The organism is Citrobacter amalonaticus, assembly GCF_018252635.1.
Lineage (GTDB): Bacteria > Pseudomonadota > Gammaproteobacteria > Enterobacterales > Enterobacteriaceae > Citrobacter_A > Citrobacter_A amalonaticus_E.
Genome location: NZ_JAGTXM010000003.1, coordinates 516,451 through 572,777, shown reverse-complemented (window position 1 = coordinate 572,777; position 56,327 = coordinate 516,451). Strand labels below are relative to the sequence as shown.

At 53.4% G+C, this 56,327-nt stretch carries 60 protein-coding genes (2 of these 60 only partly in view); 35 read left to right on the top strand and 25 right to left on the bottom strand.

What is annotated here, in order from left to right; translation table 11 throughout:
- On the top strand, positions 1-497 hold the 3' end of the coding sequence (gene tldD, locus KE671_RS12530) for a metalloprotease TldD (RefSeq protein WP_206163216.1). The gene continues 949 nt to the left of window position 1, outside the view; the window shows 497 of its 1,446 coding nt (coding positions 950-1,446); its start codon lies off the left edge, out of view; the stop codon is at positions 495-497.
- Positions 498-539: 42 nt separating this feature from the next.
- Here the strand turns inward: tldD and aaeR are convergent, their stop codons facing one another.
- Positions 540-1,472, bottom strand: a complete 933-nt coding sequence (aaeR, locus tag KE671_RS12525; protein WP_206163215.1) for an HTH-type transcriptional activator AaeR — start codon at positions 1,470-1,472, stop codon at positions 540-542.
- A 182-nt stretch (positions 1,473-1,654) separates the two neighbouring features.
- Here aaeR and aaeX point away from each other — a divergent pair, with 182 nt between their 5' ends.
- The 5 genes from aaeX (at position 1,655) to KE671_RS12500 (ending at position 6,612) form a co-directional block, all read left to right on the top strand.
- Positions 1,655-1,858 (top strand): p-hydroxybenzoic acid efflux pump operon protein AaeX, encoded by a 204-nt coding sequence (aaeX, locus tag KE671_RS12520; protein WP_206163214.1) that lies wholly within the window; start codon positions 1,655-1,657, stop codon positions 1,856-1,858.
- A gap of 7 nt (positions 1,859-1,865) precedes the next feature.
- Complete coding sequence (gene aaeA / locus KE671_RS12515) at positions 1,866-2,798, top strand: p-hydroxybenzoic acid efflux pump subunit AaeA (RefSeq protein WP_152406186.1); 933 nt, start codon at positions 1,866-1,868, stop codon at positions 2,796-2,798.
- A gap of 5 nt (positions 2,799-2,803) precedes the next feature.
- The gene (gene aaeB, locus KE671_RS12510) at positions 2,804-4,771 is read left to right on the top strand and encodes a p-hydroxybenzoic acid efflux pump subunit AaeB (protein WP_206163213.1); all 1,968 of its coding nucleotides are present in this window, start codon (positions 2,804-2,806) and stop codon (positions 4,769-4,771) included.
- Positions 4,772-4,861: 90 nt separating this feature from the next.
- Complete coding sequence (locus tag KE671_RS12505; protein WP_206163212.1) at positions 4,862-6,310, top strand: NAD-dependent succinate-semialdehyde dehydrogenase; 1,449 nt, start codon at positions 4,862-4,864, stop codon at positions 6,308-6,310.
- A gap of 29 nt (positions 6,311-6,339) precedes the next feature.
- Entirely contained in the window at positions 6,340-6,612 is a 273-nt protein-coding gene (locus tag KE671_RS12500; RefSeq protein ID WP_206163211.1) for a barstar family protein, read from the top strand.
- 58 nt (positions 6,613-6,670) lie between these two features.
- Here KE671_RS12500 and yhcN read toward each other — a convergent pair whose 3' ends face one another.
- Both yhcN and argR read right to left on the bottom strand, forming a co-directional pair.
- The gene (gene yhcN, locus KE671_RS12495; protein WP_042324990.1) at positions 6,671-6,934 is read right to left on the bottom strand and encodes a peroxide/acid stress response protein YhcN; all 264 of its coding nucleotides are present in this window, start codon (positions 6,932-6,934) and stop codon (positions 6,671-6,673) included.
- 368 nt (positions 6,935-7,302) lie between these two features.
- Positions 7,303-7,773, bottom strand: coding sequence for a transcriptional regulator ArgR (argR, locus tag KE671_RS12490; RefSeq protein WP_042324992.1), 471 nt, complete (start codon positions 7,771-7,773; stop codon positions 7,303-7,305).
- A gap of 414 nt (positions 7,774-8,187) precedes the next feature.
- Here argR and mdh point away from each other — a divergent pair, with 414 nt between their 5' ends.
- Entirely contained in the window at positions 8,188-9,126 is a 939-nt protein-coding gene (mdh, locus tag KE671_RS12485; protein ID WP_042998326.1) for a malate dehydrogenase, read from the top strand.
- Positions 9,127-9,193: 67 nt separating this feature from the next.
- On the opposite strand, the gene degS is transcribed toward mdh, so the two are convergent.
- From degS to zapG, 3 genes are all read right to left on the bottom strand, one after another.
- Entirely contained in the window at positions 9,194-10,261 is a 1,068-nt protein-coding gene (gene degS, locus KE671_RS12480) for an outer membrane-stress sensor serine endopeptidase DegS (protein ID WP_206163210.1), read from the bottom strand.
- A 90-nt stretch (positions 10,262-10,351) separates the two neighbouring features.
- Positions 10,352-11,719 (bottom strand): serine endoprotease DegQ, encoded by a 1,368-nt coding sequence (gene degQ, locus KE671_RS12475; protein WP_206163209.1) that lies wholly within the window; start codon positions 11,717-11,719, stop codon positions 10,352-10,354.
- 167 nt (positions 11,720-11,886) lie between these two features.
- Complete coding sequence (gene zapG / locus KE671_RS12470) at positions 11,887-12,285, bottom strand: Z-ring associated protein ZapG (RefSeq protein ID WP_042324999.1); 399 nt, start codon at positions 12,283-12,285, stop codon at positions 11,887-11,889.
- A 192-nt stretch (positions 12,286-12,477) separates the two neighbouring features.
- On the opposite strand from zapG, the gene zapE reads away from it, so the two are divergent.
- The 11 genes from zapE to nanQ all read left to right on the top strand — a co-directional run bounded on the left by zapE (position 12,478) and on the right by nanQ (position 21,738).
- Positions 12,478-13,605, top strand: a complete 1,128-nt coding sequence (zapE, locus tag KE671_RS12465; RefSeq protein ID WP_206163208.1) for a cell division protein ZapE — start codon at positions 12,478-12,480, stop codon at positions 13,603-13,605.
- A gap of 231 nt (positions 13,606-13,836) precedes the next feature.
- A complete protein-coding gene (gene rplM / locus KE671_RS12460; RefSeq protein ID WP_042325003.1) occupies positions 13,837-14,265 on the top strand; it encodes a 50S ribosomal protein L13 in 429 nt (142 codons plus the stop codon).
- 15 nt (positions 14,266-14,280) lie between these two features.
- Complete coding sequence (gene rpsI / locus KE671_RS12455; RefSeq protein WP_000829818.1) at positions 14,281-14,673, top strand: 30S ribosomal protein S9; 393 nt, start codon at positions 14,281-14,283, stop codon at positions 14,671-14,673.
- Positions 14,674-14,976: 303 nt separating this feature from the next.
- A complete protein-coding gene (sspA, locus tag KE671_RS12450) occupies positions 14,977-15,615 on the top strand; it encodes a stringent starvation protein SspA (RefSeq protein ID WP_042998321.1) in 639 nt (212 codons plus the stop codon).
- 5 nt (positions 15,616-15,620) lie between these two features.
- On the top strand, positions 15,621-16,121 hold the full coding sequence (sspB, locus tag KE671_RS12445; RefSeq protein WP_206163207.1) for a ClpXP protease specificity-enhancing factor: 501 nt from the start codon (positions 15,621-15,623) through the stop codon (positions 16,119-16,121).
- 76 nt (positions 16,122-16,197) lie between these two features.
- Entirely contained in the window at positions 16,198-17,025 is an 828-nt protein-coding gene (gene nanR, locus KE671_RS12440) for a transcriptional regulator NanR (protein WP_206163206.1), read from the top strand.
- A gap of 133 nt (positions 17,026-17,158) precedes the next feature.
- Positions 17,159-18,052: an N-acetylneuraminate lyase gene (nanA, locus tag KE671_RS12435; RefSeq protein WP_206163205.1), complete on the top strand. Its 894-nt coding sequence runs from the start codon at positions 17,159-17,161 to the stop codon at positions 18,050-18,052.
- A gap of 122 nt (positions 18,053-18,174) precedes the next feature.
- On the top strand, positions 18,175-19,665 hold the full coding sequence (gene nanT, locus KE671_RS12430) for an MFS transporter (RefSeq protein WP_206163204.1): 1,491 nt from the start codon (positions 18,175-18,177) through the stop codon (positions 19,663-19,665).
- A gap of 47 nt (positions 19,666-19,712) precedes the next feature.
- A complete protein-coding gene (locus KE671_RS12425; RefSeq protein WP_206163203.1) occupies positions 19,713-20,402 on the top strand; it encodes an N-acetylmannosamine-6-phosphate 2-epimerase in 690 nt (229 codons plus the stop codon).
- The gene (nanK, locus tag KE671_RS12420; protein ID WP_206163202.1) at positions 20,399-21,274 is read left to right on the top strand and encodes an N-acetylmannosamine kinase; all 876 of its coding nucleotides are present in this window, start codon (positions 20,399-20,401) and stop codon (positions 21,272-21,274) included. Before KE671_RS12425 ends, nanK begins: the two co-directional genes overlap by 4 nt.
- Positions 21,271-21,738: an N-acetylneuraminate anomerase gene (gene nanQ / locus KE671_RS12415; RefSeq protein ID WP_206163201.1), complete on the top strand. Its 468-nt coding sequence runs from the start codon at positions 21,271-21,273 to the stop codon at positions 21,736-21,738. Before nanK ends, nanQ begins: the two co-directional genes overlap by 4 nt.
- A gap of 57 nt (positions 21,739-21,795) precedes the next feature.
- Here nanQ and KE671_RS12410 read toward each other — a convergent pair whose 3' ends face one another.
- The 3 genes from KE671_RS12410 to gltB form a co-directional block, all read right to left on the bottom strand.
- Positions 21,796-22,896 carry a PDDEXK nuclease domain-containing protein gene (locus tag KE671_RS12410; protein WP_432759334.1) on the bottom strand — a complete coding sequence of 367 codons (1,101 nt, stop codon included), beginning with the start codon at positions 22,894-22,896 and terminating at the stop codon, positions 21,796-21,798.
- A gap of 209 nt (positions 22,897-23,105) precedes the next feature.
- On the bottom strand, positions 23,106-24,524 hold the full coding sequence (gene gltD, locus KE671_RS12405; RefSeq protein WP_206163200.1) for a glutamate synthase small subunit: 1,419 nt from the start codon (positions 24,522-24,524) through the stop codon (positions 23,106-23,108).
- Between the two features lie 12 nt (positions 24,525-24,536).
- Positions 24,537-28,997 carry a glutamate synthase large subunit gene (gene gltB, locus KE671_RS12400; protein WP_206163199.1) on the bottom strand — a complete coding sequence of 1,487 codons (4,461 nt, stop codon included), beginning with the start codon at positions 28,995-28,997 and terminating at the stop codon, positions 24,537-24,539.
- 686 nt (positions 28,998-29,683) lie between these two features.
- Between gltB and KE671_RS12395 the strand changes: the two genes are divergently transcribed.
- From KE671_RS12395 to mtgA, 4 genes are all read left to right on the top strand, one after another.
- Positions 29,684-30,613: a TIGR01212 family radical SAM protein gene (locus tag KE671_RS12395; RefSeq protein WP_206163198.1), complete on the top strand. Its 930-nt coding sequence runs from the start codon at positions 29,684-29,686 to the stop codon at positions 30,611-30,613.
- A gap of 93 nt (positions 30,614-30,706) precedes the next feature.
- Positions 30,707-33,043, top strand: coding sequence for an aerobic respiration two-component sensor histidine kinase ArcB (gene arcB, locus KE671_RS12390; RefSeq protein WP_206163197.1), 2,337 nt, complete (start codon positions 30,707-30,709; stop codon positions 33,041-33,043).
- A 228-nt stretch (positions 33,044-33,271) separates the two neighbouring features.
- Positions 33,272-33,925, top strand: coding sequence for an isoprenoid biosynthesis glyoxalase ElbB (gene elbB / locus KE671_RS12385; RefSeq protein WP_206163196.1), 654 nt, complete (start codon positions 33,272-33,274; stop codon positions 33,923-33,925).
- Positions 33,922-34,641: a monofunctional biosynthetic peptidoglycan transglycosylase gene (gene mtgA / locus KE671_RS12380; protein ID WP_206163195.1), complete on the top strand. Its 720-nt coding sequence runs from the start codon at positions 33,922-33,924 to the stop codon at positions 34,639-34,641. The genes elbB and mtgA overlap by 4 nt, the downstream gene beginning before the upstream one ends.
- 7 nt (positions 34,642-34,648) lie before the next feature.
- Here the strand turns inward: mtgA and yrbL are convergent, their stop codons facing one another.
- From yrbL to KE671_RS12320, 12 genes are all read right to left on the bottom strand, one after another.
- Positions 34,649-35,281, bottom strand: a complete 633-nt coding sequence (gene yrbL / locus KE671_RS12375; protein WP_206163194.1) for a PhoP regulatory network protein YrbL — start codon at positions 35,279-35,281, stop codon at positions 34,649-34,651.
- A gap of 196 nt (positions 35,282-35,477) precedes the next feature.
- A complete protein-coding gene (npr, locus tag KE671_RS12370; protein WP_042325034.1) occupies positions 35,478-35,750 on the bottom strand; it encodes a PTS phosphocarrier protein NPr in 273 nt (90 codons plus the stop codon).
- Entirely contained in the window at positions 35,747-36,601 is an 855-nt protein-coding gene (gene rapZ, locus KE671_RS12365; RefSeq protein ID WP_012908509.1) for an RNase adapter RapZ, read from the bottom strand. Before rapZ ends, npr begins: the two co-directional genes overlap by 4 nt.
- 33 nt (positions 36,602-36,634) lie before the next feature.
- Positions 36,635-37,126, bottom strand: a complete 492-nt coding sequence (gene ptsN / locus KE671_RS12360; RefSeq protein ID WP_042325036.1) for a PTS IIA-like nitrogen regulatory protein PtsN — start codon at positions 37,124-37,126, stop codon at positions 36,635-36,637.
- A gap of 115 nt (positions 37,127-37,241) precedes the next feature.
- Positions 37,242-37,529, bottom strand: a complete 288-nt coding sequence (gene hpf, locus KE671_RS12355; RefSeq protein WP_003025078.1) for a ribosome hibernation promoting factor — start codon at positions 37,527-37,529, stop codon at positions 37,242-37,244.
- A gap of 22 nt (positions 37,530-37,551) precedes the next feature.
- Positions 37,552-38,985 (bottom strand): RNA polymerase factor sigma-54, encoded by a 1,434-nt coding sequence (gene rpoN, locus KE671_RS12350; RefSeq protein WP_206163193.1) that lies wholly within the window; start codon positions 38,983-38,985, stop codon positions 37,552-37,554.
- A gap of 47 nt (positions 38,986-39,032) precedes the next feature.
- Positions 39,033-39,758 carry an LPS export ABC transporter ATP-binding protein gene (gene lptB / locus KE671_RS12345; protein WP_042998305.1) on the bottom strand — a complete coding sequence of 242 codons (726 nt, stop codon included), beginning with the start codon at positions 39,756-39,758 and terminating at the stop codon, positions 39,033-39,035.
- A gap of 6 nt (positions 39,759-39,764) precedes the next feature.
- Positions 39,765-40,313, bottom strand: coding sequence for a lipopolysaccharide ABC transporter substrate-binding protein LptA (lptA, locus tag KE671_RS12340; RefSeq protein ID WP_206163192.1), 549 nt, complete (start codon positions 40,311-40,313; stop codon positions 39,765-39,767).
- Entirely contained in the window at positions 40,282-40,857 is a 576-nt protein-coding gene (gene lptC / locus KE671_RS12335) for an LPS export ABC transporter periplasmic protein LptC (RefSeq protein WP_206163191.1), read from the bottom strand. Before lptC ends, lptA begins: the two co-directional genes overlap by 32 nt.
- Positions 40,854-41,420, bottom strand: coding sequence for a 3-deoxy-manno-octulosonate-8-phosphatase KdsC (gene kdsC / locus KE671_RS12330; protein WP_206163190.1), 567 nt, complete (start codon positions 41,418-41,420; stop codon positions 40,854-40,856). Before kdsC ends, lptC begins: the two co-directional genes overlap by 4 nt.
- Positions 41,421-41,440: 20 nt before the next feature.
- A complete protein-coding gene (kdsD, locus tag KE671_RS12325; protein WP_042998302.1) occupies positions 41,441-42,427 on the bottom strand; it encodes an arabinose-5-phosphate isomerase KdsD in 987 nt (328 codons plus the stop codon).
- 14 nt (positions 42,428-42,441) lie between these two features.
- Positions 42,442-43,419 carry a calcium/sodium antiporter gene (locus tag KE671_RS12320; protein WP_206163189.1) on the bottom strand — a complete coding sequence of 326 codons (978 nt, stop codon included), beginning with the start codon at positions 43,417-43,419 and terminating at the stop codon, positions 42,442-42,444.
- A 208-nt stretch (positions 43,420-43,627) separates the two neighbouring features.
- On the opposite strand from KE671_RS12320, the gene mlaF reads away from it, so the two are divergent.
- The 7 genes from mlaF to murA all read left to right on the top strand — a co-directional run bounded on the left by mlaF (position 43,628) and on the right by murA (position 48,508).
- Complete coding sequence (mlaF, locus tag KE671_RS12315) at positions 43,628-44,440, top strand: phospholipid ABC transporter ATP-binding protein MlaF (RefSeq protein WP_206163188.1); 813 nt, start codon at positions 43,628-43,630, stop codon at positions 44,438-44,440.
- A gap of 7 nt (positions 44,441-44,447) precedes the next feature.
- Entirely contained in the window at positions 44,448-45,230 is a 783-nt protein-coding gene (gene mlaE, locus KE671_RS12310; protein ID WP_206163187.1) for a lipid asymmetry maintenance ABC transporter permease subunit MlaE, read from the top strand.
- 4 nt (positions 45,231-45,234) lie between these two features.
- On the top strand, positions 45,235-45,792 hold the full coding sequence (gene mlaD, locus KE671_RS12305; RefSeq protein ID WP_206163186.1) for an outer membrane lipid asymmetry maintenance protein MlaD: 558 nt from the start codon (positions 45,235-45,237) through the stop codon (positions 45,790-45,792).
- 18 nt (positions 45,793-45,810) lie between these two features.
- Entirely contained in the window at positions 45,811-46,446 is a 636-nt protein-coding gene (gene mlaC, locus KE671_RS12300) for a phospholipid-binding protein MlaC (RefSeq protein WP_206163185.1), read from the top strand.
- Positions 46,446-46,742: a lipid asymmetry maintenance protein MlaB gene (gene mlaB, locus KE671_RS12295; protein ID WP_206163184.1), complete on the top strand. Its 297-nt coding sequence runs from the start codon at positions 46,446-46,448 to the stop codon at positions 46,740-46,742. Before mlaC ends, mlaB begins: the two co-directional genes overlap by 1 nt.
- A 199-nt stretch (positions 46,743-46,941) precedes the next feature.
- Entirely contained in the window at positions 46,942-47,196 is a 255-nt protein-coding gene (gene ibaG, locus KE671_RS12290; RefSeq protein ID WP_046488106.1) for a BolA family iron metabolism protein IbaG, read from the top strand.
- Between the two features lie 52 nt (positions 47,197-47,248).
- Positions 47,249-48,508, top strand: a complete 1,260-nt coding sequence (murA, locus tag KE671_RS12285; protein ID WP_061076179.1) for a UDP-N-acetylglucosamine 1-carboxyvinyltransferase — start codon at positions 47,249-47,251, stop codon at positions 48,506-48,508.
- Between the two features lie 54 nt (positions 48,509-48,562).
- Here murA and sfsB read toward each other — a convergent pair whose 3' ends face one another.
- Both sfsB and ispB read right to left on the bottom strand, forming a co-directional pair.
- The gene (gene sfsB / locus KE671_RS12280) at positions 48,563-48,850 is read right to left on the bottom strand and encodes a DNA-binding transcriptional regulator SfsB (protein WP_061076180.1); all 288 of its coding nucleotides are present in this window, start codon (positions 48,848-48,850) and stop codon (positions 48,563-48,565) included.
- 226 nt (positions 48,851-49,076) lie between these two features.
- Complete coding sequence (gene ispB, locus KE671_RS12275) at positions 49,077-50,048, bottom strand: octaprenyl diphosphate synthase (protein WP_102602873.1); 972 nt, start codon at positions 50,046-50,048, stop codon at positions 49,077-49,079.
- A gap of 258 nt (positions 50,049-50,306) precedes the next feature.
- Between ispB and rplU the strand changes: the two genes are divergently transcribed.
- The 4 genes from rplU (at position 50,307) to cgtA (ending at position 53,178) form a co-directional block, all read left to right on the top strand.
- Complete coding sequence (rplU, locus tag KE671_RS12270) at positions 50,307-50,618, top strand: 50S ribosomal protein L21 (protein ID WP_003025032.1); 312 nt, start codon at positions 50,307-50,309, stop codon at positions 50,616-50,618.
- A gap of 19 nt (positions 50,619-50,637) precedes the next feature.
- A complete protein-coding gene (rpmA, locus tag KE671_RS12265) occupies positions 50,638-50,895 on the top strand; it encodes a 50S ribosomal protein L27 (RefSeq protein ID WP_003861831.1) in 258 nt (85 codons plus the stop codon).
- 129 nt (positions 50,896-51,024) lie between these two features.
- Positions 51,025-51,990 carry a DMT family transporter gene (locus KE671_RS12260; RefSeq protein WP_206163183.1) on the top strand — a complete coding sequence of 322 codons (966 nt, stop codon included), beginning with the start codon at positions 51,025-51,027 and terminating at the stop codon, positions 51,988-51,990.
- 15 nt (positions 51,991-52,005) lie between these two features.
- Complete coding sequence (cgtA, locus tag KE671_RS12255; RefSeq protein ID WP_206163182.1) at positions 52,006-53,178, top strand: Obg family GTPase CgtA; 1,173 nt, start codon at positions 52,006-52,008, stop codon at positions 53,176-53,178.
- A gap of 93 nt (positions 53,179-53,271) precedes the next feature.
- Here the strand turns inward: cgtA and dacB are convergent, their stop codons facing one another.
- On the bottom strand, positions 53,272-54,705 hold the full coding sequence (dacB, locus tag KE671_RS12250; RefSeq protein ID WP_206163181.1) for a serine-type D-Ala-D-Ala carboxypeptidase: 1,434 nt from the start codon (positions 54,703-54,705) through the stop codon (positions 53,272-53,274).
- 246 nt (positions 54,706-54,951) lie between these two features.
- Between dacB and greA the strand changes: the two genes are divergently transcribed.
- Entirely contained in the window at positions 54,952-55,428 is a 477-nt protein-coding gene (gene greA / locus KE671_RS12245; RefSeq protein WP_206163180.1) for a transcription elongation factor GreA, read from the top strand.
- A gap of 145 nt (positions 55,429-55,573) precedes the next feature.
- On the opposite strand, the gene yhbY is transcribed toward greA, so the two are convergent.
- The gene (yhbY, locus tag KE671_RS12240; RefSeq protein WP_041686369.1) at positions 55,574-55,867 is read right to left on the bottom strand and encodes a ribosome assembly RNA-binding protein YhbY; all 294 of its coding nucleotides are present in this window, start codon (positions 55,865-55,867) and stop codon (positions 55,574-55,576) included.
- A gap of 126 nt (positions 55,868-55,993) precedes the next feature.
- Here yhbY and rlmE point away from each other — a divergent pair, with 126 nt between their 5' ends.
- Positions 55,994-56,327, top strand: partial view of a 23S rRNA (uridine(2552)-2'-O)-methyltransferase RlmE gene (gene rlmE / locus KE671_RS12235; protein WP_042291855.1) — the 5' portion only. 296 nt of this gene lie beyond the right edge of the window; 334 of the gene's 630 nt are visible here — the first part of the coding sequence; it begins with the start codon at positions 55,994-55,996; its stop codon lies off the right edge, out of view.

Genomic DNA, 56,327 nt, shown 5'->3' with positions numbered 1-56,327 from the left:
CGGGCCAGTACAATGTCCTTATCGAAAACGGCATTCTGAAAGGATACATGCAGGATAAACTGAATGCGCGCCTGATGGGCGTTGCGCCGACTGGAAACGGCCGCCGCGAGTCTTACGCGCATCTGCCGATGCCGCGCATGACCAACACCTATATGCTGCCGGGCAAATCCACGCCGCAGGAGATCATTGAGTCCGTAGAGTACGGGATCTATGCGCCAAACTTTGGCGGCGGTCAGGTGGATATCACCTCCGGTAAATTCGTCTTCTCTACCTCAGAAGCTTATCTGATTGAGAACGGCAAAGTGACGAAGCCGGTGAAAGGGGCCACGTTGATTGGTTCGGGTATCGAAGCGATGCAGCAGATTTCGATGGTCGGGAACGACCTGAAGCTGGATAACGGCGTTGGCGTCTGCGGCAAAGAAGGTCAAAGCCTGCCGGTTGGCGTGGGGCAGCCGACGTTGAAAGTCGATAATTTAACCGTCGGTGGTACCGCGTAATGTGCTCTTTATCCTCTCCCGGAGCGGGAGAGGATGTCTTCCTCACACTTTCTCTTTTCCGCGGCCGTACATTCCCTGAAAAATCTGCGCCACGTCGACGAAATAGTCGGTCAGATAGTTAATCACCACCTGTACCTTCAGCGGCAGTTTGTCTTTTTCGGTATACAGCGCGTAGACCGGGCGCGGATCGGACTGATAGCGCGGCAGCAAGATCTCAAGTTCGCCCCGGTTGATCTCGTTTATCACCCACATTAGCGGGACGTAAGCGACGCCCGCGCCGGCGGTCAGCCAGCGGTTGAGGGTCATTGGATCGTTGGTTACAAATCGTCCCTGTGGGATCAGGCGCGTGGAGATCCCTTCCGGCGCGATCAGCTCAAACTCATTATCCGGCCGCACGCTGTATTCCAGCCAGGAGTGGTTGGTGAGATCGGCTGGTTTTTCCGGAATCCCATACTGGGCGAGATAACTTTTCGCCGCGCATAACACCATCGGCATCGCGCCCAGACGACGGGAAAACAGACTGGAATCCTGGAGTGCACCTACGCGGATAACTACATCCAGACCGTCGGCAATCAGGTCGGGTGCCGGAATACCAGTGACCAGATTAACCGTCAGGCCGGGGTGTTCTTTGAGCATTTTGGCGGTGATCCCTGCGAGGACATTTTGTGCCATGGTTGAAGAACAACCAATACGCAGCGTACCAATCGGCGTGTTGTTAAAGGCATAAAGCTGTTCGTGAACATCCTGCACTTCATGCAGCATACGCCGACAGCCCTGATAGTAAATTTTTCCGGCTTCGGTAAGCCCAATACTGCGCGTGCTGCGGTTCAACAGCTTGACCTGCAGTTCATCTTCCAGTTTTGCCACCGTCTGGCTGATCGACGAAACACTCATTTGTAGCTGTCTGGCGGCGGCGGTGAAGGAACCAAACTCCACAACTTTCGCGAACACCGACATGCGCTTTAATCGTTCCATTATTCACTCTGGCTTAAAAGTGATTTAGATCACATATTATAGATAACAGCATAACAGTTACGGTAATATATTATTATTCAAATAAAGGCTATGTCGCTCTCGCCTGGCTTTCCTTGCCCTTCTCCGCGTCGACATTCGCTGAAAACTATATCGCCTGCACTCTCTAAACTATCAAGGTCAACATGAGTCTGTTTCCCGTTATCGTGGTGTTTGGTCTGTCCTTCCCACCGATATTTTTTGAATTGCTTCTGTCACTGGCGATTTTCTGGCTGGTGCGTCGGGTGCTGGTGCCTACGGGCATCTATGACTTTGTCTGGCATCCGGCGCTGTTCAATACTGCGCTGTATTGCTGTCTCTTTTACTTGCTATCGCGCCTGTTCGTTTGAGGTTGAAGTGAAAACACTAACAAGAAAAATCTCCCGTACGGCCATTACCCTCGTTCTGGTCATCCTGGCATTCATCGCTATTTTCCGTACCTGGGTCTATTACACCGAATCACCGTGGACGCGTGATGCCCGCTTTAGCGCAGATGTGGTTGCCATTGCGCCGGACGTTGCCGGACTTATCACGCATGTTAACGTCCACGATAACGATCTGGTGAAGAAAGATCAGGTGTTGTTTACCATCGATCAACCACGCTACCAAAAAGCGCTGGAAGAGGCCGAAGCCGACGTCGCCTATTACCAGGTACTGGCGCAAGAGAAACGCCAGGAAGCCGGGCGTCGTAACCGACTTGGCGTCCAGGCCATGTCCCGTGAAGAGATTGATCAGGCCAACAACGTTCTGCAAACCGTATTACATCAGCTTGCCAAAGCGCAGGCGACCCGCGATCTCGCAAAGTTAGATCTGGAAAGAACCGTCATTCGCGCGCCTGCGGATGGCTGGGTGACTAACCTGAACGTCTATACCGGTGAGTTTATCACGCGGGGGTCCACCGCCGTGGCGCTGGTGAAACAGAACTCTTTTTACGTACTGGCCTATATGGAAGAGACCAAGCTCGAAGGTGTTCGCCCCGGCTATCGTGCAGAGATCACGCCGCTGGGAAGTAACAAGGTGTTAAAAGGAAGAGTCGATAGCATCGCGGCAGGGGTCACCAATGCCAGCAGCACACGCGATGACAAAGGGATGGCGACGATCGATTCCAATCTGGAATGGGTACGCCTCGCGCAGCGTGTGCCGGTTCGTATCCAGCTTGACGATCAGCAGGAAAACCTGTGGCCAGCCGGAACTACCGCGACGGTCGTGATCACCGGCAAGCAGGATCGTGACGAAAATAATGACTCGTTTTTCCGTAAAATGGCGCACCGTTTGCGCGAATTTGGTTAATTGTGATGGGCATTTTTTCCATCGCCAACCAGCACATTCGCTTTGCGGTCAAACTGGCCAGCGCGATTGTCCTTGCGCTGTTTGTTGGCTTCCATTTCCAGCTTGAAACACCACGCTGGGCGGTGCTGACAGCGGCGATTGTCGCGGCAGGTCCGGCCTTTGCCGCCGGCGGCGAACCGTATTCCGGCGCGATTCGTTATCGTGGGATGCTGCGTATTGTCGGCACCTTTATTGGTTGTATCGCGGCGCTGGTGATCATCATTGCGATGATCCGTGCGCCGCTGCTGATGATTCTGGTGTGCTGTATCTGGGCGGGTTTTTGTACCTGGATCTCTTCACTGGTGCGCGTCGAGAATTCTTATGCGTGGGGGTTATCGGGCTACACCGCGCTGATTATCGTCATCACTATTCAAACCGAACCGCTGCTAACGCCGCAATTTGCCGTAGAACGCTGTAGCGAGATTGTCATCGGCATTGTCTGCGCCATCATCGCGGATCTGCTCTTTTCTCCGCGATCGATTAAGCAGGAGGTCGATCGTGAGCTTGATAGTCTGCTGGTGGCGCAGTACCAGTTGATGCAGTTGTGCATTAAACACGGTGATAGCGAAGAAGTGGACAACGCCTGGGGCTCGCTGGTGCGTCGGGCTACGGCGCTGGAAGGAATGCGCAGCAACCTGAACATGGAATCCTCTCGCTGGGCACGGGCGAATCGCCGTCTGAAGGCGATCAATACCCTGTCGCTGACCATGATTACGCAATCCTGCGAAACGTATCTGATTCAGAACACTCGTCCTGAGCTGATCACCGATACCTTCCGCGAGTTCTTCGCCATGCCGGTTGAAACCGCGCAGGATGTACATAAACAGCTCAAGCGCCTGCGTCGGGTGATTGCCTGGACCGGGGAACGTGAAACGCCCGTCACGCTGTATACCTGGGCTGGGGCGGCAACGCGCTATCTTCTGCTAAAGCGCGGCGTGATTAGCAACACCAAAATCAGCGCCACGGAAGAGGAGGTGTTGCAAGGAGAACCGGTGGTGAAAGTCGAGTCTGCGGAACGTCACCATGCCATGGTGAACTTCTGGCGCACTACGCTCTCTTGTGTGCTGGGAACGCTGTTCTGGCTGTGGACAGGCTGGACTTCCGGTAACGGCGCGATGGTGATGATTGCGGTGGTGACTTCGCTGGCAATGCGTCTGCCGAACCCACGTATGGTTGCTATCGATTTTATCTACGGTACGCTTGCCGCACTGCCGCTGGGGGCGCTCTATTTTCTGGTGATCCTCCCCAATACTCAGCAAAGCATGCTGTTGCTCTGCCTGAGTCTGGCGGTGCTAGGGTTCTTTCTGGGGATCGAAGTACAGAAGCGGCGGCTGGGGTCAATGGGTGCGCTGGCCAGCACCATTAACATTATCGTGCTGGATAACCCGATGACCTTCCACTTCAGCCAGTTTCTGGACAGTGCGTTAGGGCAGATTGTCGGCTGTGTACTGGCTTTTTTGGTCATTGTGATTGTGCGCGATAACTCTCGCGATCGTACGGGCCGTGTGCTGCTCAACCAGTTCGTCTCTGCGGCGGTGTCAGCGATGACCACCAACGTGGTACGGCGCAAAGAGAACCATCTTCCCGCGCTTTATCAGCAACTTTTTCTGTTGATGAATAAATTCCCGGGGGATTTACCGAAGTTCCGCCTGGCGCTAACGATGATCATTGCACACCAGCGCCTGCGGGATGCCCCTATTCCGGTCAACGACGATCTCTCTGCGTTTCACCAGCAGCTGCGTCGTACGGCGGATCATGTTATTTCTGCCGTGAATGACGACAAGCGCCGACGCTACTTTGGCCAGCTTCTGGATGAGCTGGATGTGTATCAGGAAAAACTGCGCGTCTGGGAAGCGCCGCCGCAGGTGACCGAACCGGTGAAACGACTGACCGGCATGTTACACAAATACCAGCATGCGCTAACCGACAGCTAACCTTCAGAAACCGATGCCAAAAGCGTCGGTTTTTTTATGGCTATACTTAATCGATGTGCGCAATTGATGACATCAGAAGGAGAAAACACGATGCAAACGCTCCAGGATAACGAACTTTTTCAGACAGGGTATCTGGTCGACGGGCACTGGAAAACGCTGGCAACCACGTTTGATGTACTTAATCCGGCCACGGGGGAAGTCATCGCGAAAGTGGCAAAAGCAGGAAAACAGCAGACTGAAGAGGCTATCGCTGCTGCCACCAGAGCGTTTCCCGGCTGGCGCGCGAAAACTGCTAAAGAGCGCTCGGCGATTTTGTATCGCTGGTATGAATTGATCCTCGAGCATAAAAGCTGGCTGGGTCGGTTAATGACCACTGAGCAAGGCAAGCCACTGAAAGAAGCCGAAGGCGAGGTGGAATACGCCGCCAGCTTTATCCAATGGTTTGCCGAGCAGGCGAAACGGGCTAACGGCGAAATCATCCCGCCGATCAAACCCGGCTCTTGCATTCTGGCGACCCGCGAACCCATTGGCGTGGTGGCGGCAATTACGCCATGGAATTTCCCGATGGCCATGCTGACCCGTAAGCTCGGCCCGGCGCTGGCGGCAGGTTGTACCGGGGTGATAAAACCAGCTAATAATACCCCGCTGAGTGCCTTTGCGCTGCTTACGCTGGCGAAGAAGGCGGGTGTGCCTGATGGCGTGCTCAACGCCGTCGCGGGTAATACGCCGGAAATTAGCGATGCCATCATGGCAAGCCATGAGGTGCGCAAAATTTCATTCACCGGTTCAACGGCTGTCGGTAAAACGCTGGTACGTAACGCCGCGGAAACGATGAAAAAAGTGTCGATGGAACTGGGTGGCAATGCTCCGTATATCGTATTTGACGATGCGGACATCGATGCGGCAGTGAAAGGCGCGATCGCCAATAAATTCCGTAATGCCGGACAGGTTTGCGTCAGCGTGAACCGCTTTTATATCCAGGAGGGTGTCTACGACGAGTTCACGCGAAAACTGGCCGATGCGGTTCAGGCATTACAGGTGGGGAATGGTCTGGATGACGGCGTGGTGGTTGGGCCGCTGATCGAACCGTCTGCAGTCGATAAAGTGCGTGAGCATGTTGAAGATGCCGTCGCGAAAGGGGCGAAAGTGCTGGCGGGCGGAAAACCTCATGCGCTCGGCGGTAACTTCTGGCAACCCACCGTGTTGGGAGAGTGCGGCGATGATATGAAACTGGCGAGTGAAGAAACGTTTGGCCCGGTTGCCGCCTGTTTCCGCTTTACACAAGAACAAGACGTGATTGAGCGTGCGAACAACACGCCGTTTGGCCTGGCCGCTTACTTCTATACACAAAACCTACAACGAGTGTTCCGCGTCTCTCAGGCCATTGAAAGCGGTATGATCGGGATAAACGAATGTGCGGTTTCCACCGAACTGGGACCGTTTGGCGGGGTGAAAGAGTCCGGACTGGGTCGTGAAGGATCGGTGCTGGGGTTAGACGAATTTCTGGAAGTGAAAACCCTGCATATTGGCGGCCTGTAGTCAGACCAATGTCGGGAAGGTGGCGATAGATGAATATCTATACATTTGATTTTGATGAAATTGAGGAGCAGGACGACTTCTACCGTGAGTTTGCGCGGATGTTTGGCCTGGCCAAAGAGAAAGTGAATGACCTCGATTCTCTGTGGGACATCATCATGAGTGAAGCGCTGCCGTTACCGCTGGAGATTGAATTTGTGCATCTCCCCGAGAAGTCACGACGACGCTATGGCGCATTGATTTTGTTGTTTGATGAAGCGGAAGAAGAACTGGAAGGTCAGTTGCGTTTTAATGTACGTCATTGAGAGATAAAAAAAGCCCCCGACAGTCGGGGGCAATGTCGTCGGACTAGACGACGAGGGTTTATTTGTACAATTCGGCAGTGGCATGCCAGGTATCACCGCTGCGGGCTTCGGTGATCTGATACGCTGATGCGCCTTTTTCCTGGGCTTTTTTGTTCAGCATTTCATGCATGTCCATGGGGCTGGAGCCGATTGCACTTACGGAGACCGAGCCAATCGCTTCGCGATTTTGTGCTTGTTCTGCGCTGATAGAATCTGCGGCGAATGCGCCGAAAGAAAGAACAGAGAGAACACTTAATGCAGCAACAGTTGTTTTGATTTTCATGATAAGTACCTCGTCGAATTTATTATTGGGGGCCTTCGTTTCGTGACCCTCATCACAAAATCAAGTATACACTAATCACGCAATAAATTAATACCACGCTAATTGTTTCATTGAATCATAAGTAATGAAAATGGATTTTTTTATACTTGTCTGGAATTAAAAAGTGGGGTTTTTCTGTTTATATCCAATAAAATCATATGGATATAAAATTTTGCGATTTGTGCGTTTTTAGGTTTTCGCCTTCACTGTGTTAATGGTTTTGGGCAGATAAACGCACTATTTGTTAAATGAGAAGGGAGATAAACGCACGGGAAGTGGGCGTTAATACAGGATTTTACCCCGCCACCTCAGGCGACGGGGAGAGTGGATCAGAGCTCTTGTTCGAACAGCTCCAGAATAGCTTCGTAGAGATCTTTCACCGTAAAGCCATTAGCCGGGGTGGTAAAGATGGTGTCATCCCCAGCGATGGTACCCAGAATGCCTTCTGCCTTACCCAGCGAGTCCAGCAGGCGGGCAATTAACTGCGCAGCACCAGGGCTTGTATGGATCACCACCACGGCATCGTTAAAATCAATATCAAGCACCAGGTTTTTCAGCGGACTGGAGGTGGTGGGTACGCCCAGTTCAGCCGGGAGGCAATACACCATCTCCATTTTCGCATTGCGGGTGCGTACAGCACCAAATTTTGTCAGCATGCGTGAAACTTTGGACTGGTTGATGTTATCAAAGCCCTGATCCTGCAACGCGAGGACAATTTCGCCCTGGGAACTGAATTTTTCTTCTTTAAGTAGTGCTTTAAACGCTTTAACTAATTCTTCTTGCTTAGCTGAGCTTCGCATAAGTCACCCGTAGTATGAGAGTGGAAACAACATTATTATGCATACAGATGAATTTTTATGCAAATGGTCTGCCCAAATGAAGGCTGAAATAATGTTATGAAAGAGCGGAATTTTATCAAATTTTGTTATCAAGAAACATGCCTGTGTCACGCCTCGCAAATAAGCTTAAAAGTAAATTAATTGTTATAAAATTGATGTTGTTTTGGGCTTGCAGTAGGGTATATTGTCACCACCTGTTGGAAAGTTGCTCTACTGCACAGACATCTTCGGATTACGTCAATTAAATGCATAAAAGCTAAATTCGCGTGACAACACAGAATTGAATACGGGTGATTGTATTCATCGAATTTGTGGTTTAACGTCGCCGCCGCGGAGCAACAAACACTAGTTTATCAATATAATAAGGAGTTTAGGATGAAAGTCGCAGTCCTCGGCGCTGCTGGCGGTATCGGCCAGGCGCTTGCACTACTGTTAAAAACCCAACTGCCTTCAGGTTCAGAACTCTCCCTGTACGACATCGCTCCAGTGACTCCCGGTGTGGCTGTAGATCTTAGCCATATCCCAACTGCTGTGAAAATCAAAGGCTTCTCCGGTGAAGACGCGACCCCGGCACTGCACGGTGCTGACGTGGTGCTGATCTCCGCAGGTGTGGCGCGTAAACCGGGTATGGATCGTTCCGACCTGTTTAACGTCAATGCGGGCATCGTGAAGAACCTGGTACAGCAGATCGCGACGACCTGTCCGAAAGCCTGCATCGGTATCATCACCAACCCGGTAAACACCACCGTCGCCATTGCGGCAGAAGTCCTGAAGAAAGCGGGCGTTTACGACAAAAATAAACTGTTTGGCGTGACCACGCTGGACATCATCCGCTCCAATACCTTTGTTGCGGAACTGAAAGGTAAACTTCCGACTGAAGTTGAAGTTCCAGTAATCGGTGGACACTCTGGCGTGACCATTCTGCCACTGCTGTCACAGATCCCGGGCGTGAGCTTCACTGACCAGGAAGTCGCTGACCTGACCAAGCGCATTCAGAACGCGGGTACCGAAGTGGTTGAAGCGAAGGCCGGTGGCGGATCGGCAACCCTTTCTATGGGCCAGGCGGCCGCTCGTTTCGGTCTTTCTCTGGTTCGCGCACTGCAGGGTGAAAAAGGGGTTGTAGAATGTGCCTACGTTGAAGGTGACGGCCAGTACGCGCGTTTCTTCTCGCAGCCGCTGCTGCTGGGTAAAAACGGCGTTGAAGAGCGTCAGTCTATCGGCAAACTGAGCGCATTTGAGCAGAACGCGCTGGAAGGCATGCTGGATACCCTGAAGAAAGATATTCAACTGGGTGAAGAGTTCGTTAACAAGTAAGTGAACCTTGAAGCCATAAAAAAACCGGAGCGATGTCTCCGGTTTTTTATTGTCTGATTGCCGATCGTTAATTGGTTGCCGGGTATTCCTGAATGGTGACCTGAAGCGTCAGTTGCTTATCATCACGCATGACAATCACCGGAATGACCGATCCTGGGCGAATCTCTGCCACCTGGTCCATCGTTTCCAGGGCGGAGACCGCAGGTCTGCTGTTCACGGAGATAATCAGATCGTTAACCTGAATACCGGCCTGCGCCGCCGGGCCATCCGGCGCCACTTCGTTCACGACGATCCCCTGGATTTGGTCCATACCGCCGCCCTGGGTGTGCAGAGGGGCGATTTCACGACCGCCAATCCCAATGTAGCCACGGATTACACGGCCATCGCGAATGAGCTTATCCATAATCTTGGTCGCCAACTGGAACGGAATGGCAAAGCCGATGCCTTCCGGCGTTTCGCCATCGTTACTTTTATCAAACGACAGGGTGTTGATGCCCATGAGTTCGCCCAGCGAGTTCACCAGTGCGCCGCCGGAGTTACCGTGGTTGATAGAGGCATCCGTTTGCAGGAAGTTCTGCCGCCCGGTCGGGTTAAGGCCGATACGCCCCGTGGCGCTGATAATGCCCTGGGTGATGGTTTGTCCAAGGTTATAGGGGTTACCGATCGCCAGCACCACGTCGCCGATATGCGGTGAACGCCCGGCGTTAATCGGAATCGTCGGCAGGCCGCCAGTGGCGTTGATTTTCAGTACCGCCAGATCGGTCAGTGTATCGGAGCCAACCAGAAGTGCTTCAAATACACGCCCATCCTGCAAGGCGACGATGATCTGATCGGCATCGTTGATCACATGCTTGTTGGTAATGATGTAGCCGCGCTGATCCATAATCACGCCTGAACCCAGAGTGCGAATTTCCAGTTGATTATGCGCGGTGCTGTTCATACTGCGGTTATAGACGTTGACCACAGCGGGGGCCGCGCGACGTACCGCAGAGTTATAGCTGGCGGGCGTCTCGTCGGCACTGTCATATTGCGGCGCAGAAAACGTGTTGATTTTGCGAAGCGAAGGCATGGCTGCCAGAAGAATGGCGCCAACAATCAAACCAATTGCGACCGAACGTAAAAGCTTCACTAACATGATGGAGGCGTCATTAATAAAGGGAACGGCAGCAGCATATCACGAGTTAACCGGACATCACACGCGAGGCTAATGTCCGGCAGCCTGGATTTAGCGCAGGAGCAGATAAATGCTCTCGTTACCGCGGACTATCTGTAGCGCGATAATGGACGGTTTGGCTTCCAGCACTTTGCGCATCTCGGCGATAGAGTTCACACGGTCACGGTTGACCCCAATGATCACATCATCCTTCTGTAAACCAGCCTGAGCGGCGGGACTACTCTTTTCAACGCTGTCAATTTTGATGCCTTTACTGCCGTCTTTAAGCTGACCGTCACTCAGCGTCGCCCCCTGTAAGGCCGGGGCAATCATCTCCGCGCTGGCAGACGACGACGTGCTGGTATCGAGCGTCACTTCCACTTCCTGCGGTTTACCGTTACGCAACAGGCCCAGCTTCACTTTGGTGCCGGGTTCTGTGGTGGCAATCCGGGAGCGCAGTTCGGCAAAACTGTTGAGCGGTTTGCCATTGAGACTGGTAATCACATCGCCAGACTTAATGCCCGCTTTGGCTGAACCAGAGTTCGGTAGCACTTCACTGACAAAGGCGCCGCGTTGCACATCTATCTTGAATGCTTTGGCGATATCAGCGCTCATTTCTGTCCCTTTGATTCCTAACAGACCGCGCTTGATTTCACCAAACTGAATCAGCTGCTGCGCGAGTATTCGGGCCATATTACTGGGGATGGCAAAACCGATTCCGACACTGCCGCCGCCAGGCGCAAGAATAGCGGTATTAATACCGATCAGCTCGCCGTTCAGGTTAAGCAGCGCGCCGCCGGAGTTCCCGCGGTTGATTGAGGCATCAGTTTGAATAAAGTTTTCCAGCCCCTCCAGGTTCAACCCGCTGCGCCCCAGCGCGGAGACGATACCGGAAGTGGCGGTTTGCCCCAGACCAAATGGGTTACCGACCGCCACGGCGAAATCACCCACACGCAGTTTATCCGAGTCGGCGATGGCGATTTGCGTCAGTTTACTGGCGTTTTGAATTTGCAGCAGGGCGATGTCGCTTTGATCGTCGCTGCCAATCAGTTTGGCCTCGAATTCACGCCCGTCATTCAACTGAACGCTGATCTTTTGCGCTTGATTAATTACATGATTGTTGGTCAGGACATAGCCTTTTGCGGCGTCGATAATGACCCCGGACCCCAACCCTTCGAATGGCTGCGCCTGCTGATCGGGCAGATCATCGCCAAAGAATTTTTTAAACTCTTCCGGAACCTTCTGCGTTTGCGTCGCAGTGCCTTCAACCTTCACGCTAACGACGGCAGGCAGCACCTTTTCAAGCATCGGGGCTAGACTGGGCAGCGCGGGTTGGCCGGGAACCTGGCCTGGAATCGACGCAATGGCCTGAAATGGCGCCGAGAGAGTTAACCCGACACTTAACGCTAATGCACTCAACAGCTGGGTTTGTATTTTCATTGATCCTGCTCTCGTACCTTGAGTAAAGGGAAGACGATTCAAAACAGTTTGATGTTATTGAATTTTCACTCTGCTAACAATGCGGATAATGATTAAATGATAGTCGGGACGGGAGAGAAGAGGTGGGCGCAATCGCTGCGCCCGGAAAAAATATAATCGCTGTGCGGTCAGTCGCGCTTTGCGCCACTACGCAGCAGGCCGGATGCACCTTCGGAGTAGTCACGCGGCATTTGTACTGGCGCCTGATCGTTACTGGCTTCCGACTCGGCCAGACGGTTACGGAACGGGTTAGATTCCGCTGACAGTTCCGGCAGCAGGCTGCTGGAGCTTTTCGCCATATGCTGATACAACTGGCGGTAATCGTGGGCCATGGTGTCCAGCAATTCTGCGCTGCGGGCAAAATGGCTGACCAGCTCTTCGCGATATTCTTCCAGCTCCGCTTTATTCTTTTCCAGTTCGTACTGTAACGCCTGTTGCTGGCGTAATTTCCGGTTACCAAAACGCATGGCTACAGCACCGACGATGATGCCGACGACTAACCCAATTAGCGCATATTCCCAGGTCATGAACATCTCCCGTTGTCTTTTGTTTCCGTAGGGTGTTGGCTTTAGGCTCCATGCCTGCGCCTGATACTGCCACTATAACCGCTAATCCCACAGAAGTGGAATCCCGTCTTTATATCGCGTAGTGTAGAACGGCCTTTTTTTCGTCAACCGTGAACGACGGCACACCGATTTTCAAGGAATAACAATAACATCATGCAGAGCTTTACCCCCACATCGCGTTACCTGAAGGCCATTAACGATGGCACTCACCAGCCCGACGACGTGCAGAGAGAGGCAGTCAATCGCCTGGAGATCATTTATCAGGCGTTAACGGCGAACAAAACGTCTGTCCCCGAAGCAAAAGGGCTTTTGGCCCGCGTCGGTAAATTACTGGGGAAAAAAGAAGAGACGCACAGCGCGGCGGTGCGAGGCTTATATATGTGGGGGGGCGTAGGGCGCGGAAAAACCTGGCTGATGGATTTGTTTTATCACAGTCTGCCGGGCGAGCGTAAACAGCGCCTGCACTTTCATCGTTTTATGTTACGCGTACATGAAGAGTTAACTGCTCTACAAGGCCAAACCGATCCGCTCGAAACCCTGGCCGACCGCTTTAAGGCGGAGACGGATGTATTGTGCTTTGATGAGTTTTTTGTGTCGGATATTACTGACGCGATGCTGCTTGGCGGTTTGATGAAAGCGCTGTTTGCGCGGGGGATTACGCTGGTGGCAACATCGAACATTCCGCCTGATGAACTGTACCGCAATGGATTACAGCGCTCGCGCTTTCTTCCCGCTATCGATGCGATTAAGCAGTATTGCGACATCATGAACGTAGACGCAGGCGTGGATTATCGTCTGCGAACATTGACCCAGGCGCATTTGTGGCTTTCACCGCTGAATAATGAAACGCAGCAGAAGATGGACAACCTCTGGCTGGCGCTGGCGGGTGCTAAACGTGAACAGCAGGGGCCGGTTCTGGAGATCAATCATCGTCCGTTACCGACGCTGGGCATGGAAAATCAGACGCTGGCGGTGTCATTTCACACCCTGTGCGTCGATGCCCGCAGCCAGCATGACTACATTGCGCTGTCACGCCTCTATCATACGGTGATGCTGCTTGACGTGCCGGTGATGACGCCGTTAATGGAAAGCGAAGCGCGTCGTTTTATCGCGCTGGTGGATGAATTTTACGAGCGTCACGTCAAACTGGTGGTGAGCGCCGCGGTGCCTCTCTATGAGGTGTATCAGGGCGAACGGTTGAAGTTCGAATTCCAGCGTTGCCTGTCGCGTTTACAGGAGATGCAGAGTGAAGAGTATCTGAAGCGAGAGCACATGCCCTGACGGCTGGCAATAAACTGTTGAGCAAATCACATTTAGGGGTCGATCTTTGACCCCGACTTCTCTATAATCTTGCGACCCCACGTTACAAGAAAGTTTTTTTCCCAAAACTTTTTGTGTGCTGGCATTGGCTATTCGAAGGGGTAGGTTTGCCGGACTTTGTCGTGTGAACCTCAACTGACATAACGTTTGGGTGTTCACCAACGTGTAACTTATTTATTGGGTAAGCTTTTAATGAAAACTTTTACAGCTAAACCAGAAACCGTAAAACGCGACTGGTACGTTGTTGACGCGACCGGTAAAACTCTGGGCCGTCTGGCTACTGAACTGGCTCGTCGCCTGCGCGGTAAGCATAAAGCGGAATACACTCCGCACGTAGATACCGGTGATTACATCATCGTTCTGAACGCTGACAAAGTTGCTGTAACCGGCAACAAGCGTACTGACAAAGTGTACTATCACCACACCGGTCACATCGGTGGTATCAAAGAAGCGACCTTTGAAGAGATGATTGCTCGCCGTCCTGAGCGTGTGATTGAAATCGCGGTTAAAGGCATGCTGCCAAAAGGCCCGCTGGGTCGTGCTATGTTCCGTAAACTGAAAGTTTACGCTGGCAACGAGCACAACCACGCGGCACAGCAACCGCAAGTTCTTGACATCTAATCGGGATTATAGGCAATGGCTGAAAATCAATACTACGGCACTGGTCGCCGCAAAAGTTCCGCAGCTCGCGTTTTCATCAAACCGGGCAACGGCAAAATCGTTATCAACCAACGTTCTCTGGAACAGTACTTCGGTCGTGAAACTGCCCGCATGGTAGTTCGTCAGCCGCTGGAACTGGTCGACATGGTTGAGAAACTGGATCTGTACATCACTGTTAAAGGTGGTGGTATCTCTGGTCAGGCTGGTGCGATCCGTCACGGTATCACCCGCGCTCTGATGGAGTACGACGAGTCCCTGCGTTCCGAACTGCGTAAAGCTGGCTTCGTTACTCGTGATGCTCGTCAGGTTGAACGTAAGAAAGTCGGCCTGCGTAAAGCACGTCGTCGTCCGCAGTTCTCCAAACGTTAATTGTTTTCTGCCTTTGGCAGATTACGGTTGGCGAAAAAACCCGCTTCGGCGGGTTTTTTTATGGATAAATCTGGCGTAATCCTCTGACAGCTCCCTCTTTTTCCCCATTTCCAGAATCGACTCACCACAAAGGTCACAAAATCTGGTAAACTATCATCCAATTTTCTGCCCAAATATCGGGTATTGCTCATTTTTTGTTTGCTTTTTGAACGATGATGACTTTTCCGAGTGGGTGACATCACTTCTGACTGGCCATGCGATGGCTGGTAGCAGTAAAAATTCTGAATATACCTGGAGGTTTTCATGGCTGTCGCTGCCAACAAACGTTCGGTAATGACGCTGTTTTCTGGTCCTACTGACATCTATAGCCATCAGGTCCGCATTGTGCTGGCTGAGAAAGGTGTAAGTTTTGAGATCGAGCACGTGGAAAAGGACAATCCACCTCAGGATCTGATTGACCTCAACCCGAATCAGAGCGTTCCGACACTGGTGGATCGTGAGCTGACCCTGTGGGAATCTCGCATCATTATGGAATACCTGGATGAGCGTTTCCCGCATCCGCCATTAATGCCGGTTTACCCGGTGGCACGTGGTGAAAGCCGCCTGTACATGCACCGTATCGAAAAAGACTGGTATACGCTGATGAACGTCATCGTGAACGGGTCTGCTTCAGAAGCTGACGTTGCCCGCAAACAACTGCGTGAAGAACTGCAGGCGATTGCGCCGGTATTCGGTCAGAAACCGTATTTCCTGAGCGATGAATTCAGCCTGGTGGATTGCTACCTGGCGCCGCTGCTGTGGCGTCTGCCGCAACTCGGTATTGAGTTCAGCGGTGCGGGCGCGAAAGAGCTGAAAGGTTACATGACCCGCGTCTTCGAACGTGACTCTTTCCTGGCGTCCTTAACCGAAGCTGAACGCGAAATGCGTCTTGGCCGGGGTTAATACTGATGGATTTGTCACAGCTAACACCACGTCGTCCGTATCTGCTGCGTGCTTTCTATGAGTGGTTGCTGGACAATCAGCTCACGCCGCACCTGGTGGTGGATGTGACGTTGCCTGGCGTGCATGTTCCGATGGAATATGCTCGCGACGGGCAGATTGTCCTGAACATTGCACCACGCGCGGTGGGGAATCTGGAGCTGGCTAACGACGAAGTGCGTTTTAACGCGCGTTTCGGCGGTGTTCCGCGTCAGGTATCTGTACCGTTAGCGGCGGTGCTGGCGATTTACGCACGTGAGAATGGCGCCGGAACGATGTTCGAACCGGAAGCCGCTTACGATGAAGACGTTGCCAGTCTCAATGATGATGACGCAACATCTGATGCAGAGAACGAGACGGTGATGTCAGTCATTGATGGCGATAAGCCGGATCATGACGATGACAACAGCCCGGATGACGATCCGCCGCCGCCGCGCGGTGGTCGACCGGCGTTACGTGTTGTTAAATAGATGAAAGCGGGCCCAACGGGGCCTGTTTTTGATCTCACCGACCGCGGTTTCACCCTCCTTTCGATCCTGTGTTACGATGAGCCTGTTGTTGTTTGCCACCGTGACTCGCAGAACAGGTCTTATGAACGCATTTGATTCGCAAGCAGAAGATTCTTCAGCCACCATTGGGCGCAGCCTTCGCCGTCGTCCGCTGGCGCGTAAAAAGCTGTCGGAAATGGTCGAGGAAGAGTTGGAGCAGATGATCCGTCGCCGTGAGTTCGGCGAGGGGGAACAGTTGCCGTCCGAACGGGAACTGATGGCCTTTTTCAATGTTGGTCGTCCCTCTGTGCGCGAAGCGCTGGCAGCGCTGAAGCGTAAGGGGCTGGTACAAATCAACAATGGCGAACGCGCCCGCGTTTCGCGTCCTTCGGCAGACACGATCATTGGTGAACTGTCCGGTATGGCGAAAGATTTCCTCGCGCATCCAGGCGGCATTGCCCACTTTGAGCAGTTGCGCCTGTTCTTTGAGTCCAGTCTCGTGCGTTATGCAGCGGAGAATGCGACAGAAGAACAGATCGATCTGCTGGCAAAAGCGCTGGAGATCAACAGTCAGTCGCTGGATGACAATGCGATGTTTATTCGTTCAGATGTCGATTTTCATCGCGTACTGGCGGAGATCCCCGGCAATCCGATCTTTATGGCGATCCACGTTGCGCTGCTGGACTGGCTGATCGCCGCTCGTCCGACCGTGCCGGATCGTGAGCTTTATGAGCATAATAACGTGAGTTATCAGCAGCATATTGCCATCGTGGACGCGATTCGCCGACGCGATCCGGATGAAGCCGATCGCGCACTGCAATCTCATCTCAACAGCGTTTCTGCCACCTGGCACGCCCTCGGTAAAAATTCAAAAATGCGTAAGTGATCGCGATCCTGACGATCGTTTAGTGAGGCAGATCGCACTATAAGCGTTCTGTATTGTATTGCTTTTTATTTGTTCTGGTATAACAGGTATAAAGGTATGCAGTTAGATAACACTAATCATCACAGAGGTCGTTATGGCAAAAGATTTACGAGGCGTAATGCCAGCGTTGTTAACCCCTTTCGATAACCAACAGAAGCTGGACATTGAGAGCCTGCGCCGACTGGTGCGTTTTAATATCGCTCAGGGGATCGATGGGCTTTACGTAGGCGGTTCCACCGGCGAAGCCTTTGTGCAGAGCTGCGCGGAAAGAGAGCAAGTGCTGGAAGTGGTTGCAGAAGAGGCGAAGGGGAAGGTGACACTTATTGCTCACGTTGGAACGGTCAGCACCCATGAGAGCCAGCAGCTCGCCCGTGCAGCGCATCGTTATGGCTTTGACGCTGTTTCTGCGGTAACACCGTTCTACTACCCGTTCAGCTTTGAAGAGCACTGCGATCATTACCGGGCCATTATTGATTCGGCGGATGGCTTGCCGATGGTGGTCTATAACATTCCAGCGTTAAGCGGCGTGAAGTTAACGCTGGATCAAATCAATACGCTGGTGACATTGCCTGGCGTAGGCGCACTGAAACAAACGTCAGGCGATCTGTTCCAGATGGAGCAGATCCGCCGCGCTCATCCGGATCTGGTGCTTTACAACGGTTATGACGAAATTTTCGCTTCTGGCCTGCTGGCCGGAGCGGACGGCGGTATCGGCAGTACTTACAACATCATGGGCTGGCGATATCTGGGAATTGTGAAAGCGCTCAAAGAAGGAGACATCCGGACAGCGCAACAGCTGCAAACAGAGTGCAATAAGGTTATCGATCTCCTCATTAAAACCGGCGTGTTCCGCGGGCTGAAAACGGTTCTGCACTATATGGACGTGGTTTCTGTACCGCTGTGTCGTAAGCCGTTTGCCCCGGTGGATGAAAAATACGTGCCTGCACTGAAAGCACTGGCGGAACAATTGATGGCGGAACGTTCCTGACGGGGTGCCGGATGGCGTTGACGCTTATCCGGCCTACAAAACACAACAGAACACGATACGTAGGCCGGATAAGGCGAAGCCGCCATCCGGTAATACAATAAAGAAATCGTGGGGAGAGTAAAATGAGTACTTCTACCCAAAGTATCCCGTGGTATCGCCATCTCAACCGGGCACAATGGCGGGCATTCTCTGCCGCATGGTTGGGATATTTGCTGGATGGTTTTGATTTTGTGTTGATTGCCCTTGTGCTGACGGAAGTACAGGGAGAATTTGGGCTGACGACGGTTCAGGCGGCGAGCCTGATTTCGGCAGCCTTTATTTCCCGCTGGTTTGGCGGGTTAATGCTGGGCGCAATGGGTGACCGCTATGGACGCCGTCTGGCGATGGTCACCAGCATTATTCTGTTCTCTATGGGGACGCTGGCCTGTGGTTTTGCGCCGGGTTACACCACCATGTTTATCGCCCGACTGGTGATTGGCATGGGGATGGCTGGCGAATACGGCTCCAGCGCGACCTATGTTATTGAAAGCTGGCCGAAACATCTGCGTAATAAGGCCAGTGGTTTTCTGATCTCGGGCTTTTCCGTAGGTGCCGTGATTGCGGCTCAGGTCTACAGCCTGGTGGTGCCGGTCTGGGGCTGGCGCGCGCTGTTCTTCATTGGCATCCTGCCGATTATTTTCGCGCTCTGGCTGCGGAAAAACATACCGGAAGCCGAGGACTGGAAAGAGAAGCATGAAGGTAAAGCACCGGTGCGCACGATGGTCGATATTCTCTATCGGGGTGAGCATCGTGTCGTCAACATTCTGATGACGATAGCGGCGGCGACGGCACTGTGGTTCTGTTTTGCCGGTGACTTGCAAAATGCAGCAATTGTCGCGGTACTGGGTTTGCTGTGCGCGGTGATCTTTATCAGCTTCATGGTGCAAAGCAGCGGCAAACGCTGGCCGACAGGCGTGATGCTCATGGTTGTCGTCCTGTTTGCTTTCCTCTACTCGTGGCCGATTCAGGCGCTGTTGCCGACATATTTAAAAACGGAACTGGCGTACGACCCTTCCACCGTGGCGCGCGTACTCTTCTTTAGCGGCTTTGGTGCTGCGGTTGGTTGCTGCGTGGGAGGCTTCCTCGGTGACTGGCTGGGGACCCGCAAAGCTTATGTATGCAGCCTGCTGGCCTCTCAGTTGCTGATCATTCCGGTATTTGCGATAGGTGGGGCAAACGTATGGGTTCTCGGCTTCCTGCTGTTTTTCCAGCAGATGCTGGGCCAGGGGATCTCCGGAATCTTACCGAAACTGATCGGCGGCTATTTCGATACCGACCAGCGTGCGGCGGGTTTGGGCTTCACCTATAACGTCGGGGCGCTCGGCGGGGCGCTGGCACCGATTCTGGGGGCGCTCATTGCCCAGCGTCTGGATCTGGGTACTGCGCTGGGATCGCTCTCTTTCAGCCTGACCTTTGTGGTGATCCTGTTGATTGGTCTGGATATGCCGTCCCGTGTTCAGCGCTGGTTGCGACCGGAGGCGCTGCGGACGCATGACGCTATTGACGGTAAACCGTTCAGCGGCGCCATCCCGTTCGGCGGTGATAAAAGCCCTTTAGTCAAAAGCAAAAGTTAATCCACTTGCCCGGTCCTGTACCGGGCAATACTCGTAAGGGAAGAAGTATGTCGTTACTTGCACAACTGGATAAAAACATTGCCGCACGTGGTGGCCTGATTGTCTCCTGCCAGCCGGTTCCCGGCAGCCCGCTGGATAAACCTGAAATTGTGGCGGCAATGGCGCAGGCGGCAGAGCAGGCAGGGGCCGTCGCGTTACGTATCGAAGGCGTTGATAATCTGAAAGCGACGCGTGCTGTGGTTTCTGTGCCGATCATCGGCATCCTCAAGCGTGATCTTACGGATTCTCCAGTGCGTATCACCGCGTTTCTGGAGGACGTAGATGCGCTGGCGCAGGCCGGCGCGGACATTATCGCGATTGACGGGACTGACCGGGTGCGTCCGGTGCCGGTCGCGGCGCTGCTGGCACGTATCCATCATCACCAACTGCTGGCAATGACCGATTGCTCCTCGCAGGCTGACGGCCTGGCCTGTCAGGCGCTCGGTGCAGAAATTATTGGCACCACGCTTTCGGGATACACCACGGCAGAAATCCCTGATGAACCGGATCTGGCGCTGGTGAAATCGCTGAGCGAAGCCGGGTGCCGGGTGATTGCTGAAGGACGCTACAACACCCCTGCGCAGGCCGGTGAAGCGATGCGCCACGGCGCCTGGGCAGTGACGGTCGGATCTGCGATTACCCGGCTGGAGCACATTTGCGAATGGTATAACACGGCGCTGAAAAAGGCGGTGCTATGACGACACTGGCAATTGATATTGGCGGTACGAAACTCGCCGCCGCGCTGGTGGAAGATGATATGCAGATTCGCGAACGTCGTGAGCTGCCCACGCCGGCCAGTAAAACGTCTCAGGCATTACGTGACGCGCTGAAAAAGCTGGTGCAACCATTGCAGGAGCAGGCGCGCAGGGTGGCGATTGCCTCAACGGGGATCATCCGCGAAGGTAACCTGCTGGCTATTAACCCGAAAAATCTGGGCGGATTGCTTCATTTTCCGCTGGTGCAGACGTTAGAAACCCTCACCGGATTGCCGACGCTGGCGATCAATGATGCCCAGGCCGCGGCCTGGGCGGAATATCACGCGATTGCTGATGAGACGCGCGATATGGTGTTTATCACCGTTTCAACCGGAGTGGGCGGCGGTGTGGTCAGCGGTGGCCAGTTAGTTACCGGTACTGGGGGGCTGGCCGGACATCTTGGCCATACCCTCGCGGATCCTCATGGGCCCGTGTGTGGCTGTGGGCGGGTGGGTTGCGTCGAGGCTATCGCGTCGGGACGCGGTATTGCTGCCGCGGCGCAAGGTGCACTTGCTGGATGTGATGCAAAGACCATTTTTTCTCGCGCAGCAGACGGTGATGAACAGGCCAGCCGACTGATCGCTTATTCCGCGCAGGTGCTGGCGCGACTGATTGCCGATACGAAAGCCGTCACCGATTGCCAGAGGGTGGTTGTCGGCGGCAGCGTTGGACTGGCGCAAGGGTATCTGGCGCAGGTCCGCGCCTGTCTGGAACAGATGCCTCCGGTCTATCACGTAGAACTCAGCGCGGCGCACTATCGCCACGATGCGGGACTGCTGGGTGCGGCATTGTTATCACGAGGAGAGAAAGGATGATATTGGGTGAAGTTCGTACATTATCTGCTGCCGGTCTGCATCCTGTGCTGGAAGAGGCGCTGACGCTGGCGTTGACCGCCAGACCGCAGGAGAAAACCCCGGGTCGCATTGAGCTTCGTGGGGACGATATCTTCATGAATGTGATGCAGTTTGCCACGCAATTGCCGTCAGAGAAAAAGGCAGAACTACACGAGGCGTATATTGATATCCAACTGTTGCTGGCAGGAGAGGAGCGCATTCAGTTTGGCGTGGCGGGTTCAGCGCGTCAGTGCGAAGAAAGGCATGTGGAAGAGGATTATCAGCTTTGCCGTGAGATTGCTGACAGTCAAAGCATTACCCTACAACCAGGTATGTTCGCGGTGTTTATGCCCGGCGAGCCGCACAAACCGGGTTGCAGCGTGGGTGAACCGAAAGAGATTACGAAAGTTGTCGTCAAGGTTCGCGCCAGCCTGTTAGTCGCATAAAAATACCGGATGGTTTTTTACCATCCGGATTCATGTTTTACATACTCAGTCCATTCATCATTCTGTCAACGACGTTTCTGAGGATTCAGCTTTCTGCGCTGTCATTGCTCTTTGCGAACGAATGAGTTCATCTGCCAGTAATTTTTCGTCAGGTAATTGCACTTTGTACTCGCTTGCCATCACGGTATTCGGTAAGCCGTTCAGCGCGTAGTGTGCTTCTCCAGCCCCCTTTCCCGCACACAGGATTAACCCAACTGGCGGATTTTCCCCTGGCATTGTCCAGTGCGCTTTGGCGTAGTTCAGGTACATGTTCATTTGTCCTGCGTCGGCATAGCTGAATTTGCCCACTTTCAGATCAACAACTAACAGACAGCGCAAGCGGCGATGGAAGAAAAGCAGGTCGACGCGAAACCAGCTGTCGTCAATGCGTAATCGTCGCTGTCTGCTGACGAAAGCAAAATCGTCCCCGAGTTCAAGCATAAACTCCATCAGATGGTTAATCAGCGCTTCTTCCAGATCGGATTCCGAATACTCATCCTTCAGATCCAGGAATTCGAGAATAAAGGGATCGCGTATTGCACGTTCTGGTAAGACTTCGGGCACGGTCGGCGCGGCCTGTTGCAGCAACGCGGGTTTATCATGAGACAGCAATGTCCGTTCGTAGAACTGAGACGCGATTTGCCGATCGAGTTGTCGTACCGACCAACCGTTGCGTAATGTCTCTTTCTCGTAAAAGGTGCGGGCATCGGGGTTTTTAACCGACAGGAGACGGACATAGGCTGACCAGGGTAGCGGGAATATCCTGGCGAGTTGTACCAGAAGAGGAAATTCCGCAGACAGTGTCTGCGGAATTTCAATATGTTGAAAATAAAGATAAAAAGTACGTATTTGCCATAGGTTTCTTGTAGAAAACCCACGTTTGTAGCGCCGGGTTAAATCTACGGACAATTGCTCAATCAGTTGAGCTCCATAAGCTGCCCGCGCTTCACCGCCCTGCTCAAACTCGACAATGCGCCTGCCTATTTCCCAGTACGTCGCCGTCATGATCGCGTTGATGTTGCGGACGGTCTCTGTCCTGGCAGTATCCAACAGATGGATAATGCCGTCGTGGATTTGCTGATAATCGCCGGCTTGTTGTGCTGATGTTGTTGCCATCATATTATCCCTGGCATGATAGTTACGGATTGAAAATATATCGCTATCACTACGCTTAAGGGGATATACGGTCAATTCTTCTCAGCCCATTACATTCACTTACGGCGGAATTTGCGAGCCGCTTTCGAAGAATGAAGGTGGGACATTGCTAAAAAAAGGGTGACTCCCCATCCCTGAGCGAGTACTCGGGGCAGGGGAGCCAGAAAGGTTGACTACACTTCCAGCCAGTTCATGATCCCGTCAGCCGCTTTGCGACCTTCGGCAATGGCGGTTACCACCAGATCCGAACCACGCACAATGTCACCACCGGCGAAGATTTTCGGGTTACTGGTCTGGAAGGCGTTGTCGCTGCCTTCCGGAGCGATGATACGGCCCTGTGAGTCCAGTTCTACGCTGTGTTTTGCCAGCCACTCCATGCTGTGGGGACGGAAACCAAACGCCATGACCACGGCATCTGCCGGTACGATGTGCTCGGAACCCGGAACGATCTCCGCACGGCGGCGGCCTTTTGCATCCGGCGCACCCATTTCGGTACGTGCCATTTTCACGCCGCTGACCTTACCGTTAGCGTTCACTTCCACACCCAGCGGCTGCACGTTGAACTGGAACTCAACGCCTTCTTCGCGTGCGTTTTTCACTTCGCGCTTAGAACCCGGCATGTTCTCTTCGTCACGGCGATAGGCACAGGTGACGTGCGTTGCGCCCTGACGAACGGAGGTCCGCACACAGTCCATCGCAGTATCACCACCGCCCAGCACCACCACGCGTTTACCTTCCATATTGACGTACGGCTCGTCGGTGGTTTCGCCAAAGCCCATAATCTGTTTGGTGTTGGCGATCAGGAACGGCAGGGCGTCAAATACGCCGTCGGCGTCTTCGTTTTCCAGCCCACCGCGCATGGACTGATAGGTGCCGACGCCGAGGAATACCGCATCGTACTCTTTCAGCAGGTCGTCGAGCTGTACGTCACGACCCACTTCTACATTCAGTTTGAACTCGATCCCCATACCGGTGAAAATTTCACGGCGGCGAGTCATCACCTCTTTTTCCAGCTTGAAGGCCGGAATGCCAAAAGTCAGCAGGCCGCCAATCTCCGGGTGACGGTCAAATACCACGGCCTTCACGCCATTGCGGGTCAACACGTCGGCACAGGCCAGGCCAGCCGGGCCAGCGCCGATGATCGCCACCCGTTTGTCGGTCTGGCGAACACCGGTCATATCCGGGCGCCAGCCCATTTCGAACGCTTTATCATTGATATAACGCTCGATGTTGCCGATAGTGACCGCGCCAAACTCATCGTTTAGCGTACAGGAACCTTCGCACAGTCTGTCCTGCGGGCACACGCGTCCGCACACTTCCGGCAGCGTGTTGGTCTGGTGAGACAGTTCCGCCGCTTCAAAAATGCGTCCCTCGTTGGCGAGCTTCAGCCAGTTCGGAATGTAGTTATGAACCGGGCATTTCCACTCACAGTACGGGTTGCCGCAGGAAAGACAACGGTCCGCTTGCGCTTTTGCCTGCCCTTCTGAAAACGGTTCGTAAATTTCAATAAACTCGATTTTGCGGATCTTCAGCGGCTTCTTCGGCGGATCAACGCGCTGCAGGTCGATAAATTGGTATACGTTCTGACTCATTGCTGCTACCCCTTACTGCGCCTGCACGCGCAGCTCTGCTGCGCTACGACTACGGTGACCCAACAGTGCTTTCACATCACTGGACTTCGGTTTAACCAGCGCGAATTTGTTAGCGAAGGTTGACCAGTTAGCCAGAATCTCTTCCCCGCGCTGTGAACCAGTATGCTGCACGTGCTCGGTGATCAGGCCACGCAGATGCTCTTCGTGGATAGCCAGTTCGTCAACACCCAGCACTTCGACCAGTTCCGGGTTTACGCGTTTACGGAACTCGCCGTCTTCGTCCAGCACGTAGGCGAACCCGCCCGTCATTCCCGCGCCGAAGTTGACTCCGGTTTTGCCGAGGATACAGACGATCCCACCGGTCATGTATTCACACCCGTTGTCGCCAATCCCTTCCACCACGGTGATAGCACCAGAGTTACGCACCCCGAAACGCTCACCCGCACGTCCTGCGGCATACAGACGACCACCGGTTGCGCCATACAGGCAGGTATTGCCGATGATGCTCGCTTCATGGCTACGGAAAGCGGAACCCACCGGAGGACGCACCGCCAGCAGACCGCCTGCCATGCCTTTGCCGACGTAGTCGTTGGCATCACCCGTCAGATATAACTCCACGCCGCCCGCGTTCCAGACGCCGAAGCTCTGGCCTGCGGTGCCGCTGAAGTGTGCTTTGATCGGGTCAGAGGCCAGCCCCTGATCGCCGTGTGTCTGGGCAATATACCCCGAGAGCGACGCACCAACAGAACGATCGGTGTTGCGAATATCGAACCAGAAGGTTTTGCTCTGGCGTTCATCGACATACGGTTTCGCCTGTTGCAGCAACTGCGCGTTCAGCACACCGTTATCAAACGGCGGGTTGTTTTCGGTGCAGTACAACGCTTTGCCGGCCTTAGGTTGTGCGGTTTCCAGCAGTCGGGAGAGTGCCAGCTTCTGCTGTTTAGCAGTAAACCCGTCCAGCTCTTTCAGCAGGTCGGTACGACCAATCAGATCCACCAGACGCGTCACGCCAAGCTGCGCCATTAATTCACGCGTTTCACGAGCGATAAACTCAAAGTAGTTGGTCACTTTGAACGGCAGACCGTGATAGTGGTTCTTACGCAGTTTGTCGTCCTGGGTTGCCACACCGGTTGCACAGTTGTTGAGATGGCAAATACGCAGATATTTACAGCCCAGCGCCACCATCGGACCGGTTCCGAAGCCGAAGCTTTCGGCACCGAGGATCGCCGCTTTGATGATATCCACGCCGGTTTTCAGACCGCCATCGACCTGCAAACGGATCTTATGACGCAGGCCGTTGGCGACCAGTGCCTGTTGGGTTTCCACCAGGCCCAGCTCCCACGGACATCCCGCGTATTTTACCGAAGAGAGCGGACTCGCACCGGTGCCGCCGTCATAACCGGCGATGGTGATCAGGTCAGCGTAGGCTTTCGCCACGCCGGTGGCGATAGTACCGACGCCCGGTTCGGACACCAGCTTCACGGAGATCATCGCTTTCGGGTTCACCTGCTTCAGGTCGAAAATCAGCTGCGCTAAATCCTCGATAGAGTAGATATCGTGGTGCGGCGGCGGGGAGATCAGCGTCACGCCCGGTACCGAATAGCGCAGTTTGGCGATGTACGGCGTCACTTTATCACCGGGTAACTGACCGCCTTCGCCCGGTTTCGCACCCTGAGCCACTTTAATCTGAATCACGTCGGCGTTAACCAGATACGCCGGGGTAACGCCAAAACGCCCAGAGGCGACCTGCTTGATGCGTGACACTTTATTAGTGCCATAGCGCGCCGGGTCTTCGCCGCCTTCGCCGGAGTTGGAATTACCACCGATGCTGTTCATCGCTTCGGCCAGCGCTTCATGTGCTTCCGGGCTTAGTGCGCCGATCGACATTGCTGCGGTATCAAAACGTTTGAACAGTTCGCTTGCCGGTTCGACGTCATCAATGCTGACCGCGTCGTCGCCGGGATTAATCGCCAACAGATCGCGCAGCGTCGTCGCGGGACGCTCATTGACCAGTTTTGCGTATTCCTGATAATCGCTGTATTCCCCGCTCTGAACCGCCTGTTGCAGGGTACGCACCACGTCCGGGTTGTAGGCGTGGTATTCGCCGCCATGCACATACTTCAGCAGACCACCTTGTGAAATCGGTTTACGTGCCAGCCAGGCACGTTTGGACAGGTTCAGCAGATCCTGCTGGAAGTCTGCAAAGTTCGCGCCGCCGATGCGGCTGACCACGCCCTGGAAGCACAGCGCAACGACATCATCATGCAGGCCGACTGCTTCAAACAGTTTGGAACAGCGGTAGGAGGCGATAGTCGAGATGCCCATTTTGGACATGATTTTGTACAGCCCTTTATTGATGCCGTTACGGTAGTTCAGCATCACGGTACGGTAGTTTTTGGCGATCGCCTGGGTGTCGATCAAACGGCCCAGCGTCTCGTACGCGAGATAGGGGTAGATGGCCGTCGCGCCAAAGCCCAGCAGCACGGCGAAGTGGTGCGGGTCACGGGCGCTTGCGGTTTCGACAATAATGTTGGCGTCGCAGCGCAGGTTCTGTTCTACCAGGCGCGTCTGTACTGCGCCGACCGCCATCGGGGCCGGTACCGGTAGACGATGCTTGCCGATATTACGATCCGTCAGCACCAGCAGAACGGTACCGCTGCGTACCATCTGCTCGGCGGTATCGCACAGCGCTTTGATCGTTTCTTCCAGCGTAGTTTGCGTCGCATCGAAGGTGATATCGAGCCGGTCGGCGCGATAGTGCTCTTCTTTCATCGTAGTGAGCTGTTGGAAATCGGAGTACAGCAGAATCGGAGATTTAAAGCTCAGACGGTGCGCCTGGCCTTCCGCTTCGCAGAAGACGTTCATCTCACGACCGATGCTGGTGGCCAGCGACATGACATGCGCTTCACGCAACGGATCGATCGGTGGATTCGTTACCTGGGCAAACTGTTGGCGGAAGTAGTCGTAAATGATGCGCGGCTGGCTGGAAAGCACGGCAAACGGGGTATCATCACCCATTGAGCCGACCGCTTCCTGACCGTTTTCGCCGAGCACGCGGAGAACGGAATCCAGTTCTTCGGCGCTGTAATTAAACTGTTTCTGGTAGCTGGCGAGCGTGTCGTCGTCCAGTTCACGTTGGCCAACCTGATCGTCAGCCAGATCTTCAAAAGGCACCAGGCGGCGGACGTTTTTCTCCATCCACTCTTTATACGGATGGCGGCTTTTCAGGTCATTGTCCGTTTCGGCGGAATGCAAAATGCAGCCGCCGCGGGTGTCGATAACCATCAGCTCGCCGGGGCCGACGCGGCCCTTTTCGACCACTTCGTCAGGCTGGTAGTCCCAGATCCCGACTTCAGACGCGCAGGTGATCAGTTTGTCTTTGGTAATGACATAGCGCGCCGGACGCAGACCGTTACGGTCGAGGTTACAGGCGGCGAAACGCCCGTCGGACATGACGATACCAGCCGGGCCGTCCCACGGCTCCATATGCATGGAGTTAAAGTCAAAGAAGGCGCGCAGATCCGGGTCCATATCCGGGTTGTTCTGCCAGGCTGGCGGTACCAGCAGACGCATGGCGCGGATGATGTCCATCCCGCCCGCCAGCAGCAGTTCCAGCATATTATCCATTGAACTGGAGTCAGAGCCGGTTTCGTTGACAAACGGCGCGGCGTCGTGCAGATCCGGGATCAGCGGAGTCTGGAATTTATAGGTACGCGCGCGGGCCCACTGGCGGTTGCCGGTAATGGTGTTGATCTCGCCGTTGTGCGCCAGATAGCGGAACGGCTGCGCCAGCGGCCAGCGCGGTACGGTGTTGGTGGAGAAGCGCTGGTGGAACAGGCAAATGGCCGATTCCAGACGCAGGTCCGCGAGGTCCAGGTAGAAGCGCGGCAGATCCGCCGGCATACACAGACCCTTATAGATGTTGACCAGGTTTGACAGGCTACAGATGTAGAAGTCCTTGTCTTCCTGCAGTCGTTTTTCAATACGGCGACGGGCGATGAACAGGCGACGTTCCATATCGCGCGGACGCCAGCCTGCAGGGGCATTCACAAAAATTTGTTCTATACGCGGTAGGGAGGAGAGGGCTATTTCACCCAGCACACCTTCGTTGGTCGGCACATCGCGCCAGCCAACAATCGACAGGGTTTCCTGCTGAAGCTCTTCTTCGACAATACGGCGAGATGCGGCGGCCAGTTCAGGATCTTTATTCAGGAAGATCATCCCGACCGCGTAATTTTTGGCTAAACGCCAGCCGCGCTCTTGCGCAACGATGCGGAAAAAGCGGTCAGGTTTTTGCAGCAGCAGACCACAACCATCGCCGGTTTTACCATCTGCGAGGATTGCGCCACGGTGCTGCATTCGGGCCAGTGCGTGTATGGCGGTACGCACTACCTTGTGGCTAGGTTCGCCTTCTATGTGGGCGATCAGGCCGAAACCACAGTTATCCTTCTCAAGGGATTTATCGTACAACATATCAGTGAACCTCCCCAGGCTCTGCGGGATCCCCTTCCGATACCGTTTGCGCACGGGCACACCAAGAGCATGGCGACGGGGTTTGCGTATCATACGCGTACCTCGCATTCGCCCTCTTTATCCATTTCGCTTAGGTCAAACAAGTTTGAGGACTTGCTGTCAGAGGGAATCTCAATTACTGCATAAATATGATGAGCACACCGCTCATCCAGAAAGCTTCCAGCGGATTTCCACGTTATCGGGAATCCACACACAGGTCAAATGGCAATCTTATTTCTCTAATAATGTGCTAACGAGCATATATCTTTATGAAAATATTAAGAATAATATCATTTTGACATTGAATTAACGTACTGGAAACGAGACGGGGAGTGTGATCTGTCTCACTGTCATAACCGCTTGTTAGCTCATGTCTCCGCTTTATTCGTTGTTAGATGTGGTGTTTTATGCTGGTTCGTTGCGATATGGCGTTTAATGATACTGTTTTTGCGCAATCGACGTCAGAAGATAAAAAAAATGGCCGGAGATAAGGAAAAGTAATTGGCTGGGTTATGAATGAAATATCGTTTATTTTGACTGAGTATGCAATTGATAAAAGCCTGCCAGGGCGATTGATCCAGGTCATCGCCGACTGTGGCTAAAAATGGCAGGCTTTGGCCTCTTTTCAAGGCGCGGTCTACCAGATTATGCAGTTACAGAAATTAGTCAATATGTTTGGTGGGGATCTTTCTCGCCGTTATGGGCAAAAGGTTCATAAACTGACGCTCCATGGCGGATTTAGCTGTCCAAATCGCGATGGTACTATCGGACGCGGCGGCTGCACTTTCTGTAACGTTGCCTCTTTTGCTGATGAAGCGCAGCAGCATCATTCGATCGCCGAACAACTCGCGCACCAGGCGCATCTGGTTAATCGCGCGAAACGCTATCTGGCCTATTTCCAGGCCTATACCAGTACCTTTGCTGAAGTGCAGGTGTTGCGCTCGATGTATCAACAGGCGGTCAGCCAGGCCAGCATCGTCGGCCTGTGCGTGGGAACGCGTCCCGACTGTGTACCGGAGGCGGTTCTCGATCTGCTCTGTGAGTATAAAGACCAGGGTTATGAAGTGTGGCTGGAGTTGGGATTGCAAACCGCGCATGACAAAACGCTGCACCGTATCAATCGTGGTCATGATTTTGCCTGTTATCAGCGTACGACCCGCCTTGCTCGTGAGCGCGGCCTGAAAGTGTGTTCGCATCTTATTGTCGGCCTGCCCGGGGAAGGGCAAGCGGAATGCCTGCAAACCCTTGAGCGGGTGGTGGAGACGGGAGTGGATGGCATCAAACTGCATCCCCTGCACATCGTGAAGGGCAGTATTATGGCCCGTGCATGGGAAGCAGGGCGTCTGAACGGGATTGAGCTGGATGACTACACGCGAATCGCAGGCGAGATGATCCGTCATACCCCGCCGGAGGTGATTTATCATCGTATTTCCGCCAGCGCGCGCCGTCCCACGCTGCTGGCGCCGTTATGGTGCGAAAACCGCTGGACCGGGATGGTTGAACTGGATCGTTACTTGAGTGCGCATGGTACACAGGGGTCTGCGCTCGGACGGGCATGGGTGCCGCCTGACGCCTGAACTATGACGGGCATTCGCATTTCTTGCACATTCTTCAACGTCTTGCCCAGAATTGAGTATTATTGTGCCAGGTTGTCGTAAAGGAAATCCCTGATGAAGCAAATTCGTATGCTGGCGCAGTACTATGTGGACCTAATGATGAAATTGGGTCTGGTGCGTTTTTCGCTGCTGCTGGCGTTAGCGCTCGTTGTGCTGGCAATTGTGGTGCAGATGGCGGTCACCATGGTGCTGCATGGTCGGGTCGAACAGATCGATGTCATCCGCTCTATTTTCTTTGGTTTGTTAATCACCCCCTGGGCGGTCTATTTTTTGTCGGTGGTGGTGGAGCAACTGGAAGAATCCCGTCAGCGGTTATCCCGACTGGTGCAAAAGCTGGAAGAGATGCGCGAGCGCGACCTTAAGCTTAACGTCCAACTGAAGGATAATATTTCCCAGCTGAATCAGGAGATTGCCGATCGCGAAAAGGCGGAGGCGGAACGCCAGTCCACGTTTGAGCAGCTCAAAGTGGAGATCAAAGAGCGCGAAGAGGCGCAGATCCAGCTTGAACAGCAATCCTCCTTCTTACGTTCCTTCCTGGATGCCTCGCCGGATCTGGTTTTTTATCGTAATGAAGATAAAGAGTTTTCCGGCTGTAACCGGGCGATGGAATTGCTTACCGGCAAAAGCGAAAAACAGCTGGTGCATTTAAAGCCTGCTGATGTGTACTCGCCGGAAGCGGCCGAAAAGGTCATTGAGACCGACGAAAAAGTCTTCCGCCATAATGTGTCGCTGACCTATGAACAATGGCTCGATTATCCGGACGGGCGAAAAGCCTGTTTTGAAATCCGCAAAGTGCCTTACTACGATCGCGTCGGTAAACGTCATGGCCTGATGGGTTTTGGCCGCGATATTACCGAGCGTAAACGCTATCAGGATGCGCTTGAGCGCGCCAGCCGCGATAAAACCACCTTTATTTCCACCATCAGCCACGAACTGCGCACGCCGCTGAACGGAATTGTCGGCCTGAGCCGCATTCTGCTGGACACTGACCTGACGACCGAGCAGGAAAAATACCTGAAAACCATCCATGTCTCCGCCGTGACGTTGGGAAATATCTTCAACGATATCATCGATATGGATAAGATGGAGCGGCGTAAGGTTCAACTGGATAATCAGCCGGTGGATTTCACCAGCTTCATGGCCGATCTGGAGAACCTCTCCGGTCTGCAGGCGCAGCAGAAGGGGCTGCGTTTTGTGCTCGACCCAACCTTGCCGCTGCCGCATAAAGTGGTGACCGACGGCACGCGTCTGCGGCAGATCCTGTGGAACCTGATCAGCAACGCGGTGAAATTTACCCAGCAGGGCCAGGTGACCGTGCGCGTGCGTTATGACGAAGGCAGCATGTTGCACTTTGAGGTGGAAGATTCCGGCATCGGCATTCCGCAGGATGAGCAGGACAAAATCTTCGCCATGTATTATCAGGTGAAGGACAGCCACGGCGGAAAACCTGCGACCGGTACGGGCATCGGTCTGGCGGTCTCGCGTCGTCTGGCGAAAAACATGGGTGGGGACATTACTGTGGCAAGCCAGCCAGGTAAAGGCTCGATCTTTACCCTGACCGTCCATGCGCCAGCGGTGGCAGAAGAAGTTGACGATGCGTTTGAGGATGATGATTTGCCGCTGCCGGCGTTGAACGTCCTGCTGGTGGAAGATATCGAACTGAACGTCATTGTGGCACGCTCAGTGCTGGAAAAACTCGGCAACAGCGTGGATGTCGCCATGACCGGGAAAGCGGCGCTGGAGATGTTTACGCCGGGAGAATATGACCTGGTGTTGCTGGACATTCAATTGCCGGATATGACTGGCCTTGATATTTCACGCGAACTAACCCAGCGCTATGCGCGTGAAGATTTGCCGCCGCTGGTGGCGCTGACGGCAAACGTCCTGAAAGATAAAAAAGAGTATCTGGATGCCGGTATGGATGACGTGCTGAGCAAGCCGCTGTCGGTACCGGCGTTAACCGCCATGATCAAGAAGTACTGGGATACCCAAAACGAGGAGGAGTGCACGGTGAAATCTGAAGAGAGCAGTAAATCGCAAGCGCTATTAGATATTCCGATGCTGGAACAGTACATAGAGTTGGTGGGGCCGAAACTGATTACCGATGGGCTGGCGGTGTTCGAGAAGATGATGCCAGGCTATTTAAGCGTTCTGGAATCCAACCTGACCGCGCGTGATAAGAAAGGCGTGGTTGAAGAGGGACACAAAATCAAAGGGGCAGCAGGTTCTGTTGGCCTTCGCCATCTGCAACAGTTGGGACAGCAGATCCAGTCACCCGATCTTCCGGCATGGGAAGATAACGTGGGTGAATGGATTGAAGAGATGAAGCAGGAGTGGCAACACGACGTTGCGGTATTAAAGGCCTGGGTGGCAAACGCTGGAAAAAAATGACCCCGGTTTGACCGGGGTGCGCGAATACTGCGCCAACACCAGGGAAATCGTGGCTGCGCCGTAAGTTATAATTGTGATTTAAAAGGCGCAGCGCTCAAATTCGGGCCGCACGCAGTTAAGATAGCAAATCTTAAATGCTTTGTTACATGAATCAGTTAAATGTGTGAAGCGTAGCATTTTAATCACAATTATTAATGTGCTGCTGACAGTGGTGAAAAGGACATTTGAATGAAAAAAATTGGCGTAGTTCTTAGCGGATGCGGTGTGTATGACGGTGCTGAAATTCATGAAGCCGTGCTGACGTTACTGGCCATTGCCCGCAGCGGCGCGCAGGCCATCTGCTTTGCGCCCGACAAAGCGCAGGCCGATGTGATTAATCATCTGACGGGCGAACCGATGGCGGAAACCCGCAATGTGCTGATCGAAGCGGCTCGCATTACGCGCGGTAATATTCGTCCGCTTGCGCAGGCGGTCTCAGCCGATCTGGATGCGCTAATTGTTCCCGGTGGTTTTGGCGCAGCCAAGAATTTGAGCAATTTTGCAAGCCTGGGCAGTGAATGCCGGGTTGATCCGGATTTAGCCGGGCTTGCCCTGGCGATGCACCAGTCGGGTAAGCCGCTGGGTTTCATGTGCATTGCCCCGGCCATGCTGCCGAAAATCTTCGACTTCCCGCTGCGTCTGACAATCGGGACCGATATTGATACGGCGGAAGTGCTGGAGGAGATGGGCGCGGAGCATGTGCCGTGCCCGGTCGATGATATCGTCGTTGATGAAGACAACAAAATCGTCACTACGCCTGCTTACATGCTGGCGCAGGACATCGCTCAGGCGGCAATGGGCATTGAAAAACTGGTATCACGCGTGCTGGTTCTGGCGGAATGAAAAAAGGGGTCGCCGCCGTTTTGCGCCGGGTAATTATACGTGTCGTGCTGGCGCTCGCGGTATTCTGGGGGGGAGGCATTGCGCTGTTTAGCGTGATGCCGGTTCCTTTTTCTGCCGTGATGGCGGAACGTCAGATCGGTGCCTGGCTCCAGGGGGATTTTGGCTATGTCGCCCACTCTGACTGGGTGAGTATGGACGAAATCTCACCGTGGATGGGTCTTGCGGTGATTGCCGCAGAAGACCAGACTTTTCCGGACCACTGGGGTTTTGACGTCGCCGCTATCGAGAAAGCGTTGTCACATAACGAACGTAATGAAAACCGCATTCGCGGCGCGTCGACATTGTCACAGCAAACCGTTAAAAATCTCTTTCTCTGGGATGGGCGTAGCTGGTTGCGGAAAGGGCTGGAAGCCGGACTTACCGTGGGTGTAGAGACGGTCTGGAGCAAGAAGCGGATCCTGACGGTTTACCTGAACATCGCGGAATTTGGTGAGGGGGTATTTGGCGTCGAAGCCGCCGCACAGCGCTATTTTGGCAAACCGGCCAGCCGATTAACCCAGTCAGAAGCGGCGCTACTCGCCGCCGTATTACCCAACCCTTTGCGCTTTAAGGCCTCAGCACCCTCAGGCTATGTGCGTAGTCGTCAGGCATGGATACTGCGCCAAATGCGTCAGTTGGGTGGGGAGTCGTTTATGACCCGCCACCACCTACATTAAATTGGCATTACGCCTCGCGCGAAGAGAGCGATAACCCGCTGCGTTCTTTCGGTTGGGCGTTTTTTTCCAGCGCGACGGCCAGTACGGGTTGGGCGATAAAGCGTTGCCACAGTCTTTCCTGCTTACGACGGCAGAACCATTTTGACCAGGTCGCCAGCGGGATCAGCGTCCCTTCGCCAATGTTATCGCACACCACCGGCACTACTTCTGATTCGCTGATACGGTGACAAAGAATGTTCTGCGGTTTCAGCGTCATGGTGACGATATGGTTGTCACGCAGGTAGCGTTTTAGCGTCTTCAGTAGCTGACGCAGCACGGCAAAGTCGTCTTCGTAACGACATTGTTTGGCAAATTCGGTGAGAGTGATGGACGGTTTACCGTCGTAATCGGCAATCACATCATAAACGTAACCCGTTCCGCAGTCGGTCTCTACCGTGCCGTAATAGCGCGGGATGCCGCTCCAGTCTTTCAGGTAGCGAGAGAGATGGGCATAGTACTTCAGTTCACGCTGTGTCTCTTTGTCGCCGCCCTGACCATTGTTGTAAACAATCTTAATACAACGCTGGGCATCATCCGGATGCGCATAACACTTACGATGTCGTCCGGTGCCCAGGGGAGTCTCTGCTGATAAACGAATCATGAGTGATATCCTGGAAATATTTACTGACAATAATCCAGTATGAACACTCAGGTTAAATGAAACCTAAACGAACTGTCTTAAGGTTTTCTTAAGGTAATTCAAAAATGAAAAAGCGCACGAATTGTACAGTGAAGGGGGCAAAAACGAAAAAACGCCGGATGGCGTTTTCTGTTAAGTCTCTGCGGAACGAGAAAACTCAGTCTTCGTCGAATCCCGAATTGAAGAGAGCGATGACGGCCGCCAGCGCTTCGACCTCTTGCGGACCGGAGGCTTCAATCTCAATTTGTCGGCCTTTGGCAGAATCCAGCATCAACAATGCGATAACGCTGTTGGCTTCCGCTTCGGTGCCTTCATCATTTCGTAGCAGGACTTCCGCATCAAATCCCTGCATTAATTCAAAGAGCTTCATTGCTGGCCGGGCATGCATGCCCAGCTTGTTCGTGATTTCAACAGTTTGCTTCACGGTCATGTTTTGCGTTTTTCCAGCGTACGATGGCGTGACTGTACGTTTTTACCGCGTGAGCGGAAGTAGTCTGCCAGCTGTTCTGCAATATACACCGAACGGTGTTTCCCACCGGTACAACCGATAGCAACGGTCAGATAGCTACGGTTGTTGGTCTCCAGCATGGGTAACCATAGCTCAAGATAGCTGCGAGTCTGGTAGATAAAATTGTGTACTTCTGTGTGCCGGTCGAGGAAGGCGGCGACGGGCTTGTCGAGACCGGTCATCGGACGCAGTTTCGGGTCCCAGTGCGGGTTTGGCAGAAAGCGGACGTCAAAGACGTAATCGGCATCGATGGGGATACCGTGCTTAAAGCCGAAGGACTCAAACACCATCGTCAGTTCACGCTCGCGTTTACCCAACAGGCGGGTCCGCAGCATTTCTGCCAGTTCATGCACCGACATTTCTGAGGTGTCGACGATCAGGTCGGCGCGAGAACGCAGCGGTTCCAGGAGGTCGCTTTCCTGATCGATGGCGCTTTCCAGCGACAGGTTCTTGCTGGAAAGGGGGTGTAGACGACGCGTATCGCTGTAGCGACGAATCAACGTGTTGCGGTCAGCATCGAGGAACAGTAACTGTGGCGAGAACGCCTCCGGCAGGTTGTTCATCGCCTGTTCAAAAATTTCCGGCGACTCTGGCATGTTGCGCACGTCAATGCTGACGGCCGCCGAAATCTGGCGTTCGGCAAGCGTGCGTGCCAGATCGGGTAACAGTACCACGGGGAGGTTATCCACGCAGTAAAAGCCCATATCTTCCAGCGCGCGCAGGGCGACAGATTTACCTGACCCTGAACGACCGCTGACGATCATCAGTACCATGTACTGTTTCTCCTCACCACGGCAAAAAGGGAGTTACGCTTCATCCTGACCGCCTTCGGTGTCAGTGATGATTTGATACAACTCTTCATCGCTCTGTGCGGCGCGCAGTCGACGGCAGATGGTTTTATCCGCCAGACGCTTAGCTACCAGCGATAGCGTATGCAGGTGCGTTTTGGTTTGATCCGCAGGCACCAGCAAAGCAAAAAGCAGATCAACAGGTTGATTATCAATCGCGTCGAAGGCGATGGGCGTTTCCAGTTGCACAAACACGCCGACGGCGCGCAGGGTATCTTCTTCCAGCTTACCGTGTGGGATGGCGATCCCGTTGCCGATGCCGGTACTGCCCATTTTTTCGCGCGTCAGGATCGCTTCAAAAACGACCTGCGGCGGTAGACTGAGCTGTTTTGCAGCCAGTTCACTGATGATTTCCAGCGCGCGTTTTTTGCTCTGGCAGTGAACGGCACTGCGCGTACATTCCTGGTTAAGTACACTGCTCAGTTGTAGAGTCGTATCGTTATTTATCATAATTTCACCTAAGAATCCGCCCCACTACAGCGGAACGGATTCGGAGCGCTAACTGTACAAATGGCCTGTTGTTCTGCACAACAGGCCGTCCTGCACCCGCTAACTGCCCGGACAATTAGTGTTGTTTCAATTTATCTTTGTGTTTGGTGAGCTGTCTAGCCAGCTTGTCAATTAAGCCATCAATGGCGGCATACATGTCCTGACCTTCCGCACTGGCGTGAATTTCGCCACCGTTTACATGCAGTGTTGCATCCGAGATGTGGGTAACCTTTTCCACTTTCAACACAATATAGACCTGATTAATCCTGTCAAAATACTGTTCGAGTTTGGCGAACTTGGTATTCACAAAGTCGCGCAGAGCTTCTGTGATCTCGACGTTGTTTCCAGTGATGTTGAGCTGCATAGTGTCTTCCTTATCGGTTGGGTCAAACCAGTTGTTTGCGCTGGTTTGACGGCGGAATGGATAAAGACTCTCGGTACTTCGCAACGGTGCGGCGCGCCACCATGATGCCTTGTTCCGACAGCATCGAGGTTAGCTTGCTGTCGCTCAGGGGCTTCGCAGGGTTTTCCGCCGCAATCAACTTCTTCACCAGTGCGCGAATCGCCGTGGAGGAAGCTTCGCCACCTCCTTCGGTATTCACATGGCTGGAGAAAAAATACTTCAGTTCAAAAATGCCGCGCGGACTGTGCAAATACTTCTGCGTTGTCACACGAGAAATGGTCGATTCATGCATCTCGACGGCCTGGGCGATATCGGCCAGCACCATCGGTTTCATATATTCTTCGCCTTGTTCAAAGAAGGCTTGCTGCTGCTCAACGATACAACGACTGACGCGCAGCAGGGTATCGTTGCGGCTTTCCAGACTCTTAATCAACCACTTCGCATCCTGCAAATTACTGCGGATGTACTGGCTGTCGGCGTCATTGCGCCCACCGTTACACATCGCGGCGTAGTGCTGATTGATCTGTAGGCGGGGAATGCTGTCACCGTTGAGTTCAACCGTCCAGTGACCGTTATGCTTACGCACCAGCACGTCCGGGATCACGTATTCCGGCTCACCGGTCTGGATCGACTGACCCGGGCGAGGATCGAGTGACTGAATCAGATTGACCGCTTCTTTGAGCACCTCTTCTTTGAGACGTGTGACGCGCATCAGCGTGCGGAAGTCGTGGTTCGCAAGCAGATCGAGGTGATCGCTTATGATCTGTCGGGCTTCTTCAAGGAAAGGTGTCGCTTTGTCGAACTGTGAGAGCTGGATTAGCAGACAATCGCGCAGATCTTTTGCCGCCACGCCAACAGGATCAAATCGCTGAATACGTTTAAGAACGGCTTCGACCTCATCAAGCCCCACCTCTTCATCGCCCATGCTTTCGAGGATGTCATCCAACGAAACGGTGAGATAACCCGTGTCGTCAACGGCATCAACAATCGAGGTAGCGATCGCACGATCGGTATCCGAGAACGGGGTGAGTTCCACCTGCCACATCAGGTAATCCTGAAGGGTCTGTGTGGTTTCTCCCTGGTAAACGGGAAGCTCATCGTCGATGTAGTCGCCGCTGGTACCTGAAGGTGTGCCGGCGGTGTAGATTTCATCCCAGCTGGCGTCGAGTGGTAACTCTTCCGGCATCTCTTTTTGTTCGAGAGCGTCGGCGGTATCCAGCGTTTCGCTGTCCTGCGTTTCGCGGGTATCAACTTCGTCGTGAAGATCGGTTTGCTCCAGCAATGGATTGCTTTCCAGCGCTTGCTGGAGTTCTTGTTGCAGTTCCAGCGTCGACAACTGCAACAGACGAATCGCCTGTTGTAGCTGCGGCGTCATCGCCAGTTGTTGGCTCAGCCTGAGTTGCAAACCTTGCTTCATGTTCAGAGTCGTTTTCTCCCGCTATGACGTCGCAAACTTCTACCCTATCAGAGTCTGAAGTCTTCCCCAAGGTATACGCGCTTCACGTGTTCGTCCTGCAGGATTTCTGTCGGCGTACCGTGCGCGATCAGGTGTCCCTGGCTCACGATATAGGCACGCTCACACACGGCCAGCGTTTCGCGGACGTTATGGTCGGTAATCAACACGCCGAGACCGCTGTCACGCAGATGCTCAATAATGCGTTTGATATCAATAACGGAGATGGGGTCAACGCCAGCAAACGGTTCATCCAGCAGGATAAATTTCGGGTTGGCGGCCAGGGCTCTGGCAATTTCCACACGGCGACGTTCCCCGCCGGAGAGTGACTGCCCCATGTTGTCGCGCAGATGCTCAATGTGGAACTCTTCCATCAGCTCGTTAGCTCGGTCTTCACGCTGTTCGCTGGAGAGATCGTCACGAATTTGCAGCACGGCCATCAGGTTATCGTAGACGCTCAGGCGGCGAAAAATAGACGCTTCCTGCGGCAGATAGCCAATCCCGCGGCGCGCACGGGCGTGCAGCGGCAGCAGGCTGATGTCTTCATCATCAATAATGATGTTACCGGCATCGCGCGGCACAATGCCGACAACCATGTAGAAGGTGGTGGTTTTACCCGCACCGTTCGGCCCAAGCAGACCGACAATCTCGCCCGAGTTGACGGTCAGGCTGACATCTTCCACGACGCGGCGGCCTTTATAGGCCTTCGCCAGATTCTTTGCAGTTAATGTTGCCATAACGAATTAGTTACTCTTCTTCTGAGCCGGGGTCTGGTTTTTGTCCTGCAACTGCGACGGAACCAGAACGGTGGTCACACGCTTGCCTTTTTCACTGAAGGCCTGCATTTTCTGCTCTTTCACCAGATAGGTAATTTTGTCCCCGGTAATGTTGCTGTCGAGCTGTTCCAGGTACGCATTGCCGGTGAGCACGACAAAGTCTTTCGCCAGCTCATAATGCATTTTTGACGCATGGCCTTTTACTGGCTTACCGTTGTCCTGCATTTGATAGAAGGTGGCCGGGTTGCCGAAGCCATCAATGACCTCTTTTCCCTCTTCGCCGCCGGGGCGAGTAACGACCACCTTATCGGCGTTAATTTTGATGGTGCCCTGGGTCACAATGACATTGCCAGTGAAGGTCACGACGTTACCCTGCATATCCAGAGACTGCTGGTCCGATTCAATGTGAATCGGTTGTTCGGTATCGCCAGTGACGGCGAACGCCGGAATGCTGGCGGCCAGAAGTGAGCTGGCAAGCACAAGATTAAGGCTGAGTTTGTTTGTTTTGAATTTCATAGGAGGTTCTAACCTTTTCAATCAGCTCGGCGTTCTTGCTGCGTAAGTTGCCGCGCATTTTCAGTCCGCTGGAGTTAAATGTTGATCCGTATAACGTGACGAGGTCTTCAGAGGTAACATCCTGCGTCACCAGATTGATCTGCGCGTTATCGGTGGTAATTCTGCGAAGTTGAGCGTCAGGCACCAGCGCGTTGACTTCAACGTGACCATAAAGATACAGCATCCGATCCTCGGTCAGCTTGGCTTTATCTGCCTTGATTGACCATGTCGGGATCTTCTCCTTATCAAATGTCGTTAATACGGGTTGCGTGAACCACGAAACGGCCTGATCGGAATAATATTCAACATGTTGGGCGATCAAACGATAGCTCAGTGCGCCTTCCGGACTGTAGACAACGGTATCCGTATGCTCGCTCTTGTAGGTCGGATCGCTCGTATTCACTACCACCTGAGCCGTGTCGTCTTTATCGGCCAGATTAATCCCAATCAGCACCAGCACGGCCAACGACAGTAGAATGATAACCCAACGTCTGGCTTTACTCATATCGATTGCCCTTTGGCCTCATCAAGCTTACCCTGCGCCAGTAATAATAAATCACAGACTTCTCGAACCGCGCCGCGTCCGCCTGCGATTTTCGTGACGTAATCCGCGCGTGGCAGCAGTAACGGATGTGCATCCGCAACGGCAATGCTCAGGCCAATTTTTTCCATCACCGGCCAGTCAATCAGATCGTCACCGACGTACGCCACGTTCTCTGGCGCAATGTCCAGTTTTATCAGCAGATCGTGAAAAGCGACCAGTTTATCCGATTGCCCCTGATACAGGTGTGTGATGCCGAGTGTGGCACACCGATCTTCTACTAGTTTAGCCTTTCGTCCGGTAATAATAGCGACGTCAATATCAGACGTTAGCGCACAACGGATCCCGTAACCGTCACGGACGTTGAAAGCCTTCAGTTCTTCACCGTTGTTGCCCATATAAATCAGGCCATCCGACAGCACGCCATCGACATCAAGAATCAGCAGACGGATATTCTCTGCTTTGGCGATGACGTCAGCGCTGACGGGTCCATAACAGGTCGCAAGCGACGCACCTGCTTTGCTCATTTCTCTTTATCCTTGAATTTCTACACAACGCCTGCACGCAGGAGATCATGCATATGTAACACACCGAGTAACTGGTCGCCATCGGCAACCATTACGGAGGTGATATGGCGAGACTGCATTAAGTTCAGCGCATCGACCGCCAGAATGCCGGGGCGCACACGAATGCCTCCAGGCGTCATCACGTCGGCGATACCGAGCTGGCGCACGTCAACGCCCATATCAAAGACGCGACGTAAATCACCGTCGGTGAAGATACCGTCGATCTTCATCGCATCATCGCAAATCACGGTCATCCCGAGGTTCTTGCGGGTGATTTCCAGCAGCGCATCGCGCAGGCTGGCTTCTTTGGTAACATGCGGGATTTCATCACCCGTATGCATAATATCGTTTACGCGCAGCAGCAGTTTTCGCCCCAGCGCACCGCCCGGATGTGACAGAGCAAAATCCTCCGCGGTAAAGCCGCGCGCCTTTAACAACGCCACCGCCAGCGCATCGCCCATCACTAGTGTGGCGGTGGTGCTGCTCGTCGGTGCCAGCCCAAGCGGACAGGCTTCTTGCGGTACTTTAACACACAGATGGACATCCGCAGCACGCGCCATGCTGCTTTCTGGTCGACCGGTGATGCAAATAAGTTGAACCTGCAGTCGCTTAAGGACCGGAATCAGAGCAGCGATCTCGCTGGATTCCCCGGAGTTGGAGATGGCAATCACTACATCCTGCGAGGTGACCATCCCCAGATCGCCGTGGGCGGCTTCGCCAGGATGAACGAAAAATGAAGAGGTGCCGGTGCTGGCAAAGGTCGCGGCCATTTTGCGGCCAATATGCCCCGATTTCCCCATGCCCATCACCACCACTTTGCCGGTGCAGTTGAACATTTTTTCACAGGCGAGAGTGAAATCCTGGTTGATGTACTGATCGAGCTCCGCCAGGCCTTCACGTTCAATCGCCAGAACCTCTTTGCCGGCTTGCTGAAAGTCAAAACCCGGTTGTAACGCTAAGTGCGACATATATCTGTTTCCAGTTATCCAACGAGAAGTGGCGATAACCAATACAACATCGCCAGCCATACGATAAAACCGCCGGTCAGCAGCACACCCGCGCCGCGACCGGACTGGCGGGGACGCCGCCAGCAGAGTAATGCAAAGATGATGCTCACCAGCAGCATCACGCTGTAGTCACGATTGAACGCCAGTGGGTTGACGTCACCCGGCGTAATCAGGGCGGGAAGACCGAGGACAATGGTGAGGTTAAAAATGTTCGCGCCGATGATATTGCCCACTGCAATATCATTTTCACCTTTGCGCACGCCCGCGATGGCGGTTGCCAGTTCAGGCAGGCTGGTGCCAATCGCGATCACCGTCAGACCAATCGTCAGTTCGCTCATCGCGAAATAGTTGGCAATCACAGTGGCGTTATCTACCACCATTCGTGTCGCCATCGGCATGATAATCAGCGCTATGCCCAGCCATAAAAACGCGACCGGTAATCCGCCTTCGCGCGGTAACTCGGCAACCTGCTCCCGGGTGAGGCTGTCATTGCCCTGACGCTCAGCGAGACGGGCAATTTTAACAATGAACAGCAGCCATAACACGGCTAACAGTAACAGAAAGATACCATCGCTGCGGTTGAGTTGTCCGTCATACAGTACGGATCCTGCCACGACACTCACCAGCAACATTAGCGGCAATTCGCGACGCAGAACATCAGAATGCACGGTAAAAGGGTGGATCAGCGCGGCGAGCCCGAGGATCAATAAAATGTTGGTAATGTTAGAACCGATCGCAGTGCCGACGGCCAAATCTAACTGTCCGTGCAGAGAGGCGGCGACAGAAACAATAATTTCAGGCAGAGATGTACCTATACTGACTACCGTCATGCCGATAATCAGCGGCGGGATCCCGAAGGTTCGGCATAAGATTGAGGCGGCAAATACCAGGCGGTCGGCGCCGTAGACGACCAATAATAAACCAATAATTAACAGCGCCGTGGCTAAAAGCATCTAAAGTCCTTTCTTCAGGTATACTCGCCGGTCCACCGGGATCGTCTGGAAACCGTAACGAAGTCTTAATTTTGACTTTATGCAGCTAAAAAGTAAAACAAATGCCAGCTTTAGCTAACCAGCACGGGTAATATTCTGTAAATATGTTGGGTTCATGGTCACATTCAGCACCATGCTTAGATCAACAAGCAACACGAAGGATGAATCAATGGGTCAGTCTGTGGCGAATTTAGTCGATATGCGCGATGTCAGCTTTACGCGTGGCGATCGCTGCATTTTCGATAATATCTCCCTGACAGTGCCGCGTGGAAAGATCACCGCGATCATGGGGCCATCGGGCATTGGTAAAACGACGCTGCTGCGCCTGATTGGCGGACAGATTGCGCCAGATAAGGGCGAAATCCTGTTTGATGGCGAGAACATCCCGGCGATGTCCCGCTCGCGGCTTTATACGGTACGAAAACGGATGAGCATGCTGTTTCAGTCAGGGGCGCTGTTCACTGACATGAACGTATTTGATAACGTGGCTTATCCGCTGCGTGAACATACAACGCTTCCCCCACCGTTACTGAAGAGCACGGTGATGATGAAACTGGAAGCCGTCGGCCTGCGTGGTGCCGCAAAACTGATGCCCTCTGAACTGTCTGGTGGGATGGCTCGCCGGGCGGCGTTAGCACGTGCCATTGCGCTGGAGCCAGATCTCATCATGTTTGACGAACCGTTTGTCGGTCAGGATCCGATCACCATGGGCGTGCTGGTCAAACTGATTTCAGAATTAAACAGTGCGCTGGGCGTGACCTGCGTCGTGGTCTCTCACGATGTGCCGGAAGTCCTGAGCATTGCCGATCACGCTTATATTATGGCGGACAAAAAGATTGTGGCCCACGGCAGCGCGCAGGCGCTGCAAGAGAATGACGACCCGCGTGTGCGTCAGTTCCTGGATGGCATTGCAGACGGACCGGTCCCGTTCCGCTATCCTGCGGGCGATTATCACTCTGATTTACTCGGAACAGGGAGTTAAGCCACTCATGCTGTTAAATGCACTGGCGACGCTGGGACATAAGGGGATTAAAACCCTCAGAACGTTCGGGCGCGCCGGGTTAATGTTATTCAATGCGCTGGTCGGCAAGCCGGAGTTTCGCAAACACGCGCCGCTGCTGATTCGCCAGCTTTACAATGTCGGCGTCCTCTCGATGCTGATTATTCTTGTTTCTGGCGTGTTTATCGGCATGGTGCTGGGGCTGCAAGGGTATCTGGTGCTCACCACCTACAGCGCGGAAACCAGTCTGGGTATGCTGGTGGCGTTGTCGCTATTGCGTGAACTTGGCCCGGTCGTCGCCGCGCTGCTGTTTGCTGGTCGTGCGGGTTCCGCATTGACCGCGGAAATCGGTCTGATGCGTGCGACCGAGCAGCTTTCCAGTATGGAAATGATGGCCGTCGATCCACTGCGCCGGGTGATCTCTCCACGTTTCTGGGCGGGCGTGATTTCACTGCCGCTGCTGACGATTTTATTTGTAGCCGTCGGGATCTGGGGTGGTTCTCTGGTCGGCGTAAGCTGGAAAGGAATTGACGCTGGCTTCTTCTGGTCTGCGATGCAGAATGCCGTCGACTGGCGTCTGGATCTGGTTAACTGTTTGATTAAAAGCGTGGTGTTCGCCATTACGGTAACCTGGATTGCATTGTTCAATGGCTATGATGCGATCCCGACCTCGGCGGGAATCAGCCGGGCAACCACACGCACCGTTGTGCACTCGTCGCTGGCCGTTCTGGGTCTGGACTTTGTACTGACCGCATTGATGTTTGGGAATTGAGTTCATGCAAACGAAAAAGAATGAAATTTGGGTGGGGATCTTTTTGTTAGCCGCATTACTGGCCGCACTGTTTGTCTGCCTGAAGGCGGCCAACGTGACCTCCATGCGCACAGAACCGACCTACACGATTTATGCGACATTCGATAATATTGGCGGCCTGAAAGTGCGTTCGCCAGTACGTATCGGTGGCGTTGTGGTGGGGCGCGTGGCGGACATCTCTCTCGATCCGAAGACCTATTTACCGCGCGTGACGTTGGACATTGAAGAGCGCTATAACCACATTCCTGATACCAGTTCACTGAGTATTCGGACGTCCGGTCTTCTGGGGGAACAATATCTGGCGCTGAACGTCGGTTTTGAAGATCCTGAGCTAGGGACGTCTATCCTCAAAGATGGCGGCACAATTCAGGACACCAAATCCGCGATGGTGCTGGAAGACATGATTGGTCAGTTCCTTTACAACAGCAACAGTAAAGGCGATGACAATAAGAATTCTGGCGATGCGCCGGCGCCGACAGAAAGCCATAATGAAGCGACTGGGCCTGCGGGCACAACGAATTAATCTCAGGAGAATCGAATTATGCTTAAGCGTTTAATGATGGTGGCTTTGCTGGTGATTGCACCGCTGAGCACCGCCATTGCTGCCGATCAGACCAATCCTTACAAGTTAATGGATGAAGCGGCGCAGAAAACCTTCGACCGCCTGAAAAACGAACAGCCGAAAATCCGTTCTAATCCGGACTATCTGCGTGATGTGGTTGACCAGGAGCTGCTGCCGTATGTGCAGGTGAAATACGCTGGTGCACTGGTGTTGGGTCGTTATTACAAAGAGGCCACTCCGGCTCAGCGTGAAGCCTATTTCGCTGCATTTCGTGAATATCTGAAACAGGCCTACGGTCAGGCGCTGGCAATGTATCACGGTCAGACGTATCAGATTGCTCCAGAACAACCGTTGGGCGATGCGACCATCGTTCCGATCCGCGTAACCATTCTCGATCCAAACGGGCGTCCTCCGGTACGTCTGGACTTCCAGTGGCGTAAAAATACCCAAACGGGTCAGTGGCAGGCCTATGACATGATCGCCGAAGGCGTCAGCATGATCACCACCAAACAGAACGAGTGGAGCGATCTGCTGCGTACCAAAGGGATCGATGGTTTGACGGCGCAACTGAAATCTATCGCGCAGCAAAAAATCACGCTGGAAGAGAAGAAGTAATGACTCAGTCACTCAACTGGACGCGTGACGGTGAGCAACTGGTGCTGGTGGGCGAACTGGACCAGGATGTGCTTAATCCTTTGTGGGATGCACGCACTGAAGCGATGACCGGTGTGACCAGTATCGATCTCAGTCAGGTGTCCCGAGTGGATACAGGGGGACTGGCGCTACTGGTCCATCTCATCAGTCTGGCGAAAAAGCAGGGCAACAATGTGTCGCTGACGGGGGTGAATGACAAAGTCTTCACCCTGGCGAAACTCTATAATTTGCCTGCTGACGTGCTTCCCCGCCTGTAATTCATGCCGGATGGCGGCGTATACGTCTTATCCGGCCTACCTTTCATTTCTGGTTTCGTAGGCCGGATACGATGCATTAGCGTCGCCATCCGGCTTTTTGCGGCGATGATTTATCAGCTTGACCTTATGCTTATTTATGACAGCGCAACTTTGCTCTAATATGTTGGGCTGTTTTCACAATCTGACGAATGAAGAGCCCATGGAAAATAATGAAATTCAGAGCGTGCTGATGAATGCACTCTCCCTCCAGGAAGTCCACGTCTCTGGCGATGGCAGTCACTTTCAGGTTATTGCCGTGGGTGAGATGTTTGACGGCATGAGCCGGGTGAAGAAGCAGCAGTCGATCTATGCGCCGCTGATGGAGTACATTGCGGACAACCGCATACATGCCCTGTCGATCAAAGCGTATACCCCCGCAGAGTGGGCGCGCGATCGTAAATTAAACGGTTTTTGAGTTACGGGTGACACACCGGTAACGACGATGAATTTTAACTGAGAACAACATCATGGATAAATTTCGTGTACAGGGGCCAACCCGCCTCCAGGGCGAAGTCACAATTTCTGGCGCGAAAAACGCCGCTCTACCGATCCTTTTTGCCGCGTTGCTGGCGGAAGAGCCGGTAGAGATCCAAAACGTCCCGAAACTGAAGGACGTTGATACCTCGATGAAGCTGTTGAGTCAGCTTGGCGCGAAAGTGGAACGCAATGGCTCCGTGCACATCGATGCCCGCGATGTAAATGTTTTTTGCGCACCATATGACCTGGTAAAAACCATGCGCGCATCGATTTGGGCGCTGGGGCCGCTGGTAGCCCGTTTTGGCCAGGGCCAGGTCTCTCTGCCTGGTGGTTGCACGATCGGCGCACGTCCGGTGGACCTGCATATCACCGGTCTGGAGCAACTGGGGGCGACGATCACCCTGGAAGAAGGCTATGTGAAAGCCTCCGTGGATGGCCGCCTGAAAGGCGCACATATCGTCATGGATAAAGTCAGCGTTGGCGCAACGGTGACAATCATGTGTGCCGCGACGCTGGCGGAAGGCACCACCATCATTGAAAACGCCGCCCGTGAACCCGAAATTGTCGACACGGCCAATTTCCTGATTGCGCTGGGGGCGAAAATTTCTGGCCAGGGTACCGATCGTATCACCATCGAAGGCGTAGAACGTCTGGGCGGCGGTGTCTATCGCGTATTGCCGGACCGTATCGAAACCGGGACTTTCCTGGTCGCCGCGGCGATTTCTCGCGGTAAAATCATCTGTCGTAATGCGCAGCCGGATACGCTGGACGCGGTACTGGCGAAACTGCGTGATGCAGGTGCGGATATCGAAGTGGGTGAAGACTGGATCAGTCTTGACATGCACGGTAAGCGTCCGAAAGCTGTAAACGTGCGCACCGCGCCGCACCCGGCATTCCCGACGGACATGCAGGCCCAGTTCACGCTGCTGAACCTGGTAGCAGAAGGGACCGGATTCATCACCGAAACCGTGTTTGAAAACCGCTTTATGCACGTGCCTGAGCTGAGCCGTATGGGCGCTCATGCGGAAATCGAAAGTAATACCGTGATTTGTCACGGAGTCGATAAGCTCTCCGGCGCGCAGGTGATGGCGACGGATCTGCGTGCTTCGGCCAGTCTGGTGCTGGCGGGATGTATTGCGGAAGGGACGACGGTCGTGGATCGTATTTATCATATCGATCGTGGTTACGAGCGTATCGAAGATAAACTGCGTGCGCTGGGCGCTAATATTGAGCGCGTAAAAGCCGAATAAGCGTAAATGAAAGCAGTAGCCTCACGCCGGTGGCTGGGGCTACTGCTTTGTGCCTTACTCTACATCCTGCTTGTCACGACGTGCAGCCCGCATCATGCGCGTTCTGTCGATAAACGCATGGGTTTTCGCGTCATGGTAACGTGAAGGCCAGATCACCCAGGGATCCGTTCCGAGCGCTTTTGCAATAATCAGTTCGCCTTTCGGCCACGGTCGGGTTAAGGCGTTTGCCAGCGTGGAGGAACTTAATCCATTTCTGCGTGACTCGGCAGCCATTGATGTCCCTCTTTTACGTAATCCAGCAATGATATCTGCCGGATGCCAGTCAATGAGTTTGCTCTCCATTTATCCCCTCGTTCATGGTCATTCATTGTTGATTTACGCAATCAATTTGCAGAAGACACTATACGCTCAGAGAATTAATGTTCTAATATGTTCTAGTAAAGAGTTTAAATATTCAGAATTTATTAAGGATTATTGCTTTGTTTGCAGCAAGTAGAGAGGTTGAGTTGGTTTTATTGGAATTTTCATGAATCATCCCGCGCAGGTTGGCGGGATAATTTCATTGTTATTAACGATCGCGCTGGACGGCGATATGCGCCAGGCCAATCAACGCTTCGCGCCATTGTGAATCCGGCAGCACTTGCAGCGCGGCGATGGCTTTGTCTGCCTCTTCTTCCGCACGCTGGCGTGTCCATTCCAGTGAGCCGCAGGCGTTCATCGCTTCCAGCACGGGCTCCAGGAGGTGTCGGCCATTGCCTTGCTCGATCGCATGGCGAATCATTTGCGCCTGCTCTGGCGTGCCGTTACGCATCGCATGCAGCAGTGGTAACGTCGGTTTGCCTTCGTTCAGGTCATCACCGACATTTTTACCGAGCTGTTCGCCGTCGGCGTTATAGTCCAGTAGATCATCAATCAACTGGAATGCAGTGCCCAGATAACGACCGTAGTCCTGCAGTCCTTTCTCTTCGGCTTCACTGCAGCCCGCAAGCAGACCGGAACACTGCGCCGCCGCTTCAAACAGACGCGCTGTTTTACTGTAGATCACGCGCATATAGCTTTCTTCCGTAATGTCCGGATCATTAACGTTCATTAACTGCAGGACTTCACCTTCAGCAATGACGTTCACGGCTTCAGACATCACTTCCAGCACTTTCAGCGAGCCGAGGCTGGTCATCATCTGGAAAGCGCGGGTATAGATAAAATCGCCAACCAGCACGCTGGCGGCATTACCAAACGCGGCGTTCGCCGTGGCTTTGCCGCGGCGCATATCGGATTCATCCACCACATCGTCATGAAGCAGGGTGGCGGTGTGGATAAATTCGATCAATGCCGCGATCGTGACATGGGCATTTCCCTGATAGCCAACGGCGCGCGCCGCGAGTACGGCAATCATCGGGCGAATGCGTTTACCGCCACCGCTCACAATGTAATAGCCCAACTGGTTGATCAGTTGGACGTCGGAATTAAGTTGTTCAAGGATTGTCGCATTGACACCCGCCATATCTTGCGCGGTTAACTCATTGATTTTTTCTAAATTCATCGCAAAAGCCGGGCTTTTCGCCCCGTTTACCTCATCATGCGGCAAGGTAACTTAGGGTTTAGGGTTAGAAATATATGCTGATTGTACTGAAAAAACGCCGCAGATAAACGTTACCGTACACGTTGTGTTTTTTTTCTTCATGTATTGACTGTAGCACTTGTCAAAGACTCACGTTTTGCGTAATATTCGCGCCCTATTGTGAATATTTATAGCGCACTCTGAATCATTGAAAAGGTGTGCGCGGAAGCGGAGTTTTTTATGTACGCGGTTTTCCAAAGTGGTGGTAAACAACACCGAGTAAGCGAAGGTCAGACCGTTCGCCTGGAAAAGCTGGACATCGCAACTGGCGAATCTGTTGAATTCGCTGAAGTTCTGATGATCGCAAACGGTGAAGAAGTCAAAATCGGCGTTCCTTTCGTTGATGGCGGCGTTATCAAAGCTGAAGTTGTTGCTCACGGTCGTGGCGAGAAAGTTAAAATCGTTAAGTTTCGTCGTCGTAAACACTATCGTAAGCAGCAGGGCCATCGTCAGTGGTTCACTGATGTGAAAATTACTGGCATCAGCGCCTAAGACCTGAGGAGAGATTTAAATGGCACATAAAAAGGCTGGCGGCTCAACTCGTAACGGTCGCGATTCAGAAGCTAAACGCCTGGGCGTTAAGCGTTTCGGTGGCGAATCCGTTCTGGCGGGTAGCATCATCGTTCGTCAACGTGGTACCAAGTTCCACGCTGGCACTAACGTAGGTTGCGGTCGTGACCACACTCTGTTTGCTAAAGCAGACGGTAAAGTGAAATTTGAAGTTAAAGGCCCGAACAACCGTAAATACATCAGCATTGTTGCTGAGTAAGTTTTTCGTGGTCCGGTAACGGATAAAAGCCCCGCACCCTGTTGCGGGGCTTTTTACATTCGACGACCGGTAAATATGCTCGTGAAACCGCTTTGCACCGGATAACGAGCCCTTGCAGGGAAAACGGGCATGAAGCAGCAGGCTGGCATTGGTATTCTTTTGGCGCTCACAACGGCGGTATGTTGGGGGGCTTTGCCAATTGCTATGAAGCAGGTGCTGGAGGTAATGGAGCCTCCTACCATCGTTTTTTACCGTTTTTTAATCGCCAGTGTTGGCCTTGGAGCGATTCTGGCTGCGAAGCGTAAGCTTCCGCCGCTGCGAATTTTCCGCAAGTCGCGCTGGTTGATCCTGTTAGCAATTGCCACCGCTGGACTCTTTGGCAACTTCATCCTGTTTAGCTCTTCACTGCAGTATCTGAGCCCAACGGCTTCGCAGGTGATCGGCCAACTATCGCCGGTGGGGATGATGGTCGCAAGCGTATTTATCCTTAAAGAGAAAATGCGCGGAACGCAGATTGTCGGCGCGATAATGCTGTTATGCGGACTGGTGATGTTCTTCAATACCAGTCTGATCGAAATTTTCACCAGGCTGACCGATTACACCTGGGGTGTCATTTTTGGCGTCGGTGCGGCTACGGTCTGGGTAAGTTATGGCGTCGCGCAAAAGGTGTTATTGCGGCGTCTGGCATCGCCGCAGATTCTGTTTTTGCTGTACACTTTATGTACGATGGCGCTGTTGCCGCTGGCGAAGCCCGGTGTAATAGCCCAGCTCAGTGACTGGCAGCTTGCCTGTTTGATTTTCTGTGGGCTGAATACACTGGTAGGATATGGCGCCCTGGCGGAAGCGATGGCGCGATGGCAGGCAGCGCAGGTGAGCGCATTAATCACGCTCACCCCGCTGTTTACGCTGTTATTTTCAGATCTTTTATCTATGGCCTGGCCCGATTTCTTCGCCAGACCGATGTTAAACCTTCTCGGTTATCTCGGTGCGTTTGTCGTGGTTGCGGGCGCGATGTATTCCGCCATTGGTCATCGTATTTGGGGCGGATTACGTAAGCATGAATCGGTGGTATCGCAGCCCCGCTCAGGCGAATGATTTACGGAGAGTAAAATGAAGTTTGTTGATGAAGCAACGATTCTGGTCGTTGCAGGCGATGGCGGTAATGGTTGTGTAAGCTTCCGCCGTGAGAAATACATTCCGAAAGGCGGCCCGGACGGCGGCGATGGTGGTGATGGTGGTGACGTCTGGATGGAAGCCGACGAAAACCTGAACACCCTGATTGACTACCGTTTTGAGAAATCTTTCCGTGCAGAGCGGGGGCAGAATGGTGCCAGCCGCGACTGTACCGGTAAACGAGGGAAAGATGTCACCATTAAAGTGCCGGTCGGTACGCGTGTGATAGACCAGGGCACGGGCGAAACCATGGGTGACATGACCAAACACGGTCAGCGTCTGATGGTCGCAAAAGGCGGCTGGCACGGTCTGGGTAACACCCGTTTTAAATCTTCCGTCAACCGTACGCCGCGTCAGAAAACGATGGGGACGCCAGGTGACAAGCGTGACCTGTTGCTGGAGCTGATGCTGCTGGCGGATGTGGGCATGCTGGGAATGCCAAATGCCGGTAAGTCGACCTTTATCCGTGCGGTCTCTGCGGCGAAACCTAAAGTAGCGGATTATCCGTTTACCACGCTGGTGCCGAGCCTTGGCGTTGTCCGTATGGATAACGAGAAGAGCTTCGTGGTTGCGGACATTCCGGGGCTGATTGAAGGCGCTGCGGAAGGTGCCGGTCTGGGCATTCGCTTCCTGAAACACCTTGAGCGTTGCCGCGTACTGCTGCACCTCATCGATATCGATCCGATCGACGGTTCCGATCCGGTTGAGAATGCGCGCATCATCATCGGTGAGCTGGAAAAATACAGCCAGGATCTGGCGGCCAAACCGCGCTGGTTAGTGTTCAACAAGATCGATTTGCTCGACAAAGCCGAAGCAGAAGAGAAAGCCAAGGCTATCGCGCAAGCGCTGGGCTGGGAAGATAAATACTATCTGATCTCTGCCGCCAGTCAGCTGGGCGTGAAGGATCTCTGCTGGGATGTGATGACCTTTATCATCGAGAACCCGATTACTCAAACGGAAGAAGCGAAGCAGCCGGAGAAAGTCGAGTTCATGTGGGATGATTATCATCGCCAGCAGCTCTCTGAAGTTGAAGAAGAGGCGGAAGACGACTGGGATGACGACTGGGACGAAGACGACGAAGAAGGCGTCGAGTTTATCTATAAGCGTTAATCTTATTGTCGGATGGCGCTGATGTTTATCCGGCCTACGATGGGATGTAGGCCGGATAATACGTGCTAACGTCATCATCCGGCATCATGCCACCTAGTTGTTCTGATAAATATCTTTGTACAACCGACTCTCGAAGCGTACCAGCGGAATGCGGCGGTTACGCTGATCGGCAGGTTCTACCGCATAACCCGACAGATATTGCACAAACGCCATCCGTTGTCCGCTGGCGGTGGTAATAAAGCCCGCCAGGTTGTATACCCCCTGTAATGACCCCGTTTTTGCGGAAACCTTACCATCCACACCTGCCTGATGCAGACCCGCACGGTACTGCAGAGAACCGTCATAGCCCGCCAGCGGCAGCATTGAGATGAAGTTCAGCTCGTTGTCATGCTGCGCGATGTATTGCAGTACCTGCATCATAGTCGCGGGGGCAATCAGGTTATGGCGAGACAAGCCGGAACCATCGGCAATGATTGTGTTACCAATATCTACCCCTGCCTGCTGGCGCAGGATCTGCCGCACGGCATCGGAACCTGCTCGCCACGTTCCCGGCACATTAAACCGTGCGTGGCCAATCATTCGGAAGACCGTATCGGCAATCATGTTGTCCGACTTTTTCAGCATAATCTTAAGCAGATCGTGCAGCGGTGCAGACTGCTTGCTTGCCACAATGGTACCTGGCTCATTGACCTGCGTCTGGCGCAGTAATGTTCCGCTGTAGGTAATACCGGCTTGTTTTAACTCATCTTTCAGGATCGCCCCGGCATAGCTGGCACCGTCCTGGATGGCAAAGGCCAGCGGGAGAGGGTCGGCGCGTTGCGGCAGACAACCGGTCAGCGTGAAGCGATTTAAGTCGCCCGGAACGACGTCCAGCTCACAATACTGCGCTTCCGCTGAGCCGCGTGCGAGGGTGCGTACCTGACTAAACATCGTGACCGGATAGTAAGAAGCGACGCGAATATAGGCCAAATCGTTCGCTTTTTGCGCGCTGTAGAGCGAAATGGAGAAGCAGTTCCTGTCGACAATCGCGGCCGCAGGCGGTGCGCTGAAGCACTGGGCCATGTCGTTCCAGGGCCACCCTGGCGCTTTATCATGACTGGCAAACACAGAGGTATCGATAAGAACATTTCCGGCAATTTGCGTGACGCCTGATTTTTTCAGGTTCGCCACCATATTCCGAAGATCCTGCCTTTTTAGCGTCGGATCGCCACCAAATCGCGCAACTAAGTCCCCTTTCAGAATACCCGCATTAACGCTGCCTTTGGTCTCCAGCGTGGTTGTAAAGCGGAAGTCCGGGCCAAGCTGAATAAGGGCCGCCAGCGCGGTAATCACTTTCTGCGTACTGGCAGGAAGCGCCATTTGCTGACTATGATAATCAATTGCGGGAGTCTGGGCGCCAACCTTCTGGACCATAAGAGCAAGGTTGGCCCCGGCTGGAAGCTGGTTGATGTACTCGTCAACGTTCGCGGCCTGAACGCCGAACGCAACACTGGTGGTCAATCCGATGATAAATCTGGAAAATCGCATAATCTCGCGCTAACAACCTGGAAACAAGCCGTCATACTACGGCGCAATGCCCTGGAAAGTAAACGATGACCCATAGGGAACTCCAGGGTAAAATGAGTATCAAATTAAGAATTGTAGCTGACCTGGACCTTGCGTCCGGGTCGGTATTTTTTTGCTTCTGGCCCAGGTATGACGCTATACCGGGGCAGGCTTAACAGCCGGGGTGGAACGATCGCCCCCTACAGGAATGTTCAAGAGGTATAACAAATGCAAGCGATTCCGATGACCTTACGTGGTGCAGAAAAATTACGCGAAGAGCTGGATTATCTGAAATCTGTGCGCCGCCCTGAAATTATCGCCGCTATTGCCGAAGCGCGTGAGCATGGCGATCTGAAAGAGAATGCGGAATATCACGCAGCGCGCGAACAGCAAGGGTTCTGTGAAGGTCGTATCAAAGACATCGAAGCTAAGCTGTCGAATGCGCAGGTCATCGATGTCACCAAAATGCCGAATAACGGCCGCGTTGTCTTTGGTGCCACAGTCACCGTTTTGAACCTTGATAACGATGAAGAGCAGACCTGGCGTATCGTGGGCGATGACGAAGCGGACTTCAAACAGAACCTGATTTCCGTCAACTCGCCGATTGCCCGTGGTCTGATTGGCAAAGAACAGGATGACGTCGTGGTGATCAAAACGCCGGGCGGTGAAGTGGAATATGAAGTCACTAAGGTAGAATACCTGTAAGTGCTCAAGATGTTGATGTATTGTAAAGAAAGGAAAAAGGCCGCATAGCGGCCTTTTATCAACGAAGAGAGCGTGGCATTTTGCTCTCCTGCTTGCGGGAAATCCCTCGTTTTACACAGGTTTTGTGTTCGACTTTAGGATATTCTTAGCGCGGCAGCGAGATTTTGCGTTCTTTACTCGGGCGATAAAGCACCAGCATTTTACCGATGACCTGTACATTACAGGCGCCGGTTTCGCGCACGATAGCGTCCACGATCAAGGTTTTTGTTTCGCGATCTTCAGACGCGACTTTCACCTTGATAAGTTCATGGTGCTCTAACGCTTGTTCAATCTCGGCCAGTACCCCTTCGGTCAAACCATTGTTGCCAAGCATAACGACCGGCTTGAGCGGATGTGCCAGACCTTTCAGGTGCTGTTTTTGTTTAGTACTCAGATTCATCGTATATTTTTGCTTACGTTGGGATTGAAAACGGGTCATTCTACCGCCATCTCCCATATATCGCCAAATAGTGCGTGGAAATTTACGCCGTATGGCAACGATGTTCTGCCCCGATGGGAAAGTTAAATGACAGGTAAGAAGCGTTCTGCCAGCTCGAGTCGCTGGCTTCAGGAACACTTTAGCGATAAATATGTTCAAGAGGCACAGAAAAAGGGGTTGCGTTCCCGTGCCTGGTTTAAACTTGATGAAATACAGCAAAGTGACAAACTTTTTAAGCCGGGGATGACGGTAGTCGATCTCGGTGCTGCGCCAGGAGGCTGGTCACAGTACGTGGTCTCGCAGATTGGCGGCAAAGGCCGTATCATCGCTTGTGATCTTTTACCTATGGATCCTATCGTTGGTGTGGACTTTCTTCAGGGCGATTTTCGTGATGAACTTGTCATGAAAGCGCTGCTGGAAC

Coding starts and splice junctions, on each gene's coding strand:
- aaeR (WP_206163215.1), bottom strand. CDS start 1,472: ATGGAACGATTAAAGCGCATGTCGGTGTTCGCGAAAGTTGTGGAGTTT.
- aaeX (WP_206163214.1), top strand. CDS start 1,655: ATGAGTCTGTTTCCCGTTATCGTGGTGTTTGGTCTGTCCTTCCCACCG.
- aaeB (WP_206163213.1), top strand. CDS start 2,804: ATGGGCATTTTTTCCATCGCCAACCAGCACATTCGCTTTGCGGTCAAA.
- KE671_RS12505 (WP_206163212.1), top strand. CDS start 4,862: ATGCAAACGCTCCAGGATAACGAACTTTTTCAGACAGGGTATCTGGTC.
- KE671_RS12500 (WP_206163211.1), top strand. CDS start 6,340: ATGAATATCTATACATTTGATTTTGATGAAATTGAGGAGCAGGACGAC.
- yhcN (WP_042324990.1), bottom strand. CDS start 6,934: ATGAAAATCAAAACAACTGTTGCTGCATTAAGTGTTCTCTCTGTTCTT.
- argR (WP_042324992.1), bottom strand. CDS start 7,773: ATGCGAAGCTCAGCTAAGCAAGAAGAATTAGTTAAAGCGTTTAAAGCA.
- mdh (WP_042998326.1), top strand. CDS start 8,188: ATGAAAGTCGCAGTCCTCGGCGCTGCTGGCGGTATCGGCCAGGCGCTT.
- degS (WP_206163210.1), bottom strand. CDS start 10,261: ATGTTAGTGAAGCTTTTACGTTCGGTCGCAATTGGTTTGATTGTTGGC.
- degQ (WP_206163209.1), bottom strand. CDS start 11,719: ATGAAAATACAAACCCAGCTGTTGAGTGCATTAGCGTTAAGTGTCGGG.
- zapG (WP_042324999.1), bottom strand. CDS start 12,285: ATGACCTGGGAATATGCGCTAATTGGGTTAGTCGTCGGCATCATCGTC.
- zapE (WP_206163208.1), top strand. CDS start 12,478: ATGCAGAGCTTTACCCCCACATCGCGTTACCTGAAGGCCATTAACGAT.
- rplM (WP_042325003.1), top strand. CDS start 13,837: ATGAAAACTTTTACAGCTAAACCAGAAACCGTAAAACGCGACTGGTAC.
- rpsI (WP_000829818.1), top strand. CDS start 14,281: ATGGCTGAAAATCAATACTACGGCACTGGTCGCCGCAAAAGTTCCGCA.
- sspA (WP_042998321.1), top strand. CDS start 14,977: ATGGCTGTCGCTGCCAACAAACGTTCGGTAATGACGCTGTTTTCTGGT.
- sspB (WP_206163207.1), top strand. CDS start 15,621: ATGGATTTGTCACAGCTAACACCACGTCGTCCGTATCTGCTGCGTGCT.
- nanR (WP_206163206.1), top strand. CDS start 16,198: ATGAGCCTGTTGTTGTTTGCCACCGTGACTCGCAGAACAGGTCTTATG.
- nanA (WP_206163205.1), top strand. CDS start 17,159: ATGGCAAAAGATTTACGAGGCGTAATGCCAGCGTTGTTAACCCCTTTC.
- nanT (WP_206163204.1), top strand. CDS start 18,175: ATGAGTACTTCTACCCAAAGTATCCCGTGGTATCGCCATCTCAACCGG.
- KE671_RS12425 (WP_206163203.1), top strand. CDS start 19,713: ATGTCGTTACTTGCACAACTGGATAAAAACATTGCCGCACGTGGTGGC.
- nanK (WP_206163202.1), top strand. CDS start 20,399: ATGACGACACTGGCAATTGATATTGGCGGTACGAAACTCGCCGCCGCG.
- nanQ (WP_206163201.1), top strand. CDS start 21,271: ATGATATTGGGTGAAGTTCGTACATTATCTGCTGCCGGTCTGCATCCT.
- KE671_RS12410 (WP_432759334.1), bottom strand. CDS start 22,896: ATGATGGCAACAACATCAGCACAACAAGCCGGCGATTATCAGCAAATC.
- gltD (WP_206163200.1), bottom strand. CDS start 24,524: ATGAGTCAGAACGTATACCAATTTATCGACCTGCAGCGCGTTGATCCG.
- gltB (WP_206163199.1), bottom strand. CDS start 28,997: ATGTTGTACGATAAATCCCTTGAGAAGGATAACTGTGGTTTCGGCCTG.
- KE671_RS12395 (WP_206163198.1), top strand. CDS start 29,684: ATGCAGTTACAGAAATTAGTCAATATGTTTGGTGGGGATCTTTCTCGC.
- arcB (WP_206163197.1), top strand. CDS start 30,707: ATGAAGCAAATTCGTATGCTGGCGCAGTACTATGTGGACCTAATGATG.
- elbB (WP_206163196.1), top strand. CDS start 33,272: ATGAAAAAAATTGGCGTAGTTCTTAGCGGATGCGGTGTGTATGACGGT.
- mtgA (WP_206163195.1), top strand. CDS start 33,922: ATGAAAAAAGGGGTCGCCGCCGTTTTGCGCCGGGTAATTATACGTGTC.
- yrbL (WP_206163194.1), bottom strand. CDS start 35,281: ATGATTCGTTTATCAGCAGAGACTCCCCTGGGCACCGGACGACATCGT.
- npr (WP_042325034.1), bottom strand. CDS start 35,750: ATGACCGTGAAGCAAACTGTTGAAATCACGAACAAGCTGGGCATGCAT.
- rapZ (WP_012908509.1), bottom strand. CDS start 36,601: ATGGTACTGATGATCGTCAGCGGTCGTTCAGGGTCAGGTAAATCTGTC.
- ptsN (WP_042325036.1), bottom strand. CDS start 37,126: ATGATAAATAACGATACGACTCTACAACTGAGCAGTGTACTTAACCAG.
- hpf (WP_003025078.1), bottom strand. CDS start 37,529: ATGCAGCTCAACATCACTGGAAACAACGTCGAGATCACAGAAGCTCTG.
- rpoN (WP_206163193.1), bottom strand. CDS start 38,985: ATGAAGCAAGGTTTGCAACTCAGGCTGAGCCAACAACTGGCGATGACG.
- lptB (WP_042998305.1), bottom strand. CDS start 39,758: ATGGCAACATTAACTGCAAAGAATCTGGCGAAGGCCTATAAAGGCCGC.
- lptA (WP_206163192.1), bottom strand. CDS start 40,313: ATGAAATTCAAAACAAACAAACTCAGCCTTAATCTTGTGCTTGCCAGC.
- lptC (WP_206163191.1), bottom strand. CDS start 40,857: ATGAGTAAAGCCAGACGTTGGGTTATCATTCTACTGTCGTTGGCCGTG.
- kdsC (WP_206163190.1), bottom strand. CDS start 41,420: ATGAGCAAAGCAGGTGCGTCGCTTGCGACCTGTTATGGACCCGTCAGC.
- kdsD (WP_042998302.1), bottom strand. CDS start 42,427: ATGTCGCACTTAGCGTTACAACCGGGTTTTGACTTTCAGCAAGCCGGC.
- KE671_RS12320 (WP_206163189.1), bottom strand. CDS start 43,419: ATGCTTTTAGCCACGGCGCTGTTAATTATTGGTTTATTATTGGTCGTC.
- mlaF (WP_206163188.1), top strand. CDS start 43,628: ATGGGTCAGTCTGTGGCGAATTTAGTCGATATGCGCGATGTCAGCTTT.
- mlaE (WP_206163187.1), top strand. CDS start 44,448: ATGCTGTTAAATGCACTGGCGACGCTGGGACATAAGGGGATTAAAACC.
- mlaD (WP_206163186.1), top strand. CDS start 45,235: ATGCAAACGAAAAAGAATGAAATTTGGGTGGGGATCTTTTTGTTAGCC.
- mlaC (WP_206163185.1), top strand. CDS start 45,811: ATGCTTAAGCGTTTAATGATGGTGGCTTTGCTGGTGATTGCACCGCTG.
- mlaB (WP_206163184.1), top strand. CDS start 46,446: ATGACTCAGTCACTCAACTGGACGCGTGACGGTGAGCAACTGGTGCTG.
- ibaG (WP_046488106.1), top strand. CDS start 46,942: ATGGAAAATAATGAAATTCAGAGCGTGCTGATGAATGCACTCTCCCTC.
- murA (WP_061076179.1), top strand. CDS start 47,249: ATGGATAAATTTCGTGTACAGGGGCCAACCCGCCTCCAGGGCGAAGTC.
- sfsB (WP_061076180.1), bottom strand. CDS start 48,850: ATGGAGAGCAAACTCATTGACTGGCATCCGGCAGATATCATTGCTGGA.
- ispB (WP_102602873.1), bottom strand. CDS start 50,048: ATGAATTTAGAAAAAATCAATGAGTTAACCGCGCAAGATATGGCGGGT.
- rplU (WP_003025032.1), top strand. CDS start 50,307: ATGTACGCGGTTTTCCAAAGTGGTGGTAAACAACACCGAGTAAGCGAA.
- rpmA (WP_003861831.1), top strand. CDS start 50,638: ATGGCACATAAAAAGGCTGGCGGCTCAACTCGTAACGGTCGCGATTCA.
- KE671_RS12260 (WP_206163183.1), top strand. CDS start 51,025: ATGAAGCAGCAGGCTGGCATTGGTATTCTTTTGGCGCTCACAACGGCG.
- cgtA (WP_206163182.1), top strand. CDS start 52,006: ATGAAGTTTGTTGATGAAGCAACGATTCTGGTCGTTGCAGGCGATGGC.
- dacB (WP_206163181.1), bottom strand. CDS start 54,705: ATGCGATTTTCCAGATTTATCATCGGATTGACCACCAGTGTTGCGTTC.
- greA (WP_206163180.1), top strand. CDS start 54,952: ATGCAAGCGATTCCGATGACCTTACGTGGTGCAGAAAAATTACGCGAA.
- yhbY (WP_041686369.1), bottom strand. CDS start 55,867: ATGAATCTGAGTACTAAACAAAAACAGCACCTGAAAGGTCTGGCACAT.